56 protein-coding genes and 1 pseudogene (1 of these 57 cut by a window edge) are annotated in these 57007 nt (G+C 49.8%); 32 read left to right on the forward strand and 25 right to left on the reverse strand.

What is annotated here, in order from left to right; all coding sequences use genetic code 11:
* Positions 1–109 precede the first annotated feature (109 nt).
* A complete protein-coding gene (locus tag JFN88_RS08845) occupies positions 110–1207 on the reverse strand; it encodes a M23 family metallopeptidase (protein ID WP_199019030.1) in 1098 nt (365 codons plus the stop codon).
* A 162-nt stretch (positions 1208–1369) separates the two neighbouring features.
* Between JFN88_RS08845 and lipA the strand changes: the two genes are divergently transcribed.
* A complete protein-coding gene (gene lipA, locus JFN88_RS08850) occupies positions 1370–2266 on the forward strand; it encodes a lipoyl synthase (RefSeq protein ID WP_199018963.1) in 897 nt (298 codons plus the stop codon).
* 16 nt (positions 2267–2282) lie between these two features.
* Positions 2283–3002 (forward strand): YutD family protein, encoded by a 720-nt coding sequence (locus JFN88_RS08855; protein ID WP_199018964.1) that lies wholly within the window; start codon positions 2283–2285, stop codon positions 3000–3002.
* A gap of 97 nt (positions 3003–3099) precedes the next feature.
* On the opposite strand, the gene JFN88_RS08860 is transcribed toward JFN88_RS08855, so the two are convergent.
* Both JFN88_RS08860 and spoVV read right to left on the reverse strand, forming a co-directional pair.
* A complete protein-coding gene (locus JFN88_RS08860; protein ID WP_199018965.1) occupies positions 3100–3924 on the reverse strand; it encodes an NAD kinase in 825 nt (274 codons plus the stop codon).
* A gap of 74 nt (positions 3925–3998) precedes the next feature.
* Positions 3999–5069, reverse strand: coding sequence for a dipicolinic acid transporter SpoVV (gene spoVV / locus JFN88_RS08865; protein WP_199018966.1), 1071 nt, complete (start codon positions 5067–5069; stop codon positions 3999–4001).
* 533 nt (positions 5070–5602) lie between these two features.
* Here spoVV and JFN88_RS08870 point away from each other — a divergent pair.
* Positions 5603–5995 carry a globin domain-containing protein gene (locus JFN88_RS08870; protein ID WP_379166412.1) on the forward strand — a complete coding sequence of 131 codons (393 nt, stop codon included), beginning with the start codon at positions 5603–5605 and terminating at the stop codon, positions 5993–5995.
* Positions 5992–6708, forward strand: a complete 717-nt coding sequence (locus JFN88_RS08875; protein ID WP_199018967.1) for a DUF2225 domain-containing protein — start codon at positions 5992–5994, stop codon at positions 6706–6708. Before JFN88_RS08870 ends, JFN88_RS08875 begins: the two co-directional genes overlap by 4 nt.
* A 3-nt stretch (positions 6709–6711) precedes the next feature.
* Here JFN88_RS08875 and JFN88_RS08880 read toward each other — a convergent pair whose 3' ends face one another.
* Both JFN88_RS08880 and JFN88_RS08885 read right to left on the reverse strand, forming a co-directional pair.
* A complete protein-coding gene (locus tag JFN88_RS08880; protein WP_199018968.1) occupies positions 6712–6948 on the reverse strand; it encodes a hypothetical protein in 237 nt (78 codons plus the stop codon).
* A complete protein-coding gene (locus tag JFN88_RS08885; RefSeq protein ID WP_199018969.1) occupies positions 6945–7121 on the reverse strand; it encodes a YycC family protein in 177 nt (58 codons plus the stop codon). The genes JFN88_RS08880 and JFN88_RS08885 overlap by 4 nt, the downstream gene beginning before the upstream one ends.
* A gap of 162 nt (positions 7122–7283) precedes the next feature.
* Here JFN88_RS08885 and JFN88_RS08890 point away from each other — a divergent pair, with 162 nt between their 5' ends.
* From JFN88_RS08890 to JFN88_RS08945, 12 genes are all read left to right on the forward strand, one after another.
* Positions 7284–9074 carry a M3 family oligoendopeptidase gene (locus JFN88_RS08890; protein ID WP_199018970.1) on the forward strand — a complete coding sequence of 597 codons (1791 nt, stop codon included), beginning with the start codon at positions 7284–7286 and terminating at the stop codon, positions 9072–9074.
* 372 nt (positions 9075–9446) lie between these two features.
* The gene (ndk, locus tag JFN88_RS08895) at positions 9447–9848 is read left to right on the forward strand and encodes a nucleoside-diphosphate kinase (protein ID WP_199018971.1); all 402 of its coding nucleotides are present in this window, start codon (positions 9447–9449) and stop codon (positions 9846–9848) included.
* 188 nt (positions 9849–10036) lie between these two features.
* Positions 10037–11218 (forward strand): P-loop NTPase family protein, encoded by a 1182-nt coding sequence (locus JFN88_RS08900; protein WP_199018972.1) that lies wholly within the window; start codon positions 10037–10039, stop codon positions 11216–11218.
* Positions 11166–12410: a TadA family conjugal transfer-associated ATPase gene (locus tag JFN88_RS08905; RefSeq protein ID WP_199018973.1), complete on the forward strand. Its 1245-nt coding sequence runs from the start codon at positions 11166–11168 to the stop codon at positions 12408–12410. Before JFN88_RS08900 ends, JFN88_RS08905 begins: the two co-directional genes overlap by 53 nt.
* On the forward strand, positions 12407–13195 hold the full coding sequence (locus tag JFN88_RS08910) for a type II secretion system F family protein (RefSeq protein WP_332908454.1): 789 nt from the start codon (positions 12407–12409) through the stop codon (positions 13193–13195). Before JFN88_RS08905 ends, JFN88_RS08910 begins: the two co-directional genes overlap by 4 nt.
* Positions 13196–13205: 10 nt before the next feature.
* Entirely contained in the window at positions 13206–14081 is an 876-nt protein-coding gene (locus tag JFN88_RS08915; RefSeq protein WP_199018974.1) for a type II secretion system F family protein, read from the forward strand.
* 80 nt (positions 14082–14161) lie between these two features.
* Positions 14162–14356, forward strand: coding sequence for a Flp1 family type IVb pilin (locus JFN88_RS08920; protein ID WP_199019033.1), 195 nt, complete (start codon positions 14162–14164; stop codon positions 14354–14356).
* A 2-nt stretch (positions 14357–14358) separates the two neighbouring features.
* Positions 14359–15042: a TadE/TadG family type IV pilus assembly protein gene (locus JFN88_RS08925; protein ID WP_199018975.1), complete on the forward strand. Its 684-nt coding sequence runs from the start codon at positions 14359–14361 to the stop codon at positions 15040–15042.
* 3 nt (positions 15043–15045) lie between these two features.
* On the forward strand, positions 15046–17247 hold the full coding sequence (locus JFN88_RS08930) for a TadE/TadG family type IV pilus assembly protein (RefSeq protein WP_199018976.1): 2202 nt from the start codon (positions 15046–15048) through the stop codon (positions 17245–17247).
* Positions 17210–18148 carry a TadE/TadG family type IV pilus assembly protein gene (locus JFN88_RS08935; RefSeq protein WP_199018977.1) on the forward strand — a complete coding sequence of 313 codons (939 nt, stop codon included), beginning with the start codon at positions 17210–17212 and terminating at the stop codon, positions 18146–18148. Before JFN88_RS08930 ends, JFN88_RS08935 begins: the two co-directional genes overlap by 38 nt.
* A 72-nt stretch (positions 18149–18220) precedes the next feature.
* Positions 18221–18730, forward strand: coding sequence for an A24 family peptidase (locus tag JFN88_RS08940; RefSeq protein ID WP_199018978.1), 510 nt, complete (start codon positions 18221–18223; stop codon positions 18728–18730).
* Between the two features lie 12 nt (positions 18731–18742).
* Complete coding sequence (locus JFN88_RS08945; RefSeq protein WP_199018979.1) at positions 18743–20560, forward strand: DUF6382 domain-containing protein; 1818 nt, start codon at positions 18743–18745, stop codon at positions 20558–20560.
* Positions 20561–20724: 164 nt separating this feature from the next.
* Here the strand turns inward: JFN88_RS08945 and JFN88_RS08950 are convergent, their stop codons facing one another.
* The 3 genes from JFN88_RS08950 to JFN88_RS08960 form a co-directional block, all read right to left on the reverse strand.
* A complete protein-coding gene (locus JFN88_RS08950) occupies positions 20725–21627 on the reverse strand; it encodes a TIGR01777 family oxidoreductase (RefSeq protein WP_199018980.1) in 903 nt (300 codons plus the stop codon).
* Positions 21628–21645: 18 nt separating this feature from the next.
* Positions 21646–22155, reverse strand: a complete 510-nt coding sequence (locus JFN88_RS08955) for a LytA/YqiH family protein (RefSeq protein ID WP_199018981.1) — start codon at positions 22153–22155, stop codon at positions 21646–21648.
* 165 nt (positions 22156–22320) lie between these two features.
* The gene (locus JFN88_RS08960) at positions 22321–22755 is read right to left on the reverse strand and encodes a DUF2621 domain-containing protein (RefSeq protein ID WP_199018982.1); all 435 of its coding nucleotides are present in this window, start codon (positions 22753–22755) and stop codon (positions 22321–22323) included.
* A gap of 159 nt (positions 22756–22914) precedes the next feature.
* Between JFN88_RS08960 and JFN88_RS08965 the strand changes: the two genes are divergently transcribed.
* Positions 22915–24042: a deoxyribonuclease IV gene (locus JFN88_RS08965; protein WP_199018983.1), complete on the forward strand. Its 1128-nt coding sequence runs from the start codon at positions 22915–22917 to the stop codon at positions 24040–24042.
* A gap of 56 nt (positions 24043–24098) precedes the next feature.
* Positions 24099–24974 (forward strand): formyltetrahydrofolate deformylase, encoded by an 876-nt coding sequence (gene purU / locus JFN88_RS08970; RefSeq protein ID WP_199018984.1) that lies wholly within the window; start codon positions 24099–24101, stop codon positions 24972–24974.
* A gap of 244 nt (positions 24975–25218) precedes the next feature.
* On the opposite strand, the gene JFN88_RS08975 is transcribed toward purU, so the two are convergent.
* Positions 25219–25857 carry a DUF2306 domain-containing protein gene (locus JFN88_RS08975; protein WP_199018985.1) on the reverse strand — a complete coding sequence of 213 codons (639 nt, stop codon included), beginning with the start codon at positions 25855–25857 and terminating at the stop codon, positions 25219–25221.
* A 311-nt stretch (positions 25858–26168) separates the two neighbouring features.
* Between JFN88_RS08975 and JFN88_RS08980 the strand changes: the two genes are divergently transcribed.
* From JFN88_RS08980 to JFN88_RS08990, 3 genes are all read left to right on the forward strand, one after another.
* Positions 26169–26846, forward strand: a complete 678-nt coding sequence (locus JFN88_RS08980) for a response regulator transcription factor (RefSeq protein WP_199018986.1) — start codon at positions 26169–26171, stop codon at positions 26844–26846.
* Positions 26843–28228: a HAMP domain-containing sensor histidine kinase gene (locus tag JFN88_RS08985; protein ID WP_199018987.1), complete on the forward strand. Its 1386-nt coding sequence runs from the start codon at positions 26843–26845 to the stop codon at positions 28226–28228. Before JFN88_RS08980 ends, JFN88_RS08985 begins: the two co-directional genes overlap by 4 nt.
* Before the next feature lie 158 nt (positions 28229–28386).
* Positions 28387–30114, forward strand: coding sequence for a S41 family peptidase (locus JFN88_RS08990; protein ID WP_199018988.1), 1728 nt, complete (start codon positions 28387–28389; stop codon positions 30112–30114).
* A 44-nt stretch (positions 30115–30158) separates the two neighbouring features.
* Here JFN88_RS08990 and JFN88_RS08995 read toward each other — a convergent pair whose 3' ends face one another.
* A complete protein-coding gene (locus JFN88_RS08995; RefSeq protein ID WP_199018989.1) occupies positions 30159–30860 on the reverse strand; it encodes an AIM24 family protein in 702 nt (233 codons plus the stop codon).
* Positions 30861–30867: 7 nt separating this feature from the next.
* Positions 30868–31347 carry an SH3 domain-containing protein gene (locus JFN88_RS09000; RefSeq protein ID WP_199018990.1) on the reverse strand — a complete coding sequence of 160 codons (480 nt, stop codon included), beginning with the start codon at positions 31345–31347 and terminating at the stop codon, positions 30868–30870.
* A 342-nt stretch (positions 31348–31689) separates the two neighbouring features.
* Here JFN88_RS09000 and tkt point away from each other — a divergent pair, with 342 nt between their 5' ends.
* Positions 31690–33708 (forward strand): transketolase, encoded by a 2019-nt coding sequence (gene tkt / locus JFN88_RS09005; RefSeq protein ID WP_199018991.1) that lies wholly within the window; start codon positions 31690–31692, stop codon positions 33706–33708.
* A 103-nt stretch (positions 33709–33811) separates the two neighbouring features.
* Positions 33812–34129, forward strand: a complete 318-nt coding sequence (gene ppnP, locus JFN88_RS09010; RefSeq protein ID WP_199018992.1) for a pyrimidine/purine nucleoside phosphorylase — start codon at positions 33812–33814, stop codon at positions 34127–34129.
* A 113-nt stretch (positions 34130–34242) separates the two neighbouring features.
* Here the strand turns inward: ppnP and JFN88_RS09015 are convergent, their stop codons facing one another.
* The gene (locus JFN88_RS09015; RefSeq protein ID WP_199018993.1) at positions 34243–35682 is read right to left on the reverse strand and encodes a CAP domain-containing protein; all 1440 of its coding nucleotides are present in this window, start codon (positions 35680–35682) and stop codon (positions 34243–34245) included.
* Positions 35683–35779: 97 nt separating this feature from the next.
* A complete protein-coding gene (locus tag JFN88_RS09020; RefSeq protein WP_199018994.1) occupies positions 35780–36754 on the reverse strand; it encodes a polysaccharide deacetylase family protein in 975 nt (324 codons plus the stop codon).
* Positions 36755–36994: 240 nt separating this feature from the next.
* On the opposite strand from JFN88_RS09020, the gene JFN88_RS09025 reads away from it, so the two are divergent.
* From JFN88_RS09025 to JFN88_RS09040, 4 genes are all read left to right on the forward strand, one after another.
* Positions 36995–38344: a glucose-6-phosphate isomerase gene (locus tag JFN88_RS09025; protein WP_199018995.1), complete on the forward strand. Its 1350-nt coding sequence runs from the start codon at positions 36995–36997 to the stop codon at positions 38342–38344.
* Positions 38345–38353: 9 nt separating this feature from the next.
* Positions 38354–38986, forward strand: a complete 633-nt coding sequence (locus JFN88_RS09030) for a YigZ family protein (protein WP_199018996.1) — start codon at positions 38354–38356, stop codon at positions 38984–38986.
* Between the two features lie 91 nt (positions 38987–39077).
* On the forward strand, positions 39078–39455 hold the full coding sequence (locus JFN88_RS09035; protein WP_233167621.1) for a DUF4383 domain-containing protein: 378 nt from the start codon (positions 39078–39080) through the stop codon (positions 39453–39455).
* Between the two features lie 357 nt (positions 39456–39812).
* Complete coding sequence (locus tag JFN88_RS09040) at positions 39813–40877, forward strand: sulfate/molybdate ABC transporter ATP-binding protein (RefSeq protein ID WP_199018997.1); 1065 nt, start codon at positions 39813–39815, stop codon at positions 40875–40877.
* Between the two features lie 96 nt (positions 40878–40973).
* Here the strand turns inward: JFN88_RS09040 and JFN88_RS09045 are convergent, their stop codons facing one another.
* On the reverse strand, positions 40974–41774 hold the full coding sequence (locus tag JFN88_RS09045) for a Cof-type HAD-IIB family hydrolase (protein WP_199018998.1): 801 nt from the start codon (positions 41772–41774) through the stop codon (positions 40974–40976).
* A gap of 139 nt (positions 41775–41913) precedes the next feature.
* Between JFN88_RS09045 and JFN88_RS09050 the strand changes: the two genes are divergently transcribed.
* The 3 genes from JFN88_RS09050 to JFN88_RS09060 all read left to right on the forward strand — a co-directional run bounded on the left by JFN88_RS09050 (position 41914) and on the right by JFN88_RS09060 (position 44957).
* Positions 41914–43347 (forward strand): S41 family peptidase, encoded by a 1434-nt coding sequence (locus JFN88_RS09050; RefSeq protein WP_233167622.1) that lies wholly within the window; start codon positions 41914–41916, stop codon positions 43345–43347.
* Positions 43344–44327, forward strand: a complete 984-nt coding sequence (locus tag JFN88_RS09055) for an aromatic acid exporter family protein (protein ID WP_199019000.1) — start codon at positions 43344–43346, stop codon at positions 44325–44327. The genes JFN88_RS09050 and JFN88_RS09055 overlap by 4 nt, the downstream gene beginning before the upstream one ends.
* An 87-nt stretch (positions 44328–44414) precedes the next feature.
* Positions 44415–44957, forward strand: a complete 543-nt coding sequence (locus JFN88_RS09060) for a C40 family peptidase (RefSeq protein ID WP_199019001.1) — start codon at positions 44415–44417, stop codon at positions 44955–44957.
* On the opposite strand, the gene JFN88_RS09065 is transcribed toward JFN88_RS09060, so the two are convergent.
* The 3 genes from JFN88_RS09065 to JFN88_RS24480 form a co-directional block, all read right to left on the reverse strand.
* Entirely contained in the window at positions 44929–45711 is a 783-nt protein-coding gene (locus JFN88_RS09065) for a zinc ribbon domain-containing protein (protein WP_233167624.1), read from the reverse strand. The two genes, JFN88_RS09060 and JFN88_RS09065, sit on opposite strands and share 29 nt — an antisense overlap.
* A gap of 124 nt (positions 45712–45835) precedes the next feature.
* Entirely contained in the window at positions 45836–46297 is a 462-nt protein-coding gene (locus JFN88_RS24475; protein ID WP_233167626.1) for a helix-turn-helix transcriptional regulator, read from the reverse strand.
* Positions 46294–46584: a helix-turn-helix transcriptional regulator gene (locus JFN88_RS24480; RefSeq protein WP_233167628.1), complete on the reverse strand. Its 291-nt coding sequence runs from the start codon at positions 46582–46584 to the stop codon at positions 46294–46296. The genes JFN88_RS24475 and JFN88_RS24480 overlap by 4 nt, the downstream gene beginning before the upstream one ends.
* Before the next feature lie 175 nt (positions 46585–46759).
* Here JFN88_RS24480 and JFN88_RS25650 point away from each other — a divergent pair.
* Positions 46760–46955, forward strand: a pseudogene (locus JFN88_RS25650) (ATP-binding cassette domain-containing protein); the annotation flags it as partial.
* Between the two features lie 46 nt (positions 46956–47001).
* Here JFN88_RS25650 and JFN88_RS09080 read toward each other — a convergent pair.
* Genes JFN88_RS09080 through JFN88_RS09115 form a run of 8 tightly spaced genes read right to left on the reverse strand, consistent with a single transcriptional unit; the run spans position 47002 to position 55240 of the window.
* The gene (locus JFN88_RS09080) at positions 47002–48147 is read right to left on the reverse strand and encodes a GerAB/ArcD/ProY family transporter (protein WP_199019002.1); all 1146 of its coding nucleotides are present in this window, start codon (positions 48145–48147) and stop codon (positions 47002–47004) included.
* 36 nt (positions 48148–48183) lie between these two features.
* The gene (locus JFN88_RS09085; RefSeq protein ID WP_199019003.1) at positions 48184–48426 is read right to left on the reverse strand and encodes a hypothetical protein; all 243 of its coding nucleotides are present in this window, start codon (positions 48424–48426) and stop codon (positions 48184–48186) included.
* Positions 48423–49601: a Ger(x)C family spore germination protein gene (locus JFN88_RS09090; protein ID WP_199019004.1), complete on the reverse strand. Its 1179-nt coding sequence runs from the start codon at positions 49599–49601 to the stop codon at positions 48423–48425. Before JFN88_RS09090 ends, JFN88_RS09085 begins: the two co-directional genes overlap by 4 nt.
* Positions 49601–51175: a spore germination protein gene (locus tag JFN88_RS09095; protein ID WP_199019005.1), complete on the reverse strand. Its 1575-nt coding sequence runs from the start codon at positions 51173–51175 to the stop codon at positions 49601–49603. Before JFN88_RS09095 ends, JFN88_RS09090 begins: the two co-directional genes overlap by 1 nt.
* 48 nt (positions 51176–51223) lie before the next feature.
* A complete protein-coding gene (locus JFN88_RS09100) occupies positions 51224–52339 on the reverse strand; it encodes a GerAB/ArcD/ProY family transporter (RefSeq protein WP_199019006.1) in 1116 nt (371 codons plus the stop codon).
* On the reverse strand, positions 52336–52563 hold the full coding sequence (locus JFN88_RS09105; protein ID WP_199019007.1) for a hypothetical protein: 228 nt from the start codon (positions 52561–52563) through the stop codon (positions 52336–52338). Before JFN88_RS09105 ends, JFN88_RS09100 begins: the two co-directional genes overlap by 4 nt.
* Positions 52560–53726, reverse strand: a complete 1167-nt coding sequence (locus JFN88_RS09110; protein ID WP_199019008.1) for a Ger(x)C family spore germination protein — start codon at positions 53724–53726, stop codon at positions 52560–52562. The genes JFN88_RS09105 and JFN88_RS09110 overlap by 4 nt, the downstream gene beginning before the upstream one ends.
* Positions 53723–55240 (reverse strand): spore germination protein, encoded by a 1518-nt coding sequence (locus tag JFN88_RS09115; RefSeq protein WP_199019009.1) that lies wholly within the window; start codon positions 55238–55240, stop codon positions 53723–53725. Before JFN88_RS09115 ends, JFN88_RS09110 begins: the two co-directional genes overlap by 4 nt.
* A gap of 590 nt (positions 55241–55830) precedes the next feature.
* Here JFN88_RS09115 and JFN88_RS09120 point away from each other — a divergent pair.
* A protein-coding gene (locus JFN88_RS09120; protein WP_199019010.1) for a discoidin domain-containing protein crosses the window boundary here: on the forward strand, positions 55831–57007 show its 5' portion. Its footprint extends 4088 nt past the window's final position; 1177 of the gene's 5265 nt are visible here — the first part of the coding sequence; it begins with the start codon at positions 55831–55833; its stop codon lies off the right edge, out of view.

Raw genomic sequence — 57007 nt, forward strand, 5'->3', positions numbered from 1 at the left:
CTTAGTCCGATGGAATTCAGGACTAAGGCCGCCTAACTGATTTTTAATAAATTTACTGTCTACTTGACGGGGAGCAGTTCATGATGTGAATTCTGGAGGGTTTCCTGATTTATTTTTTTTGCCTCAGCCGCTTGCTCTCAGACTGTTCCCAGTAGCGAAGCAGCGGATAAGGATCGAATGCCCATTCAATTAAACCTCGATCACGATAAATGCCATAGTGCAGATGGGGAGGGAATTTGCCTTGAGTCCCCGGCTTGCCGTAGCCTGAGCTTCCTACCCAGCCTACAGTCTGACCCGGTGTCACAATATCGCCAACCTTGATGTCCTTCTCAAAGCCGGACAGATGGGCATAGTAATGGTAAATATTATCGATATCCCGAATGCCGATCCGCCATCCGCCATACCGGTTCCATCCCTTGATTTCAACAACGCCGTAGGATGTACTGCGGACCGGGACGCCATAGCTTGCAAAAATATCGGTACCCTCATGAATTCTCCGACCGCCCCAGCCGCGTTTCATCCCCCAAGTGCTTTGGTAAGAGTAGTCGCTTGTTGTGGGAAGCGGGAAGGTATGCTCGAACAAATCAAGCCGGCCAAAATGCTCATACAGCTTGGAAAATTGCATCACCCGCTGAACAGCCCGACTGTTGTGGTAATAATCCCATACGCCTCTGGCGAAATTCTGGGAGCCGGGACCGTACTTGATATAATGCCGGGTAACCGTGTGGAGGACGTCCTGCTCATTATCTCGCTGTGCCTGTCCGTCTCCGTTACCATCCTGGCCAATCCCGTGAAACAGACCAATCGAAGCCGGAAAGCTGTCCTCCTGGTCCGGGTTTAATGGGCCCGACCAGCTATCCTTCGGGATATAGATGCCAAGCAATTCGCTGGTGGCGGTCCTTTTCTTGGGAAGCGCCTTATTCAGCGTACGCTCATATTGGTCAATGGCGGCCAAATGGAACCAGGGAATACCGCTCAGGGTGCTCCATGTATCAAGCAGTTCTCGGCGTTGCTTGAATATATCCTTTTGAGAATTCTCCGAGGGAGATTGAGCATAAGCGACCGGGGTGCAAATACCCAGCAGCAAAGACAGGCTGATTACAACCGCAACGGGGATGTGTATTTTTTTGGCGACTTCAAGTCGGCGGGATATATTCCGCCATGTTGCCAAGCGCGACAAAGCCAAGCATTGCGGCTGCCAACGCATCATGTTCGTGCTCCTATTGGGTATTTTCAGACGATTCACCTCCTTGCTGTTAGTTATCATTTGCAACGGATTGGATTTTATCCGATTCATGTTATAATAAGCAGAGAATAAAAACTTTAGGGCGCTTTTTTTGCGCTTGTTCAGGAAAGCAGGTATGCCTTCATGAAGACCAAACGTAAAGAACCATTGGCTAAGCCTGATTGGCTTCGAATAAAATTGACCACCGACGGCAATTATGCCGAAATTAAGGATATGATGCGCTCTAAGACGCTGCACAGCGTATGCGAGGAGGCGCGTTGTCCCAACATTTATGAATGCTGGGCGAACCGCACGGCAACCTTTATGATTTTGGGCGATATTTGTACGCGTGCTTGCCGTTTTTGCGCGGTCAAGACAGGAATGCCGACAGAGCTTGATCTTCAGGAGCCGGAACGCGTAGCCGAGGCTGCGGAGCAAATGGGTCTGCGGCATTGTGTAGTAACATCCGTAGCAAGAGACGATTTGGCTGATGGGGGAGCTTCCATCTTTGTAGGGACGATCCATGCAATTCGTGCCCGCCTGCCGCTGTGCAGTGTTGAGGTGCTGATTCCCGATTTCCTCGGCAACCGCGACTCGTTGCAATTGGTGATGGATGCCAAGCCGGATATCCTGAACCATAATATCGAGACCGTAAGACGGCTGTCTGACCGCGTTAGAGCGCGGGCCAAATACGATCGCACCCTGGAATTGTTGCGCAGAGCGAAGGAGATGAACCCGGATATTCCAACAAAATCCAGTATTATGCTGGGACTGGGTGAGGAATGGGATGAAATTTTGCAGACGATGGATGACTTGCGTGCCGTAGGATGTAATATTTTGACACTCGGACAATACTTGCAGCCGACCAAAAGCCATCTCCAGGTGGAACGCTATGTGCATCCGGACGAGTTTGCCAAGCTGAAGGAAGAGGGACTTGCTCGCGGATTTAGCCATGTGGAGTCGGCTCCGCTTGTGCGCAGCTCGTACCATGCTCATGAGCAGGTGCAGTCCGCTGCCAAGGCTGAGGCGGTAATGAAATAAGAGGGGTGGAAAAGCTTTGATTCAAGTTGGCGGCAGATCATATGAATTGTTATATGAACACAAGAACGCTTGGAATCCCGAAGCTTTCCGTGACCGATACAGTGAAGTTTTGGAGCGCTATGATTACATTGTCGGAGATTGGGGCTATAACCAGTTAAGGTTAAAGGGGTTTTTCAAGGACGGTCATCCAAAGGCGAATAAGGATTCTGCCTATTCTTCCATTGTGGACTACATTAATGAATATTGTAATTTTGGCTGCGCCTATTTCATGCTGCAAAAGCTGGCAGCTCCCAAGAAGCAGCCTGCAGAAGGCAGCAGGGACAAGCAGTCTGCCAATGAAGACGTCAGGGAGTCAACGGACAATCATGGCGACGGGCTGTATGAACACGGTGATGATGTGTTGCAGCATGAATCTGCAGGATCTGCTGATGAAGCACGGGTAGAACCAGATACTGCGGATATGCCGGCGGCAGTGGTCAATATTAGGGCTGCAGCCGTTGTGCCAAGGGAAACCAAAGAACCAAGAGAACTCCCTCAGCGCGAGTTCCGAAGAAAAGAACCGAAGTCAGCTGTCGGCAAGACGGCTCCAGAGGAAAAAGAATTCGTAAAAGAACAGCGGCGAGAGCCCAGACATACTTCACGAGATCATTCCAGACCCAAACATAAAGAAAGATCCAAAGCACAGCAGGAATCTGCTGCAGCCAAGGAAGCAGTAAATACCGGCGAGCCTTCCTAGAGAGGCCGCCGGTTTTTTATAACTTTCTCTTTATAAATGGCTTATATTTTACGCGAACAGCCCGTAAAATGAAGGCAAGGCCGTGTCCGCTTCCAGGCTATTGCTGGTCTGCAGACAGCCCGTTTCGGTTCTCTTCATAGCCAAGAAAAGCTTCTCTGACCCGGTTCCAGAATGGAAAGGGCCTGTATCTGGCAAAGCAAATCTGGTCCGTGGACACCTTGCAGCGGATCGAACGGATGTCGTCCCGCTGAATATTCAAGTGGTCGATATTAAGTACGAGACGCTGCTCTTTTTTGGAAATAATATCACAGTGATGATGTTGCGGCAAAATGACCGATGAGCCGAGTGTGCGGTAAACCCGATTGTTGATCGAGGCAATTTCGGCAATTTGAAGAGACGGAATCGATGGGTGAATGACCGCTCCGCCTACGCTTTTATTATACGCTGTGCTGCCCGTAGGAGTGGAAATCACAATTCCATCCCCCCTAAACATCTCAAATATTTCATCGTTGATATTGATCTGGGCTACAAGCGTGCCGTCCACGCCCTTCAAGGTAAACTCATTAAGCGCAAGGTAGCGTGCCGGGCCTTCTGAGGTTTCCAGGTCAATCTGGGCCAGCGGGTACATAATCCGCTTGGGCTCAGCCGTTGCCATCATCTCTACCAGCTCGTCCAGTTCATTAGCCCGCCAATCGGCATAAAAGCCCAGATGCCCGGTATGCACTCCAACGAAGGCTACATCATACAACTGGTCCATAAAGGTGTGGAAGGCATGGAGTAATGTTCCGTCCCCGCCAATGGAGATAACAATTTCCGGAGATTTCGGGCTCAGTGCAAATCCTTTATCGGCTGCCAGCTGATGAAATCGTTTGGCAAGCTGCTGAGAGTGGCTGTCGCCCCGATCAAGTAATGCATATTTCAAGCTAAATAGCTCCTTCCGTTACATCGTACTTTCTACAGTTATGATGATATCGGAAATTGCATTGGAACACAATGTTAGATCCCCGGACCGAGCCATCCCCACAGCAAATATACAAGCAGCATGGCGATAGCTCCATGAATCAGGCGTGCTATCAAAAACGGTTTGTAGCGCATTCCGGTACGACTCAGCAGGCTGACAACCTGAGCATGGACCGACAGTCCGCCCCAGGACAGTACCCACGCCGCCGCCGCGGCTTGATGCACAAGCTGGGACCCTGTAGTTGACCCGGCCGCTTTGACGCCCAATGTCACCTCGAACAGCCCGTTCACAATAGCTGGACTTAAAGAAGCCGGCAGACCGAACAGCCGGAATAAGGCATCTACCATCGAAGTGATGACCGAGATTGCCCCAGCGCTTGTCAAAACCTCCATGACAACGGAAAAGAACACGACTAGCCCGCCAACAACCATCATCAGACGCAGGGCGGCAGCGATGGCATCGCTGAGAAGCTTGCCGAGCGGTCTCGCATCCATTAACCGGGCTTTGTGCATCGCCATGAAGGCGGCTGCCAAACGATTATTCGATTGATCCGCTTTTTTCCTCACGTCAACAGGTGTTGCAGGGGCGCCTCGGTCATAGAAGCGCATGAGCAGCCCGATCAGAACGCTTCCTCCGTAATGAGCTACGACAAGCACCGGGACCAGCGCCGCATTATGAAAAAAACCTACCGCTACAGCGCCAATGAGGAAAATTGGGTCTGAGCTTGTAGTCAAGGCTACCAGGCGCTCACCTTCTGTTCGATTAATCAGTTTCTGATCGTAAAGTTGGGCAGATAGGCGAGCCCCGACGGGATACCCCGCCACAAAGCCCATGGTCATGACAAAGCCGCCAATACCGGGAACGCGAAATACAGGTCTCATCATCGGGTCAAGTAGTGTTCCAAAAAAATGAACAATACCAAAACCGAGCAGCACCTCGGAAATTACAAAGAAAGGAAACAGAGCAGGGAATAATACTTCCCACCAGATTGAAATTCCCCGGATTGCCGCCGTCATCGATGATTCGGGAAAAACAGCAAGCAACAGTGCCAAAACAAGCGCCGTTGAAGCGACAAGTACGACCGGATGAATAAGATAGCGAAGCATGGTTTGGCCCCCTGATTATAAAGTGGACATGTAGTTAACTATATGAGACCAGACGGACAAATATCTCACGGGGTTGGGAAATAGCGGAATATTATTTTCACGACAATAAATATGGAAAACGTTTTCAAAAAAAGATTGTTTTTATAGCCCACTATGCTACAATGGGACTATACCGAATGTAGGAGTGATGGAGATGAGCCTGATTGCCGGCATTCTCGTTTGCTTGTTCGTATACGTAATCCGACAATCCCTGATGGAGTCTGATGAGGATTGGGGAAGCTACTAACCATAGATACTGCACCTGGAAGGATGTTCTGCCTGCTGCTACATAGAGGCGACCATCCTTTTTTTGTTGGAGTCGGATGAATAGCGCATCTACGACAGAAAATTTTCAGCAGCGGTCAGATGATGAGACACAAGGCCCTGATTTAATTGAAAAACAAACCAATAGGACATTTGTCTGTTGCTCCTGATGCTTAAATAGGAAATTAGTGCTATAATAAATAAAAAGAAAATGAACCTGGTGATAGATAATGATGCGATCTGATTCAACGATTTACGAAGCTCTTGGCGGCGGGCAGGCAATCCGCCAGTTAGTCGAGACATTTTATCCGAAAGTTAAGGCTGACCCTCTGATTGGGCCTTTGTTCCCTGAGGATATCGATCCTGTAATGGAAAAACAATATATGTTTTTAACCCAGTTTTTTGGCGGCCCTCAGTTGTATTCTGATGTACATGGCCATCCCATGATGCGGGCAAGGCATATGCCCTTCCCGATTACGAGGGAGCGCGCGGATGCTTGGCTTGCTTGCATGGCTGCTGCTCTGGAGGAACTGGGCGTCGATGAGGATTTGAGACATTTTGTATTGCAGCGCTTGTCCGGACCGGCTTATCACTTTATTAACACAGGGAGCGAGCAAGAATGATCACATCAAAGGAAGCCTTAGACCCCCTTTATACCACAAACGTGCGTTGCGTCTGTTGCGAGACGCCTTTCACAACATCACGCATGAGACCAAGCTTTAAAAAGGTGATCCGTGCAGATAGTGATTTTTGCTCCTACTATAGTGATGATAACAATCCGGACTACTATGTTGTCAGAGTGTGTCCATACTGCGGGTTTGCCTCGACAGAAAACTCGACTGCTTCTTTGACGGAAGGGCAGAAGAGCAACTATCTTGCCAATCTGGGTCTGAATTGGGAACCGAGGGAATATGGCGGGAAACGAACACTAAGCCAGGCGATGGAATGCTACAAAATAGCGCTGCTGTGTGCCCAGTCTATTGAAGAAAAACCGAGAATTATTGCCGGCTTATTGCAGCATATTGCATGGCTGTACCGTTATATGGGTGACGAGCAGCAGGAGAGGCGCTTTTTGCGATTTGCGCTGGATGCTTACATCCGTGTCTATGAGGTGGATGTAAACTCCATTAACAATGCCAAGCTCATGTATTTGATCGGGGAGTTGCATCGCAGGCTGCAAGACTATAATGATGCTGTGAAATGGTTCTCAAGAGTCATTCATAATAAGAAAATAATCGACGGCGCCATGATCCACCGCTCGCGGGAGCAGTGGCAAATTCTGCGCGAGGAGATGCTGGCTAATAAGATGGAGCTGCCAGAGGCCATGCAGCAGTAGCGATCAGGTTCTGGGAACTTTTTTGTTCGTGAGCAAGTAGTCCGAATCCGTATCTATGACGGTCACTCTGGCATGACAGCAAGGGAAGATAACCAGCCGTTTTTTCCCGTCCCGGATATCTGGAAGTTCCTTCGGGCGCATGGGCAAAAGGACATTGTCTGCTTTGCAGAACGGGCACTGCGGCACATAGATATCGTTCATTACGCGATCATACGGGATACAATTTTCGAAGGGGATCATGGTGTCGGGTCCTCTTTTTTGCTGTCTGCTTCAGTTGCATCCTTGGCAGCTAGTTCCGCAAGTTTCTGCAATAGAATATGCCGGGGCATATGCATCAGATGCTCGATCGGCACCTTCAACTGCTCGGATAGTTTGATCGCGGTATCAGGCGAGATTTGCAATGGCTTGGACATATGAATTCCTCCTCAGGCTCCGTGCTATGGTATAGTATATGTTATACACTGTCTGACGTCTTAGCGCAAATTCATTCTTAACGCATGAAAAATTTTTTACATAGCACGCAGTCAAAGGCAACAGTCCGAATTTGGCTGTGAGCAACTGTGAGAGGGGATATAATGACATTGAAGAAATTGTCACTGACATGGAATCTGGATACGATTTATGAAGGCGGCTCTCATTCACAAGCCTTTGCCGCAGAGCTTGCCGGTCTGGAACGAGATATTGAGCAACTTGGCGTGTCGCTTGCGGAAACAGGGAGCGCGCAGTCGCTGCAGAACCACCTGACATCCTGGACGGAACAGGTCCAATCCATTATGCTCCGTCTGCAGGAGTCGGGGTCATTCGTATCCTGCCTGCTTGCCCAAGACATGAAGGATACGAAAGCTAGCTTATTGAATGATCGCCTAAAAACAATTTCGGCAAGCTTTCAGGGAGTGCTGACCCGCTTTGACGAACAGCTCAGGGAGACGCCGGAAGCAGATTGGGAAGCATGGCTGAGTCTTGAGCCTATCAAGCCGCTGGCCTTTAATTTGAACGAGCGCCGGGAACTGGCCAAGGATAAGCTGCCGCCTGAGCAGGAGGCGCTCATCAGCGAGCTATCTGTCGATGGCTACCATGGCTGGGGAGATCTGTACAATACCGTTGTAGGAAGGGCAAAGTTCCGCAGCAAGGATGAGAACGGGAACGAGCAGCTGCTATCTGCGGGACAAATGCATAATCGTCTGTCTGATGGCGACCGTGCGGTACGGGAAGCGGCGTTCGATGAGTGGGAGCGCGAATGGGGTGAGCAGGCGGAGTTGTGCGGCGAGGGATTGAACCGTATCGCGGGTTTCCGTCTCAAGCTGTATGGGAAGCGTGGATGGGAGTCCGTACTCAAAGAGCCGCTCCAGATTGGAAGAATGAGCGAAGCTACGCTGAACGCAATGTGGTCAGCGGTCGAGGCCGGCAAGCCGGAGCTGACGAAGTATTTGCAGCGTAAGGCCAAGCTGCTCGGGCTGGAGAAGCTGGATTGGCATGATGTAGATGCGCCGCTTGGAACAGCGGCCAAAATCGTCCCTTATGATGAAGCGGCTGCTTTCATTGTGGAACGTTTCCGTGCGTTCAATCCGGATCTGGCGGAGTTCTCCGAAAAAGCATTCCGCGAAGGCTGGATTGAGGTCGAGGATCGCAATGGCAAGCGCCCGGGCGGATTCTGCACGTCCTTCCCGAAAAGCCGTCAGACCCGTATCTTTATGACTTACTCCGGCACAGCCTCCAATATTGCAACGCTTGCTCATGAGTTGGGCCATGCGTATCACCAGCATGTCATGGACGATCTTCCGCCGCTTGCTCAGGACTACGCGATGAACGTAGCGGAGACCGCATCGACATTTGCTGAGATGATCGTAGCCGATTCAGCGCTCCAACTGGCAGCAGAGCCGCAAGAGAAGCTGGCCTTGCTGGAGGATAAGCTGGGACGTTCTGTTACGTTCTTTATGAATATTCACGCACGCTTCCTGTTTGAGACAGCTTTCTATGAGAAGCGCCGCAGCGGCATGGTGTCTGTAGAGGAACTGAACGCATTGATGGAGGAGGCCCAGGCACAAGCTTTCGGTGACATTCTAGGGAGAAAGCATCCGGAGTTCTGGGCATCGAAGTTGCATTTCTATTTGACCGATGTGCCGTTCTACAACTTCCCGTATACATTTGGCTATCTGTTCAGCAACGGAATCTATGCCCGTGCGTTGGCAGAAGGACCTGGCTTTGCCGGGCGTTACGTCAATCTGCTGCGCGACACAGGCCGGATGAATGTCGAGGAACTGGCGTTCAAGCATCTGGGGGTAAGGCTGGATGACACCTCCTTCTGGAGTGAAGCCGTGAAGCTTTGCATCGCGGATGTGCAGCCGTTCCTGGATATTACAGAGTAAAAAGCAAGTCCTCGTTTATAGAGGCTGAACGGGGGGCCTGCAAATCTTTATTAGATCAAGGAGTCTGTGTATAGTTGCACAGGCTTTTTGCTAATACATCGCATACGTTCTCCATCTGATCGGAAACCTTACTTGCAATCACTTTGTACCTGGAAAGAGGAGTATTCCTACAAATCTCGAATAGGTTAAAGATTGACCGACAGAAAAGAGGTGAATTTGCCGCCGGATATACGGTATCTATGAGAAAGAACCGTTTATTGCCTCAAAAGGATGGCAAGCCTACAATAGAAGAGTGTAAGGGAATAAAACAATTTTGGCTCACTACATCATCGAGGAGCAGTTCTGAATGCAAATTACAGGGAGGTAGCAAAGATGGATCATACTTTTGTAATGGTAAAACCCGATGGAGTAGCACGCGGCCTGATCGGTGAAATTGTCTCGCGCTTTGAGCAAAAAGGCTTTAAGCTCATCGATGGCAAGGTCATCACCATTAGTCAGGAAATTGCCGAGCAGCATTATCGGGAGCATCGGGAGAAGCCGTTCTTTGGCGAACTGGTAGAATTTATTACCTCAGGCCCTGTGTTCGCCATGATATGGGAGGGCAAGGATGCAGTGAAAAATGCGCGTTCCATTATCGGGAAGACCAACCCGTCGGATGCCCTGCCTGGCTCTATCCGTGGAGATTTTGCGCTTCAAGTTGAAAGCAATATTGTTCACGGGGCTGATTCGGAAGAGAGCGCGCAGCGGGAGATTGCATTATTTTTCGGCAAGTAGCAAGCAGTCTCATGCAGTTTTAATTAGATATACAAATCAGCTATTGACGGCTTTAAGAGAATATGGTAAATTTAGCTCAATATTTATATCGGAAGAATTGCGGAAGCACCGCAAACTCACGCATTAAGCGTAGTTTGCGGTGCTTTTTGTTTTTTCGCTTGCGATTGGCCGATTTTAGGAGGGATCGAATGAGGAAGTTGTCTCTGGTAGTGGCTGCCAAGGAGCCGGAATATGTGAGAAGATTGGCGGAATATATACGTGAAGCGCCTGCCGCGTCAGAATGGCAGATGACAGCCTGCACGCAGCCACAGGCATTAAGACAGTATATCAAGGGCGGCTATCCGGTGGATTTGCTGTTGCTGCAGCCAGAGTTTGAGACGCATATTAGTGACGTAGTTCATTATGCGCTGCCTGTTGTTCATTTGGTGCCCTTTATTACAGACAGTGACCAGCTGCAAATTGTGCAGTTCCAGTCCCTTCCCAAGCTGATTCGGCAGTTAAACGCGCAGCTTGGCCGGATACGAGGGATTAGCGCCTGGCACATTCCATCGGATTCGACTATAGTGCTGTCGCTGTTTTCCTCGATGGGGGGTATGGGCAAGACGACGCTGGCTCTCAATATTGCCAGGGAAGCTTCCGAGGCCGGCAAGAACGTATTTTATTTTAATGTAGAGCCTTACAATGCTTCCGACCTGTATTTGCGGGAGCACGGTGATAATAGTGAGCATGATTATTCCATGTTGCTGTACGTGTTGCAGTCCAATCCGGGACAGGCTTTGCAGCAGCTTCATGCAAGCACCCGGCGAAATACGGAACTTGGAATCGATTATTTTGCTCCTGCAGCAAATCCGGATGAGAGACATTCTCTAAGCGGTGAACTGGTTGCGCTCACGATTCAGACCATTGTAGACAGCGGAAGATATGACCTTATTGTCGCGGATATGGGAGGAACACTGGACGAAGTTGGTTTTAACCTGTTGCGAATAAGCCATTTGCCATTATGGCTAACGGGTGGAGATGCGACAAGCCAGAGAAAGATGGACATCATGCTGCAATATGGAGCCCACAAGTGGGGGGAGGCTTTTATTGAAGCGAAACGCAAAATCAGGACCATTCAGGTATATGCCAGCATGGCAAGAACAGCGGCTGGACTCCCCCAAGAGCATCACGGTTCAGATCATGCCAAATTTTCCATTCCTTATATGGCCGACTGGAGAGAAGCGAAGGACCCGGTACAACTGATGGCTTCGCCTGTATATCGTGGTCTTGTACAGCGCATTATGAGGCAGTGGATTTGGCCGGAGGGAGGGGATGCATATGACAGAGGATGCGGTGTCGGAGCTGCGCAAGCATATTCGGGAACGCATTGACCTTGGCGGCTCCGTCTCGGATAGCGCCTTGACTGATATGGTCGAGCAGGCGGTATTCAATTGGTGCAGGGAGAGCGGGCGAATGATGACGGCAGGGGAGAAGCTTCAACTGGTACGGCGGCTGTTCCATTCCTTTCGGGGAATGGATGTGCTGCAGCCGCTCATTGACGACCCGTCCGTAACGGAGATTATGATCAATGCCCATGATGAGATTTTTATCGAGCGGCGTGGCAAAATGACGCGTTATCCGGCAGCCTTTGAAAATCAGGAACGGCTGGAGGATATCATTCAGAGCATTGTAGCAGGAGTGAACAGGGTGGTGAATGAATCCAGTCCGATTGTGGATGCCCGTTTGAAAGACGGATCAAGGGTCCATGTGGTGCTGCCTCCGATTGCCCTTAAAGGCCCGACGCTAACCATCCGCAAATTCCCGGAGAAGCCGCTGCTGATGGAAGATCTGGTGGCTATGGGCGCATTGTCTCCCGAGGTGTCCGGGCTGCTGGAGAAGCTGGTAGCAGCGCGGTACAACATTTTCATTAGTGGCGGTACCGGATCAGGAAAGACGACTTTTCTTAACGCGCTGTCACAGTACATTCCAGAGGATGAGCGGATTATTACCATTGAAGACTCGGCTGAGCTGCAGATCAAGCGCGTGAACAATCTGGTGTCGTTGGAGACGCGTAATGCCAACACAGAGGGACGCGGGAAAATTCCGATTCGGGAGCTGATCCGCGCATCGCTGCGTATGCGTCCCAGCCGCATTATTGTAGGGGAGGTGCGCGGCGGGGAGGCCTTGGATATGTTGCAGGCGATGAATACTGGGCACGATGGATCTTTATCTACCGGCCACTCTAATGGCACTAAAGATATGCTCAGTCGTCTGGAGACGATGGTGTTGGGAGCTGCGGAGCTGCCGCTCCCGGTCGTTCGGCAGCAGATTGCAGCAGCCCTTGATATCATTATTCATCTGTCCCGAATGCGCGATGGCAGCCGTAAAGTAGTCGAAATCTGTGAGATAGACGGCATGCAGGATGGTGAAGTCATTATGAATCCGCTGTTCCAATTCCAAGAAGAAGGAGAAACAGATGGAAAAATCACGGGAAGGCTGCGGGCGACCGGGAACCGTCTCCGGCATTCCGACAAGCTGAGCATGGCAGGCATCAAGATCGATAAGGAGGGGCGGGCCAAGTGAGCATCCAAGCGCATCAGCTTGCGAGGGAAGCTGATTCAGACACGCTTCCGATATATGACAGGCTGCAGCTTAGCGCCAGTGAGAAGACAGCCTCTGCATTGGCTGGCATGCTGATCTGTTTTATAGCTGCTTATATCTTTTATCATTCCGTATTGGCCGCACTTATCCTGTCGGCAGTGGTGCTGCGCGCTCCGAGGATGTATCAGCGTTATTTGCTGGACCGCAAGCGGGAGCGGCTCAAGCAGCAGTTCAAGGAGACGCTTGTGTCACTCGCCTCTTCTCTGGCGGCAGGCCGCTCGGTGGAGAATGCCTTTCTTGCTGTCCCGGAGGATTTGCGCTTTATCTATTCCGATATTCCGGGGGATATGCTGCGGGAACTGGACATCATCCGGCTGCGGCTGGAGAACGGGGAGCCGTTGGAACTGGGACTGCAGGATTTCAGCGAGCGGGCTTGCATAGAGGAGATTAGCCAGTTTGTCGATGTGTTCTGTATTGGCAAACGATCAGGGGGAGACCTGGTCGAGATTATCCGGCAGACATCCCGGGTGATCGGGGAGAAGCTGGAAATGCAGCAGGAAATCGCGGTCATGATTGCCCGAAAGAAATTCGAAAGCCGAATTATGATGGCCGTGCCTTTTGTTTTTTTGGCTGTTCTTGGCTTCGTCTCTCCCGACTATATGGCATCACTGTATCAAGGCATGGGATATGTGCTGCTGACAATTTCGCTGCTTGCCCTGCTCGGCTGCTACTGGTTTATTTACAAGCTGACAGATATTCGACTATAAGGGGGAGCATATGTCAGCTATAGTTGCACTGCTTTTATTGCTGCTCTGGACATTTGAAACCTGCTACTCCCTGCTGCGTGGGTCGGTGTATCCTGAGCAAATTTCCTCTTTGAAGGAGCGGGAATGGATGCGGCTGCTGACCGCTCCTTTTATGAGACAACAGGAGAGGTGGCAGCTCTGGAGCCGGGCGCCGGGTCTGCTTCATCCGCTCCATGCAAAGCTGGTTATTCTGAATGGCTCCCGTTACTCGATTCAATCCACCAAGCAATTTATCGGGAATGTGGCTGCAGGAAGCTATGCGGGTCTATTTGGGAGCACTTTGATTTCATGGGCAGCAGGAGAGCCGGCTGTATTTTACATCGGGATTATATGCGTGGTTGTTTGGCCGATCTCCAGATTCAGAGAAGTCGGGGCGAGGATCGAACGCCGCAAGCAGGATATCCTGCTTGCCCTGCCGGAAGTTCTGGGCAAACTGATGCTGCTTATTGGTGCAGGCGAGACGCTGGGCAAGGCGATTTACCGTTGTCAGGATCATCGACAGGAGCGTAAGCATCACCCGCTCTACAAGGAGTTGTCCAGAATGTGCCATGAACTGGATAACGGAGTCCCTTTTCATATGGCGCTGGAATCATTCAGCAGACGGTGTGCCGTACAGGAAGTCGCGATGTTCACGACTTCACTTCTGCTTAACTACAAGCGGGGAGGAGAGAAGTTCAGATTGTCCTTGCAGCAGCTCTCTTACACGCTTTGGGACAAACGCAAAGCCATAACCCGGATCAAAGGCGAGGAAGCGTCTTCGAAGCTTGTATTTCCGCTTGCTGTCATCTTTCTTGTGTTAATGGTACTGGTCGGTTCACCAGCTATTTTAATGATGAACATGTCGTAAATGGGAAACTTCCAGGTATGCTGGAATGCATGAAAAAACAACAATAAACGATTTAAGGAAGGAGTACGCAGATGAGATCCATGTGGACAAAGGTGAAAGATTTTGGAGGCAAGCTGTGGCGCTCGGAGGATGGGATGGGAACATTGGAGGTCATTTTGATTATTGCGGTGCTGATTCTCGTTGCGCTTCTGTTTAAGAAACAAATTTTAGCGTTGGTAGAGAATTTGATGGGCAAAGCAGATACGAAGGCGAACACGATCTTCGATACCAAATAAAAATGAAACGATTGCGCCGCCTGCTGCGAGCTGAGAACGGAAGCTTCACAGTGGAAGCTTCCATGGTGTTCCCGCTCATTCTGGTCATTACGGTTACTTCACTATTTGTCAGCATTTATATCTACCAAAATGTAATCGTCTATTTTACAGCATCCAAGGCTGCGGAGCGGACTGCCTTTGTTTGGGACAACAGTTACCGCAGCCCGGCAACAGGTCTTGCTCCCCACGGAAAATATGACAGCTTGTACTGGAGAGTCAAGGATGATGAAATGATTGAATCTCTGTTCGGTATTCAGCGGTCAGACGGGCAACGGGGCAGCCATATCGCTTTGCCCGCCGGTACAGGCCTGGAAAACTCAAGTTCACTCGTTCAGCGCAAACTGGGGAATGCGGCTAATTGGGTGTCCGGGGCCTATAAGGGCAAGGTTGGATTGGAACGCAGCCTGTGGAAGAAGGAGGTAGCTGTGCAGCTTATACACCCTGTACGAATTAGCCCGCTTGAATGGCTGCTCAACAATCCGGAACCGCATGGCAGGGCAAGCAGCACAATAACGGACCCGGTGGAGTTTATTCGAAGTGTGGATCTCGTCCGCTATTATGCGGACAAGTTTACAAGCGGCAGCAAGGATCGGGATGAAGCGGCTGCAATCCTTTCCAGACGCTCCTCCATGCAGGGGGGAGGATAAGCTGTGCGAGAAGACAAGGGGAGCGTATCCGTCTATTTTATTATCATTACAGCTTTCATTTTTTTGTTCAATGCCCTGTTTATTGACTATGCCCGGATTGCTGCCATGAATCTTCAGCTTGAGCTGTCAGCGCGGGCAGGGGTTCGCTCGGTGCTGTCTGCCTACGATGAGCAACTTTACGAAAAGTATGGTTTGTTTGGCAGGGGCGGAACGGATGGGAACAGCATTTTTAATCAAGTGCTGGATGAAAGGTTCTCCGGCGAAAATCAGGCAGCTGTCCAGTGGTTGGATATAAAAAGAGAAGCGGCGCACATCAACACCGCCCAACTGCTGGGCACGCATTCCGTCTTTGAACGACAGGTTCTGGAGGAGATGAAGTATAAGGCGCCGATTGACTTTACGATTGAGCTTATCAACCGCTTCAGGCCTCTGGCGGAAGGGCTGAAAGAGGCTGCTGCAACTGTAGATGTGCTGGACAATATACGCAAGCTCTTCGATGAAAGGGAGCGTAAGCTCGATCAGGCGCTCAAGCTTCAGCGTACCTCCGCCCAGTCGGTAAAATCATCTTCCCTGGCAACTTTGATAGAGAATGGACAAGAAGGAGTAGCTGCCATCGCAAATGGATACCCGTCGTACATTTCAATGATGCAGAGCTTGCCGTATGTGGATGCCAAAGATGCTTATTACATCTTCCAGGCCATTAACAGCTATCAACAGACTGTAAATACGACGTTAAATGAACTTCAAGCAGCAAGCCGGGAACAGGCTGAAGCACACCGTGCAAACAGGGAAAAGGCAAAGCAAGCTATTCATGAAGCTGCCGCTCTTAATGAACAAATACGTGATATTGTGGGGAAATCCGGGCAATCGGCTGCGGGCAGCGGTTATGAGGCGCTTCACCGGCAGGAAGCCACAGAGGGCGGCCAAATCGGACAGGGTGCAACAGGAGTGCGGGTTGAATCGGATGATTTAAAGGATATCCGCTCCAACCTGAATGATTATGTAATCGATAACGGCTGGTTTGAACATTATCATGAAGAAATAGAGAAGCAAGTCCGTGATTATGACGCTATTCAAAGCCAGATCAATGACTTCGTGCAAAAGGTTCGAATAGCGATAGATTCTCAGGAGGCATCGTTTTCGCTCTCACATGATGTATCGAGCCTCAGGCAGACTTTCAGTACCTATAAACAGAATTATATAAATTCCGCATCTGTTCTAAGTGATCGAGAACAAGAGCTGAATCGTACGGTCAAGGCGGACAAGGAGAGAAAGGAACAGGAGAAAAAAGCCGAATCCAAATGGAGCGAGGCCCGAGGACTATTAAAAAAGGTCAATGCCTTGCCGGATACCAAGGAAGCCAGTGACCAGTTTGAACAGCTCCGGCAGCGCTTTGAGGACAATATGAGACTCAATGGAGCCGTGAGCGAGCCGTCCGGCGGGCCTGAGTACGGGAATGATCCGTCCGAACAGGCTGCCAAGGCCATGAATTCTTTAGGATCAATGTTTGGAGGCTTGGCAGATTCATTGGAGAAGGTTATGGAGGCTTTATATTTAGGTGAGTACGGACATGCCCGTTTTGCATTTTTTGAGCCTGAGCGGCTGCGAAGCATATTTGACAAAAATGCCGATAACAGCGAGGGTCAGAGCGGCGGCAGCGGGGGGACAATGCTGGAGGTATCGAATCAGGAGCTGGAGTACATAGTTTACGGGTTTCATCATCCGACCTCCAATCTTGCAGCAGCGTATTCAGAGATATTTGCTGTGCGGGTAGCTATTCGAACGATGGAAGGGCTGATTGAATGCAAATCCATGGGACATCCTCTGCTTGTTCTCGCGGCGGCTATTGTCTACGGACTGGAAAAGTCGCTGGAGGATATGATTTCACTCGTAAAGGATGGCAGCGCACCTTTGTCCAAATACGCCGTTGTTCCTATCCGTTACGAAGATTACTTGCGTCTGTTTATGCTGATACACGGCTCACGTGAGGCCAAGCTGGGGCGCATAATTGCATTAATTGAGCAAAAGACCGGGTATAGGCTGATGCATATGCCGACAGGGGTTTCAGGTGAAGTTACAGGATCGGTCAACTTATGGTTCCTGCCGGGAATTATGAAGCAGCTTGCTACTGCGGGATTCTTTAACGGAAAGGTTGTAGGCAAGCGATATGAAACGACAAAAACGATGGCCTGGTCTTATTTGTAAAGCAAAGCAGGATGAAGGCTCTATTGCCCTCGAAGCGGCGCTCGTCACACCATTGTTTTTGTTCATGCTGGTCGTGGTCATTACCTTCATCCATATTTCAGCCGTTCAGATGGCATTGCAGGATGCGGTATCACAAACGGTCAGGCAGACGGCATCATATATTTATCCTGCTTCCCTGGCTGTTCAATCTTTTGGAGACAAGCAGGAGCAGCAAACTCCATCCAAACCCGCTCAGAATGCAGGCATATCCGCAGCCGCCGCACAACTTTCACAATGGCTCCCGGAGCCAGCCGGTTCTTTAATGACATCCGCTTTGAACGGAAATTGGGGCTCTGTACAGGACTGGGTTGTTCCATATGCTTTTGAGCCTGTACTGCGGCAGTTTGCTGAAGAAAGCCTGCTGGAGTCGGATAACGTAACGATAAGCAAGGTCTCGTTGCCTGATTTGAAGAGCGGGGCCAATCCTTACTTATCCATGACGGCGGAATATAAAATGCCGATTCGTCTTCCATTTATTAATAAGCCGCTGGTGCTTCAGGAACATGCCGCCGAACGGGTATGGATTCCCGATTCGTTGCCTTCAAACTCAGGCCAATTGGGGCAACCGGACTCAGGCTCCATTCAGATTGTTTCACTTGAACCTACCCCTGTGCTGCCGGGAAGAAAAGCGCGCATTACGGTGCTGACTGAGCCGGGAAGGAGATTGAAACTCTCCGTTCACTATAAAAGCGGGAGAAGCAAAGCTAGAAATTTGGGAGAGGCCGTGGCGGACGAGAATGGGGTTATAAGCTGGGAATGGCATGTGTCCGGGAACACGACGCCGGGAACCTGGGAGTTTGTTATACAAGGGGAGGACGGGGCAAGCGCAAGACTACATTTTGAAGTTCGCAAGGCAAAATAGTGCAGCTTTTGTTCAGGTCAGACTTCGGGAGCCCTGCAAGAAGGGCAATTCATTGCACAAGGAGGGAAATTTATGCTGTTTGAGGGCGGAGCGGCAGGGGTACTGCTTGTCATTGCCCTATGGTTTGACGTGAAGTTTATGAGAATACCTAATGTGCTGACAGCAACTGCAGCAGTGTGCGCCTTGCTGTATCATGGCATCTCCGGCGGTTTTACAGGAATCGGCACGGTTTTGGCAGGGACGGCGGCGGGTCTGATCCCAATGCTTTTTCTGTATCTGTTGAAAGGCATAGGAGCCGGAGATGTGAAGCTGTTCGCCGCGCTCGGCGCTTGGGTGGGCCCGCTGCCTGTTCTGCAAATTATGGTGTATTCCATCCTTTTTGCGGGATTGATCGGAATCGTGCTGCTGATTGTACATCGGCCCTTTTTTACAAGGGTAGTCAACATTCTAATGCCCCCGATGCTGCGTTTTAATGACATGTCCGACGGACTAAATCAGGCATGGAAGCAAGGGCTGAAGTTCCCCTTTATGCTGGCCGTAGCTCCTGGTGCTGTGGCCGTATGGTATTTCAGTTTCAGTTAAAGGAGGGGTCAAGTGAAAGCATACCAAATTGACTTTACAATGTACAACGGACATGAGATGGTGCTTGCTGACCCGGACGGGTTTACACGCACCAATCTGGATGAACTGGAGTTGAAGATGCTGCAGGCAGAGGAAATTCCGGGCTTATTACCGGTGGAGTGGCAAGAAATCGACGGAATGATCAGTTTTCATTACAAGTTGGCTGGCAAACGGATGCTGACGCATCGCCTTCAGCTCCAGACGTTTACGATGTCTGATTATTGTGTTCTACTGATGTCAGTGCTGGAAGCACTGGAAAATTGCAGGCCATTTATGCTTCGGACCGAGGCTGTGATGCTGCATGAAGACTATATTTTCATCGGAAGCTCTTGGCAGGAGATCGGTCTTGTCTATGTGCCGGTAACAGTTGGAGCCAGTCACGCATCGCCTCATGGAAATCTGATGAATCTGGCCGTTCGCTGGGCAGCTTACATTAACTCTGTGGATGGGCCGGCCCTGCAGCGAATACTTCAAACGCTGGACAAGGAAACGGGCACTTGGAGCGCTTTGCGGAAGCTGCTGCTGGAGATGATATCTGCACCGTATTATCAGGATGCTGTTGCTGCCCCTGACCCTCAGCCCAATACCGTGTTCCAGATACACGGAAGCGACACGTCCTACCCGATTCCGAATGCTATGTTGAATCATTCCCCTGCGGCGCATCCTTCCGGCTCATATGCTGGCTCCGCTTCGGATTCCGTTTACAAGCCATTTGTAAACCCTTCTCAAAAAGCTCTCTCATCTGTGGCGAGTCATGCGACGAATAATGCAGCACCCGAGCAGGCTGATTCCAGAATGCATCTGAGGGCGGCGAATTTGGATGAGGAGATTAGCGGAGGGGATAGCGGGCCGGATGTGGTCAGCAAGAAGCCTCGCACTACCGTTATCATCGTATTATTGGCTTTCTTCGCGATTGCAGTCGTATGGCGTTTTGTATATCTTGATGATCCAGGCAGGCATACGTTGCTGATCAGCAGCGGTATTACCCTGCTGATCGCAGGAAGCGCATTGCTTTTCTGTTATGCGGCTAGTAAGAACAGCAGACATAAAGAGCAAGCTGACGAGACGGTTCTGAACGAGCAGGAAGCTGGAGTCATGCGTCACCGGAATGGAGAACCCGGCCTTTCGGTTACAAGGGGTGGAAATGAAATTAAGAGTGAGGGGCAATTATCTAATATCGGCCATCAGCATAATGCCGCTGCCAATGAAGGGAAAAATAACAGATGGAATTTCAATCCAGATCGCTCCACCAATCACTTGCAATCTAATCCAAGCAACGGGTACGGTTCAACTGCTGATAATCCCTTCTCTATGTCTCCAATGGAATCTGCAAGTTTAAGGACGGATAATGCCGTCTCTGCTGATGAGGCTACGGTATTACTTGCACCTGACGGACGAGCGGCCTTAAGTCAAATATCCGGGCAGATGGTAACAGCTTATTTGCAAAGAGAATTTAAGGGCCAGGTATCCCGGGTCGAACTGAGCGGAGGGAAACTTGTCATTGGCCGAGCGGCAGAGTCTGCGGGTTATGTGGATGCAGGGGAGGGATTGTCCCGAGCTCATCTGGAAATTGACCGAACTACAGAGGGATACAGCGCTAAAGATTTGGGATCACGCAACGGGAGCCTGCTGAATGGGAAAGTCATGGTCCCCTATAAAGTATACATGCTCAAGCCTGAGGATCAGCTTCAACTGGCAGGGACGCAAGGTCCCGTCTATGCTTTCAAGGAAAGCCACAAACAAGCAGCTCATGCTTCTCAAGGAGGGGCACATTCTGCTGTGGGAACTTGAGTCCGTCTATCGTATACCTGAATATAATTGGCTGAAAAGCAAAAAGCGTGTATAAGCTGCCGTCATTCCGGTACGGCATCTCATACACGCTTATAAACAGGGATTGTGACAGAGACACAAGGTACCGAAACTCCACAACTCCACGAATGTGTGATAAGACGGGATTATTTGGTACCTACTAAATCATTCATAGCACTCTGGATGGTCGGGAAACGAAATTGGAAACCCGCATCAAGCGTCCTTTTGGGAATAACCCGCTGGCCCTCCAACAATAGAACGGCGAGTTCCCCGAATATGAGCTTTAACATCGCTCCAGGTACGGGCATCCAATGGGGTCTGCCCATCGCTTTGCCGAGAGCCCGGCCAAAATCGTCATTCGTAACCGGTTCTGGAGCTGAAGCATTGACAGCTCCTTTAATTTCATCATGGTCGATGCAAAAGGCGATCAACCTTACAATATCGTCCACGTGAATCCAGGACAGCCATTGCTTTCCGCTGCCGATTTTGCCCCCAGCAAACATACGGTAAGGCAGCGCCATCTTTGGGAAAGCTCCGCCATCCGTTCCGATTACAATACCGACGCGCAGCTTCACGAGCCGTTTGGCGCCAATACTGTCGGCGGCCGCTTCCCATTTCTCAACGACCGAAGAGAGGAAATCAGAGACAATCTCCGGGCTGTCTTCGTCAAAGGTTGCTGTCTCGGAATTCCCATAGGCTGAAATGCCGGAGGCATTAATCACGACATCAGGCTTCCGCTGCAGGGAACGAATCAGCTTGCTGATTCGTTCGGCGGCTACAAGCCTTGACTTTATAATGCGGTCCTTGGCATCTGCTGTCCATCTCTGGTTAATCGACTCTCCGGACAGATTGATAATTGCATGGATGCCTTCCAGCCTCTCCGGTTTGGAACTCAAATCCTCCCATGAAATCACATGAAGTTTGGGATGCTGCTGTTCGACTCGCCCGGTTGAACGAGTAATGATCCAAACTTCATCACCGCGCCCGAGGAAATGCTGTACCAAGGCGTGACCAATAAATCCGGAGCCGCCCGCGACGGCAATGCGCATACAATCACCTCTGTTCAATTATTCGATCTTCTCTATATCAGTAACCCACTTTTGTGTTTCGCTGCTGCCTTGAATGGCTTTCTCCGTATATTCAAACTTAACCTTGTCTCCTTCTTCCAGTGGGTTAAGCTTCTCCATCATTTTATCATCAAATTGGTAAGAGTCCGCTCCATCAGCAGTTTCGATTTCAATCGTATGGCTGTCAGCCAACCCGTTATAAATGCCTTGGTCAGATAGAAGGGGCTGTCCTTCCTGCTTGTCCGGGCTAGAAGCGTTCGAATCGCTGTTGTTGCTGTTATCAGATCCATTGTCGTTGCCTTTATCGGGAGCATTATCAGGATTGTCATCGTCCGGTAATGCTGTACCCGGCTCCTGCGTGCCTGGTGTTTCTGTATTGACAGAGGTACCTTGTTGATCTGACAGGCTGTTCGCTCCATTGCCGCAGGCAGCAGTCGTCATGGCAAGTGTAATGGCTAACGCAAGCAGAGCTGCAGCTTTCCTCTTTGTTTTTCTTTTGGTATGGGTCAATCCAACCACCTCCTGTATTCTATAACGAAACTATACCCCCGGAGGTTACAATTCAATCACAATTTAATTAAGTATTGAAGTCAAGCCTTCAGGGTATTTTGCGACTTTTAGGTGTCCTAAAAACGCATAGCAGTCATCCCTCTCTTTTTTGCAGAGAGCAATTCCCTAAGAGAGCAGATGCTTGTAAGAGGTATAGTCAATGTTGTTCTTGTCCAAAAAGTTCGTCAGGCTCCGGTAGTCGCGGCGCGGAGTCGCCAATATGTAGCCCTCAATACAATGTTCGCGCGTAACCTGGGGAGCACCGCTCTCTACGGCAACCTGCCCGATCTTGGCGGCTATGGAATGCTTGGCAATATCGCGGAACGCCTGAGGCACTGGGGATACCAGCACATCCAGGAACTGTTTGGATTCTTCCGTCCACAGCGAACGGCTGCGTTCTACCCAGTAATTTTGCCAGTCGAGCTTCGATTTCCCATCCCGCTGCGGCAGCACTTTTAGAAATTTCCGGAACATAAAATAACCGCCGATCGACATAAAACCAAGCAGTACCACGGCCCAGAAAACAATAAAATACATAAATCCGTCAGATGCGGAGTTCATTTTCGCTTCACCTCACCATGAATTATATCGTATTTCTAGATTTATTTCGATAATACCTGTAAAATAGGAGGGACAACAAATGAATCGTTTGCTGTGATAGATATGCTGGATAGAAGCATAATTCAAAACCTGCTTATATTCAAAGGGAGAGGTGTTACCATGTTAAAGATTGGCTCTCACGTTTCTTTTTCCGATAAAGGTTTGCTTACGGCAGCTAATGAAGCTGTTTCCTATGGCTCCAGCTCGTTCATGATTTATACGGGCGCTCCGCAAAATACTAGACGCAAGCCGATTGAAGATTTATATATCAATGAAGGCAAGGAAGTTATGAAGCAGAGCGGGATTGACGAGATTGTCGTCCATGCTCCTTATATTGTAAATCTGGGTTCTTACAAGGAAGATACTTTTGAGCTGGCTGTCCGGTTTTTGCAGGAAGAAATCCGCCGTACCGATAAAATCGGCGTGCGCAACATCGTGCTTCATCCGGGCGCCTATACAGACAAGGACGCGGAATACGGAATTGCCAGAATTGCCGAAGGGCTTAATGAAGTGCTGGAAGGCACCAAGGACACGAATGTCAATATTGCGCTTGAGACGATGGCTGGCAAAGGAACCGAGATTGGCCGCAGCTTTGAGGAAATTGCCTCGATTATAGATAAGGTGCGCGACAATGACCGCTTGACTGTATGTATGGATACTTGCCATATGCATGATGCCGGTTATGATTTGACCAACGATCTTGACGGCGTTCTGCAGCGCTTCGATCAGATCGTCGGGCTGAACCGTGTGGCAGTTGTACACGTCAATGACTCCAAGAATCCGCTCGGGGCGGCCAAGGACCGCCATGCTCCGATTGGCGCGGGTTGGCTTGGCCATGAGACGATCAAGAACATCGTTCATCATGAGGCGCTTGTCGGCAGACCGTTTATTCTGGAGACGCCGTGGATCGGCAAGGACAGCAAATCCCAGCGTCCGATGTATGAAGCAGAGATCGCCCTGCTGCGCGGCAATGCAATGGAACGTTTCGGAGATTCCTTCTTTGACCATGTAGAGCGTCTGCATCATTTCTTCGGCAAGGAAGAGATTGACGCACGTACTTATGTGCTGGGTACGTGGGATGTTCTCAAAAGCGATGCGAAGGCGAAAAAAGCTGATCCGCGCGAGCCGATGGACAGGCTGTATGATCTCGTAGCGGAGCATAAGGTGTTGCCCGATCTTAGCGAAGAAGCAATCAACCAGCGGATTACCGGCTGGTTTGCAGGCAAGTCCCTGCTGGTGGAAGCATAGGATAAGAGCAGAAGCGCAGGGTGTAATCGAACACTATTAATGGAGGAACTATTCGAATGACGCAGTTGGAGCAGTATACAAATAATCGGGCGCGTATGCTCATCGCCTGTCCAGACCGTCCGGGAATCGTGGCCGCGGTATCGCAGTTTTTATACGAGCATGGCGCTAATATTATTCAATCGGATCAATATACGATGGACCCTGAGGGCGGCATGTTCTTTATCCGCTTCGAATTTGAACTGAATCATATGGACAAGGAGCTTCCGATTCTTCAGGAGGACTTCACCCGAGTCGCAGACCGTTTCGATATGAAATGGCATACGTTCCGCGCCAGCCGCAAAAAACGCCTCGCCATCTTCGTATCCAAGGAAGATCATTGTCTGCTTGAGCTGTTGTGGCAGTGGAAAGCCGGCGACCTGGATGCCGATATTGCCATGGTCATCAGCAACCATAATGATATGCGCAAGGTGGTCGAGTCCTTCGGCATTCCGTACCACCATGTTCCGGTAACGCCGGAAACAAAGGCTGAGGCCGAGAAGAAACATCTGGAGATTATCGGCGACAAGGCGGATTTGATCGTGCTGGCACGGTATATGCAAATTATTCCGCCGAAATTTATCGAGCATTTCCCTAACCGTATTATTAATATTCACCATTCTTTCCTTCCGGCATTCATCGGAGGCAGTCCTTACGCTCAAGCTTATAAGCGCGGAGTGAAAATTATCGGGGCGACTGCGCATTATGTAACAGAGGAACTGGATGGAGGACCGATTATTGAGCAGGACGTTCAACGCGTAAGCCACCGTGACAATGTGGAAAATCTGAAACGGATTGGCCGAACAATCGAGAGAATTGTACTTGCCCGCGCAGTGAAATGGCATATTGAAGATAGAGTGCTTGTTCATCAGAACAAAACGGTCGTTTTTAACTAGCTTAACCAAGGCTGCAAGGGAATTCCCTTGCAGCTTTTTTTGTAAACAAACCATAAAGAATAAACGGAACAAACTAAAACCAGTGCATGACAGACAGGAGAGAGTGTGGATTCGAATACACAAATTAGGGAGGCTGATCTGAACGGTTATCCTCTTTAAAAGGAGAGCAAGCACTAATTTTGGTTTTGAGCCAAATAAACCGCTTAGACTATCTTTTTATCGACCCGAAAGAGGAACCCGTTACCTACTGCCGGACGGGCTTCTTGTATACCGTTCGGATCACGAACTCAGCCGCCAGCAAGAGCAGGACAATCGTACTGTAGATGCTAATCGTATAACTGGTAGCATAGGTCAATCCGAAGCTTTTTTGCAGCACAAAGTTCAGCAGGTGAATCAGCATATTGGTAAAGCAAAAGGCGTAGCTGCGGACCATCCATTTCCGATGGCTGTGAATCTGCTTCTTTTTTATTTTCACAAGGGCAACGACGGTCAAAAAGAACCATAGAATGTTCATGAAATTGAAGGCAATGCTCGAAGCTTTGCCTCCGGTGGCGTAAGGAGCCATATAGCCGGAAGTCAGGTCGATGATCAGGACGGCGGCCAGATACAAGTATCCGTTGATCCGGTGGAACTTGGGGTACTGCCTCAGCACCCGACCGGAAAAATTAACCGCTCCAGTCAGCATCGCGATACAAGCGAACATGACATGAACATACATAACCTTGAGCCAGACAACGGTGGAAAAAGCTTGGGCAAGATTGGTCTTGTTGCTTAAAAAGGCAGTTGCCTGCGGATCGTGAATAAAGTTGTAGTATAAGGTGTACAGAACGAATCCCAGGGTAACCGTCAGCATCAGCCTGTACGCCAGCTTGCTTGTGTGCATCGTTAATTCGACCTCTTTTGCTTAAATAGTACCGGACCGACCGGTATTTTTATTATAAATGGAGTTCAGCCGAATTCGCGAAGCAATTGTTACAGATTAAAGCCAATTCCTGCTGCACTGCAGGGAAACAGGAGGCTGCGGATTGGCCTTGCCGCTTGAAACTGATACAATCAGAACATAAGACCATCAGGGCGAAAAGGATTGTTATAAAATCATACTCATGAATGCCTCCCGAAGCTCCGTGAAGGAGCTTTTTTTCCGCAGCAGAGCGTTCATAGTTTAATATGGAAGTGAAGGGGAACACGAACGATATGACCAAAATATTGATTGTTGACGATGATGCGCATATCCGCGAGCTGATCGCTCTGTTTCTGCATAACGAAGGCTTTGAAGCCTTAGAGTCATCAAATGGGGTCGAGGCGCTAGCTGCAATGAGCAGTTCGGCAGTGGATCTGGTCATTCTGGATATAATGATGCCCCGAATGGACGGATGGGACCTGTGCAGGGAAATCCGCAACAGGTACCCGGATATGCCGCTGCTCATGGTGACGGCCAAAGGCGAATCCGCTCAAAAGGTAAAAGGGTTTCAACTGGGGACGGACGACTATTTGACAAAGCCCTTTGACCCTATGGAATTGGTTATGCGGGTAAAAGCCCTGATGAAGCGATATCGGCTTTCTTCCTCCCAAAGTGTAAAAATAGGCCGAATGGAATTGAACCGCAATACCTTCAAGGTACTGCGGGATCAGGAGGAATTGTCGCTGCCTCTTAAAGAATTTGAGCTATTGTTCAAACTTGCTAGCTATCCGGGGCAGATTTTTACCAGAGAGCAGCTAATTGTGCAAATCTGGGGGGTTGATTACGAAGGAGACGACCGAACCGTTGATGTTCATATCAGGAGGCTGCGTGAGAGATTTGCCGGGGAAAGTACCTATTTTCAGATTGAGACAGCTAGAAGCCTTGGCTACCGGCTTGTGGTCAAAGCATGATCAGGACACTGTATATCCGCGTCGTCCTTACTTTCCTGGCCGTGATTATCATTGCGCTGGTATCGTCGTTTCTGGTCAGTTTCATGATTTTCCAAAAGGAATTGAAGGACATTCAGATCAAGGAAATGACAACTGCGGCAGAGGATATGATTCGGGTCTATCAGCAGACGCCGGATAAGGACCAGGACCCTTTTATGATGAATATTGTCAAGCTGCTGTCTTTTCCGGCCCGGATATACAATGCGGAAGGCGAAGTGAAGGTGTATGGATGGACCCCGGATAAAAAAGGTCAGGGAGTTTTGCCCGAGCATGTGCAGCAGGTGCTGTCCGGAAAGCCCTACTGGTCAGAGCACGACAACGAGATTAAGTTTGGCGGCCTGCCCTTTGAATACAAAGGCGAGTCTTATGCGCTTTTTATCAAGCCGACTGGCCAAAATGCGAATACAATTATCAGACTGTTTTTTACGATACTTGGACTTGTGCTTGGCATTGGAAGCTTATGTATTCTGATTGCGGCAAGATATCTCGTGAAGCCGCTCAAAGTAATGACCAAGGCTACCAAGCGTCTGGCTAAGGGCGATTTTGATGTTGAACTGCAAATGAAGCGCAAAGACGAATTCGGGACATTGGCCCAAAGCTTCGATGAGATGGCAAAAGAGCTCAAACAACTTGAGCAGATGAGACAGGATTTCGTCTCTAATGTATCTCATGAGATTCAATCTCCATTAACGTCAATTTCCGGCTTCGCCAAGGCGTTGAAGCTGGACAATTTGGTGACGGAAGAGAAGCGGAATCATTATCTGGACATCATTTTGAAAGAAAGCGAGCGGCTGTCCCGTCTTAGCGATAACTTGCTCAAGCTGGCGTCATTGGACTCCAGGCAGCATCCCTTCCAGTTGCAAACGTTCAATCTGGATGAGCAGATACGACAAATCATGGTTGTATGTGAGCCGTTATGCAAAGCTAAAAACATTCAGATGGACCTCTGGTCCCCTCCGGCCCTCAAAATCACAGCGGATGCGGATCAGTTGAACCAGGTATGGATGAATCTGATTGGCAACAGCATAAAGTTTACACCGGAAGGCGGACATATTCTGATTGATATCCGGTGCAATACCGAAGAATATATCGTCACAATTAAAGATTCCGGCATTGGCATCGCTGTGGAGGAACTCAAGCATATATTCGAGCGTTTCTATAAAACGGACCGTTCGCGTGATCGTGCGATTAATGGCAATGGACTGGGGCTGGCGATTGTAAAGAAAATTATTTCCCTTCATCATGGTCGTATTGAAGCCAAAAGCAGTATCGGAGAAGGGTCAACCTTCGTTGTCACTCTTCCGAGGGTATTCTCCACATCAGACTCAGCCGCCAAATTGTGACCATTACGATACAGTCATTTAAGGGACAGGTCAGTCCAAGTATGGGCTGGCCTGTTTTTCAATTTTACGTTGCAGCGATGTCCGAATTCATGCTCCGTTCATATTTTTCTAATATGCTGACGGCATTAAAAGCAAATTATATCCGGTTGGGGGCATACATGATGGAAGTCGTCGTTGGAGTAGTAGATTCATTCAAGTGGTTTACCGTTTTTACCATGCTTCTATGTATATTGAATGTGGTCATACTGATCGGGTGTGCGTTGCCGTTACGCAAACGTTACAGATGGTTCGGTTTTTTGCCGGGACTTGGAATTCTGATCGCAGCAGCAAGCATGATCTATGGGGACTTCTCTCTGACAGCTCTTGTGCTTTACGGTTTGACTGGCATTATTTTCATAGGTACATTGAAATTGACCTGCCATGCTTTCAAGCGAGGGAAGGGGAAGTCCAGCCCAGGCAAAAGAGGCCCCGTGCTTGCCGCAACAATCGCAGCCTTGTGTGTGCTTGGGCTGGCTCCTATTGTGTTGGCATTACTATACGCAGGTGAAACGCGCTATAATCCGGTGAGCGAGCTCGGTTCAATGAGCTACTCCCAAGCATTCACGGCGATGAATGACAGATTGTCGCGGGAGTACCCGTTTGGAGCTTGGAAGCAAATAGATTGGGAGCAGTTGGAGAAGCAGTATAAGCCTATTTTCGAACAAGCGGATCAGGAGCAGGACAAGACGCTCTATTATAAAACGCTTCGTCATTATTTGTTCGGGTTCCGGGACGGACATGTGCGGATTGTCAATGAGCGGTTGTTTGATGGCAATGATATATTTAAAAGAGAAGCCGGTGGCGGCTTTGGCCTTAGCGCGGCGCAATTGGATACCGGTAAAATCAGGGTAACGCTGGTAGTGAAGGACTCGCCTGCTGACAAAAGCGGAATCAAAACGGGCGCAGAGCTTCTCACCTGGGACGGAATTGCTGCCACAGAGGCCTTTAATGAGGCGAGCTGGAGCGAGACGCCTGCCGCAACGGATGAAGTCAAGCGCATAAACCAGGGGCGGTTTATGGTGCGCGGAGTTGTCGGTCAAACGGTACAGGTCGAGTTCCAAAACATCGGAGAACAGGAAACCAGTCGAGCAGAGCTTATCGCGTACGATGATCAGTTTGAGACGCTTAAGCAAACCAGGCCCAAGCTGAAAAAGGAGGATGCGCCGCTTGAAGCTAAGATGCTGGATAATGGCTATGGTTATATGAAAATCAGACATTTCCTTGCGGAAGAGATTTTTACCGGACCGGGCCAGACCGTTGAGCAGCAACTGCGGTTATTCCAGGCCAACCAGGCAAAGGGAGTCATCCTTGATCTTCGGGATAATCCGGGAGGCGCGGATCAACTGGCCGCCAAATTAGCGGAATATTTTACAAGCGACAAGACCTTTTATGAACATGCCAGCTATTACAATCGAAATAGAGGCGAATTCGAACTGAATCGGCCCGAGACGAGGTATGTTAACCCGTCAACCAAGGTTAATTTTACTGGCAAAATTGCCATCCTGATCAACAATAGAACAGCAAGTTCGGGAGAAGGGGTCCCCTTAGTATTGAAAGGCCGGTCGAATGTGAAAATTGTCGGGTTTACCTCTACAGCAGCGTCCTTTGGTCTGTTGTCGGCGCCGATTGAATTTGAAATGCCGGAAGGATACGTCGTGCAATTCCCGGACGGCAGATCGCTGAACTACAGTCAAATCATTCAAGTTGACAGTGACTATAACGGGAAGGGCGGCGTTGCCCCTGATGTTAAGGTCCCGCTCAATGAAGAAACCTTCCGGCAAAAATATATGGATGGACAGGACGTTGAGCTGAATTATGCGATAGAAGCTTTGGAACAGATAAAGTGATCCTAGTTGTGATGCCAGCTCGTATGACAATTGCATGTGCATGTTTATTTGATAAAGACGCCTCCGAACGGCAGCACTTCCCGCAGGGTACGGCGGATAAAACCATCCTGGCGAAGCTGTCCTTCGAGCTGCGGATCTGTTGAAGCGCCGGTCTGGATTAATACGGGGCCTGATCCTTTCAGCTCCCACTGTACCCGCATATGCTGACTGGCAAGTGAATTGCCGTAGACACTCAGTTTGATTTGGGCTTTTTCAGGATAGGCAAGCAGGCAGCCGGCATCCACGTAAAGCGGCGTATCCTCATCCAGTTCCAGCGACTCCATGAAGCCGGTAGACAGAAGACCGAGGAAGCCGGGGCCGGTAAATTTGGTACGGACCCATTCTTTAGTAATGAGTGCATTTTTGAATGATTGCAGCCGGTTTTGCATCAGCATGCCGTCAGAGAAAAACAGAACGCTGCGAAAATCAAACAGCAGATTGCTTTCTTGGTCAATCGGCACCACATGCAGCTTGCATACGGGCGGCAGTGCGATCAGCAGTTCTGCCGGGCCGGTTATTTTGGAACGAATCCATCTTCGCTTCCGGTACATGCCCTTAATGTCCATAAACCGATCCTCGCGGCCGGCGGGCTGTCCTTTGTAGGCGATAATTTGGTTCGGATGCAGCACATGCAGCTTGTCCTTGTCCGTCAGCTTGACATTCAGGTGGCCGCTTTGCGTATGCTCGTTGGCTCCGCTGAATTGCACGCTAGCTTCAACTCCTTCGTTTTGCCTTCACCAGGCGCATCGTTCCTCTCTCCCGGCGCCATATGAGGATACGGACGATTCTCATAGCAAGAAAGCCGGCAATAAGAATACCTGCAATGGCGAGAGATACGGTTAACATGTTACGGATGAATGCTGATTTACCCTGTTCCTGCTCTTCCAGTTGCGCCAGCCTCTCTGCAAGGCTGCGATTCTGTTCAGCCAGCCGCTCGTTCTCTGCCAGCCATTTGCGCTGCTCCTCAGCCAGTCGCCTGCTGCTCTCCACCGCTTCTTTGCGTACAGCCTCCAGTTCCTGCTGCTGCTGGCGGATGAGATTTTCATAGCTCTCCTGAAATTCCTCCAGCTTCTCCGGCGCTTTGTAGATATCCCGCATCCGATCGAACCAGCCCGCTTCGGCAGTAGCGGGAGCAATTCCCGCGGCGAGCAGGAAATACAGAGGAAGTGCCACCATCCAACGTTTTAATATCATGTGGGCGATCACCTCTTACAGCTTATTCTACCTGTTTTTACGACGATCTTCTACAAGCGTTGCGCTTACGGTTAGAGACGCAATTGGCGTGGGGATGTTGCAGCTTCATCATTTATGAATTAGTATGGAAAACCGTACGGCCAAATGGTACAATATTTCAAAGTGATTGCGTCGAATCCGGCGTAAACCTGAAGATTTTCAAGCATAATTTTGACAAATACAAGAAGGCCGAGAGACAACGTTCGATGCCGGCTTGTATTTCTGCGCGAAGCTTGTCTTTGAGTCACAGCATGCGCAATATGCAAAATGTTTAGGCAATCAGGAATAGGAGGAAGCAACACAATGACAGTTACAAACAAGTCTGTTGACCAGCTATCGATTGATACGATCCGGACGCTCGCAATTGATGCGATCGAGAAAGCCAAATCCGGCCACCCTGGTATGCCGATGGGGGCAGCCCCAATGGGCTATCAATTGTTTGCCAGATCGATGAAGCACAATCCAGCCAATCCGAGCTGGGTGAACCGCGACCGTTTTGTTTTATCCGCAGGGCACGGTTCCATGCTTCTCTACAGCCTGCTGCATCTTTCAGGCTATGATCTTTCCCTCGATGAAATTAAAAACTTCCGTCAATGGGGCTCCAAAACTCCGGGTCACCCGGAATTCGGACATACGGCCGGTGTCGACGCAACAACAGGACCGCTGGGTCAAGGGGTTGCAATGGCGGTCGGTATGGCTATGGCAGAGACTCACTTGGCGGCTACTTATAATAAAGACGGCTTTAACGTGATTGACCACTTTACGTATTCCATTTGCGGCGACGGCGACCTGTCCGAGGGCGTAGCGAGCGAAGCGGCTTCCCTGGCGGGACATTTGCAGCTTGGCAAGCTGGTCGTATTGTACGATTCCAATGATATTTCCCTGGACGGCGAACTGAGCCTTTCCTTCTCGGAAAATGTTCAGAAGCGCTTCGAGTCCTACGGCTGGCAAGTACTGCATGTAGCTGACGGCAATGATCTGGAGGCATTGGCTAAAGCTGTGGCTGAAGCCCAGTCTGAGACTGGCAAGCCGACTCTGATTGAAGTGAAGACGGTCATCGGTTACGGTAGTCCGAACAAAGGCGGCAAGGGCGGACATGCAGGCCCGCACGGTTCTCCGCTCGGCGTTGAAGAAACGAAGCTGACGAAGGAAGTATACGGCTGGGGTTATGAGGAAGACTTCTATGTGCCGGATGAAGTCCGCGCCCATTTCGATGCAATCAAAGAGCAAGGTGAACAAGCAAACGCAGAGTGGGATGCCCAGTTTGCAAGCTACAAGCAAGCTCATCCTGAACTGGCGGCCCAATTCGAAGGCGCTGTGAACGGCGACCTGCCTGAGGGCTGGGATCGTGATCTGCCTGCTTACACGACAGAAGACAAGCCGCTCTCGACCCGCGTTGCTTCCGGCAATGCGCTGAATGGCCTGGCTGCCAATGTGCCAAGTCTGCTAGGCGGCTCTGCTGACCTGGAAAGCTCGACCATGACGCATCTGAAAGGCCTTCCGGTCTACAATGCGAGCAACTATGCAGGACGCAATATTTACTTCGGTATCCGCGAGTTCGCCATGGCTGCTGCAATGAATGGTATGCTGCTGCATAGCGGCGTGAAGGTTTACGGCGGTACGTTCTTTGTATTCACCGACTATTTGCGTCCGGCCATTCGTCTGGCAGCGATTCAAAAGCTGCCTGTAGTATACGTACTGACCCATGACAGCATTGCAGTTGGTGAAGACGGACCTACGCATGAGCCGATCGAGCAGCTTGCTTCTATCCGTATCATCCCGGATTTGACAGTAATCCGTCCTGCGGATGGGAATGAAACCTCCGCCGCATGGGCTTATGCGCTGGAGAACAAAGCGAACCCGGTTGCCCTTGTGCTAACCCGCCAGAACTTGCCAATTCTCGCAGGTACAGTCGGACAAGCGCGCGAAGGCATCAAGCGCGGCGCGTATGTTGTTCGCGATGCAGCGAGCGGCAAGCCGCAGGCTCAAATTATTGCTACCGGTTCCGAAGTGCAGCTTGCTGTTGCCGCTGCCGAAGCGCTTGCAGCAGAGGATATCGAAGTTCGCGTGATCAGTATGCCAAGCTGGGATCTGTTCGAGAAGCAATCCAAGGCGTACAGGGATTCCATACTGCTTCCGGATGTTAAAGCCCGTCTGGCTGTAGAGATGGCTTCTCCATTCGGTTGGGAACGTTATGTGGGCGACCAGGGCGCGATTCTGGGCATTAGCACATTCGGCGCATCCGCTCCTGGCGATCGCGTCATTAAGGAATATGGATTCACCGTTGAGAACGTAGTAAGCAAAGTGAAAGGACTGCTGTAGGAAGCGTCAGCTAGTCCAAGCTTAAGCCTATATATAATTGAACAAGCAGCGGCGGCATGGAGACATGTTCGTCGCTGCTTTCAAAAGGAGAGCCGAAAAAATTATGTCCCAATTCGAAAATGTAACGGTTGTTAAAAAAGCAAATGTTTATTTTGATGGCAAAGTAACCAGCCGCACCGTGCTGTTTGCTGATGGTACGAAAAAAACGCTCGGCATTATGCTCCCGGGGGAATATGAATTCGGAACAGACGCCAAAGAAATCATGGAAATTCTTGCAGGCGATCTGAAGGTTCTGCTTCCAGGGGAAAGCCAATGGGCGCATATCCAGGGCGAGGGCGAATTTATTGTTCCGGCTAACTCCAAATTCAAGCTCCAGGTAACGGAAGTTTCCGATTACTGCTGCTCTTATATTAACGAATAATCATTTTTCGGTGTTATAAAGGCTCAACCTGAATTTTGGTTGAGTCGTTAAAAATAGCTATCCTGCACATCCGTTCAAGGACTGTGAGGATAGCTGTTTTTTTGCAATCTCGTTTACCGGAAGCTTGCGAAGTTCTGAGTATAGTAGAAGCCGTATTCGCTGTTTTGAACAAAGGCGGCTCCAATGCCAAGCTCCTTGTAGCCCTCGCGGAGGAGGTTGTCGCGGTGGCCTTGAGAGTTTATCCAGCCTGCGTGGGCGTAAAAGGCATTCTCATAGCCAGCAGCAATATTCTCGCCGAAGCTGCTTGCTGATTTCATCAATTCGGCTTTGGTGAAACGTTCGCGGACCGAATCACCGTCCGGGGAGGTGTGGTTGAAAAAATTGCGGGTCCCCATGTCCGTGCTGTAAGCGCGGGCCACATCTGAAACCTTGTCGTTCCAGAGAAGCGGCTTCAAACCCTTTCGTGTACGGATAACATTGGTCAAATCCAGCAGCCCGCGCTCATAGGCGCGCAGCAGTTCTTGCTGCGGGACATTGCCTTCTGAATAGTCATGGGCTTTCAGACCGGACTTCAGCAGGAGAATAGCATCCACCTTATAGCCGTCCAGCGTATCGAAGAACAAGGTTGTCTCATAGACGCTGCCGGTGTAGGTTGTCCATCTTTGCTTGCTATCCTGTATCACCGGCTTGCCGATCGAGTCGTCTGCAATGTTGTTCCTCTGTGTCCCTACCGCGGCTTTCGAAGCCGGGTTCCAGCCGCTCGCATTGGAGTAGAGGGCGACGACTGTTCCTTGCTTTATGCCGATTTGCGCGAAGCGGTTGTAATTCTTATTGTATACATACCATTGAAAATCGTACCCGGAGGCGTCTTTACGGTCGGGCTGACCAAGCGTTGCAAGGACATGCTCCTCAGTATCCCCGATCTGAATACCGTTCAATGTCCATTCAGGGGCTGTATTCCCAGACTGTTTTAGCTTGGGCTGAAGCTCCTTCAGGCGGAAGATGAAAGTCTGCGCCTCAGCGCGGGACAGCGAATCGGCAGCCTTGAAGCCTTCAATCGTGTTCGTTGTCTTGCCGTTGGCAAGTCCCTGCTTCATTACAAATTGAATGGAATCATTGACAGATAGAGATTCGCCCTGTACGGCAGCGAGCAGCCTGGCGACTTCTCCTCTTGTGTAGGCAGTATTGGCTCCTGCTACGGGCCACCCGAGCTGCGCGGCAGCTTCATAATAGGCTGAATACCACGGTGAGCCGCCAGCCGGCTTGGCTATGCTGACCTCGGGGTAAGCACGCAGCAGCATAGCCAGAAATTCCGGCTCCGATACCGCCTGGTTAGGGCGGAAGGTGCCGTCCTGATAGCCGGTCACAATCTGATTCTCCTGTGCCCAACGGATCGTTTTGTACGCCCAGTGAGTCGGCGGCAGATCGGCGAACTGCACGCCATTATCGGCATAAGCGTATGTAGGAACAACACCCGTAGCAAGCGCCAGTAGAATCGCCGAGCTTGCAACAGTGCGAAAACGTCGCTTGAACTGCGGTTTGGATACTATCATTAATCATAAACCCCCTCTTAAGTTGGAAAATGAAGACTTAAGAGTATCGTAACATATTTACTGTCGAATGATGGGGTATTTTGTCAAAAAGAAAAGATTAATCTTTTTTCACGGATTGCTTGAAATCTCCGGTCTTGAGCAGGAGTTCCATATCCGTGCTGGAGGTTACGGTCAGGCGGTTCAGCTCCAGCGGCGCATCGCCGGGCTTGACGAAGCCTTGTTTCACTGTAAACGCCATCCGGTAACCATGCTTCTGCAAATAATAGACGGTCTTGGCGTCATAGCTGCCAAACGGATATGCAAAGTACGGTGTAATGTAGCCGTGCTCTCTCATAATTCCGATATCCTTCTGCAGCAGATCCGTATCCCGGGTCAGCGCCTCCTGCTTTCCGCAGAACAACGTCTCTTTCTTGTGAAGATCGTAGGTATGGCTATGATATTCAAAAACATCGGACGCAGCATCCAGTTGCTCCTGGGACAAATAGCTGCTTTTGTCCGGCTTGAAGTCCTTGGCGGCATGTTCCTGAACCCGGCTGCCGATGATGAACAGCGCGGCGTGGAGGCCGTATTTTTTCAAAATCGGATAGGCGTAGATATAGTTATTCTCGTACCCGTCATCGAATGTGAGAACGACCGTCTTCTCCGGCAGTTGAATATATCCGTGCAAATAATCCTCCAACTCGCTCAGCGTGGCTGTATAATAGCCGTTATCGTACAAGTATTTCATGCCCGCCTCGAATGATTCCAGATTAATCATCGAATTGTTGTCAGGTTCTTTGTTGAATGCCTTGGGAACGACATAATGGTACATCAACACGGGTACTTGTTCGGCATAGCGTTGCTTCGACGTATCGAATACAGGGGTGGTATTGCCATTGCCATGAAATTCAAGTTCCGGTGTTTTGTGCGTGAGTACGAAGGCTTTGGCTTCGGCTTTTTGCAGTACGCCGCAAGCTTTTTGGGCAAGTTGCAGCGACGGGAATGCAAATGCTGCGGCGAAGAACAGCAGAATCACGGCAAGTCCGGCTGAAACGAGCCGCTTCAGCCAGGTGAAGAAACGTTTTTTACTCATTTGGGCAAAGCTCCTTTACAGGTAGGAAGTGGAAATGTGGAACCTGACTAATCTAAACAAAACTATACGCTTAGACCAGTCAGAATTCAAATGATTTCATTCCGCCTATCTTTCCTGCGGTCTCCCTTGTTTTTAAACCCGAAATCCAGTATTCTAATCCTAGTATTGCGGGACGGGCAGCAGGAAATTTTTGTAATGCTGCACTTGCCCTCTACAGAACTTGAAGGAGGTTTACGGTCAATGAGTAAAGCTGTATCGTTTGACTATAGTAAAGCCCTGCCTTTTGTAGGCAAGCATGAAATTGATTATTTGGAGGGCGCGGTACGCGTCGCTCATGAGCAATTACATAATGGTACAGGAACAGGCTCCGATTATATTGGCTGGATCGATCTGCCTGCCAATTATGACAAAGAAGAATTCGCGCGCATCAAGCAAGCGGCGGCAAAAATTCAATCCGACTCTGATGTGCTTATTGTCATCGGAATCGGCGGTTCCTACCTGGGAGCGCGTGCGGCAATCGAAATGCTGACGCATTCCTTCTATAATATTCTTCCTGGCGAAGAGCGCAAAACGCCGCAAGTTTTCTTTGCGGGCAACAACATCAGCTCCACCTATGTCACCCATTTGTTGCAAGTGCTGGAGGGCAAGAACTGGTCCATCAACGTCATCTCCAAATCGGGTACAACAACAGAGCCGGCGATTGCGTTCCGTATTTTCCGTGCAGAACTGGAGAAGAAATACGGCAGGGAAGAAGCTCGCAAGCGGATTTATGCAACGACTGACCAAGCCAAGGGCGCATTGAAAAAGCTTGCAACCGAAGAAGGCTACGAGTCTTTCATCATTCCTGATGATGTTGGCGGACGCTACTCCGTATTGACGGCTGTGGGCCTGCTGCCGATTGCAACTGCCGGTGTAGACATTGACGCCATCATGCAGGGCGCAGCTGATGCTGCTGTCGAATACAGCAACCCGAACTTGTCCGAGAATGAAAGCTATCAATACGCTGCAGCCCGCAATGCACTGTATCGCAAAGGCAAAGCAATCGAAATTCTCGTCAATTATGAGCCGTCCCTGCACTTCGTATCTGAATGGTGGAAGCAATTGTTCGGCGAGAGCGAAGGCAAAGACAACAAAGGCCTGTACCCGGCATCTGTTGATTTCTCCACAGACTTGCACTCCATGGGTCAATTCGTACAGGAAGGAACTCGCAATCTGATCGAGACCGTCATTCAGGTAGGCGAGGTGTCTGAACAGATTACAATCGGCAATGACCCGGACGACCTCGACGGCTTGAACTTCCTTGAAGGCAAAACGATGGATTTCGTGAACAAAAAAGCCTTTGAAGGAACACTGCTCGCGCATACAGACGGCAATGTGCCAAACCTGATTGTCAATATTAAGGACTTGTCGCCGCACACATTCGGTTACTTGGTATACTTCTTTGAGAAAGCCTGCGGCATCAGCGGCTACCTCATGGGTGTGAATCCGTTCGACCAGCCGGGTGTAGAAGCCTATAAGAAAAATATGTTCGCGCTTCTCGGCAAACCGGGCTACGAAAAAGAAAAAGCTGAGCTGGAAGCACGCCTGTAGGCTGTTTGAATGCTGGAACGTTACAAGACGCTGGCTGGGCCTGGAATCAAGGAAATCGTCATCAAAAAGTCACGGTTTATCGGTCATGCCCGGCCGGTAGCCAGCGAGGATGAGGCGATTGCTTTTATCGAGGAGATCAAGAAGCAGCATTGGAACGCAACGCATAATTGCTCTGCTTATATGATCGGCGAGCGGGATGAAATTCAGAAGCAGTCTGATGACGGTGAACCAAGCGGCACCGCGGGCAAGCCGATTCTGGAAGTCATCAAAAACCAGCAACTCAAAAATGTCGCCATCGTCGTGACTCGCTATTTCGGCGGCATCATGCTCGGTGCTGGCGGTCTGATCCGCGCCTATACGGATGGAGCCGTTGTCGGGATCGAAGCGGCACAGCCAATCGTTAAGGTGCTGCACCGGGAGATTATCGTCGAAGTGGATTATACGTGGTACGGCAAGCTGGAGAATGAATTCCATCAGCGGGGCTTGCGCCTTGGCGGGACTGAGTTTACCGATAAGGTAACCATAACCTGTCTGCCTGAAGAACCGGAGGCCGAGCGCTTCACGGCATGGTTGACTGATTTTACGCAGGGACAAGCTGCTATTGTACAAGGAGAGGCGCAATATTTCATTCTTGGCCGATAGCCTAAGCATTTTTCTCTTTTGCTCCGAATAGGGTCTTGTATGGGGCTTCTTGAGCCCCTCCTATCAAGGGCATAACGAGGGAGGAATCCGTATGGCAATTGCGGTAAGACGATTTGCGGCATTGTCCGGTTTCGTATTTTTGCTGCTTTGGGCGCTTGGTTTCTTTACCAGTCATCTGTTTGGCCTGTTTCACCTGAATGTGACCCATAATGTCATTCATCTGGTGTTCGGGGTGCTTGGTTTGCTGGCGGCCTCTCAGGACGGCTATGCCTATCGTTACTCTCAAGTGCTGGGGATCGTATTTATTATACTTGCGGTACTCGGTTTCTTCGTCAAAAATCTGTTCGGTCTGCTTACATTCGGCCTTTCGGATAATGTGCTGCATTTTATTATCGGCGCGGTCGGACTCTATTTTGGCTTTGTCCTGGTGGAGTCGCCATCTCCTTCGAGGTATTCCAAGCCGGTGTAGAGTGTTATAAATGAAAGATTGTCAGGCAAATGAAAGCCGGCCCTTAGGGTCGGTTTTTTTGTTGAATATAAAGACAGATTTCTTGATTTAATTGAGGGTACAGGGAAAGTCGCCATTTCATGCTTGAGAAGCAAGTAGCGGGTAGAGATTCATATTTTTTGCAAATTTAGGATTGACGACCGAACCTTCATTCTGTTAAATTAATACTAATACCCAGTAAAATAATAGGAATTATATTTCCTCCAGGTTCTGGATTCCGAAACGCTATGAATACGGTTTTTGCGCAGTGCTGACGATAATATGATGGCATTGCTTTTGCTCATGGAATGGTCCGAAAAGCGAAAGGGGCATTAGGTCATGCATATTGAAGTGAATCAGTTAGATAAGCATTTTGGTGATTTCCACGCTGTACATGATGTAAGTTTTAAGATTGAGAAGGGACGGCTGATCGGTCTGCTCGGTCCGAGCGGCGGTGGCAAAACGTCGATTCTCCGCATGCTCGCGGGACTTGAAACCCCTGATGCCGGGGATATCCTTTTCCATGGCAAACGTGTCAATGATCTGCCGCCGCAAGAGCGGGGGATTGGCTTTGTATTCCAGAATTATGCGCTATTCAAACATATGACGGTGTATGACAATATTGCATTCGGTTTGAAGGTGAAGAAGCAGTCCAAAGACCAGATTCGTGAGCGCGTGATGTCGCTGGTAGAGCTGACAGGTCTCAAGGGCTTTGAACACCGTTACCCGAATCAACTGTCGGGCGGACAGCGTCAGCGTGTAGCCTTTGCAAGAGCGTTGGCGCCAGAGCCGCAGTTGCTGCTTCTGGATGAGCCGTTCGCGGCGATCGACGCCAAGATTCGCCAGGAGCTGCGCACGTGGCTTAAGGATATGATTGAACGTCTCGGCATTACGTCCATCTTCGTCACCCATGATCAGGATGAGGCGATTGAGGTTGCCGATGAGATCATGATTATTAACAAGGGTCGTTTGGAGCAGAAGGGCACGCCATGGGATATTTACAAAAATCCGCATACCCAGTTTGTCGCCAGCTTTATCGGGGAGTCTACCATTGTATCCGAGGTGCATAAGCTGAAAGGCTTTGAGGATGCGGCATTATGGTCGAATACGAAGGCGCTGATCCGTCCGGAGTACATCGAGGTTGGCAAGTCAGACGAATTTTCGATCATCTCGGCTACTGAATCGGGACGCATTAAAAATATCCATTTTCGCGGCAGTGAGTGGATGATAGAGGTGCAAGTCGGCGATGTCACGTTGATTACCTACCGTTCTCTGGAAAAGGATGCGCTCCAGCCAGGAGAAGAAGTGAATGTTCTCGTGCATCGCGCTTATCTGTTCAATGATACGGATAGCTGGATTATAGAGAACAAGCTCAAGGAAGATCCGATGCCGGTTCATATTTAAAGGTAAAGTATATATCCCTTATATCCAGAGCTAGAAAAAAGGTATGCGTATGGCATCACATCATGCTATACGCATACCTTTTTTTGGAAGGAAGAGTTATTTCCCCAGTACAAATTTTTCGATCACATGGGCCACGCCATCTTCATTATTCGATTTGGTTACATAATTGGCGATTTCCTTTAGGGCCGGCACTGCATTTTCCATCGCTACACCGAGTCCGGCAGTTTCAAGCATCTCATGATCATTCCAGGAATCGCCGATGGCGATTACTTCCTCAAGGCTGCAGCCGATATGGGATGCCAGGAAGGCCACTGCGTGTCCTTTTGTTCCCTCTTTATGCATAATCTCCAGGAAGTTCGGCTTGGATTTAGTGATATGGGCGATATCTCCAATCAGTGCCTTCAATTCCACGGCCACCTTATCCAGTAATTCCGGCTCATCAATGATCAACATCTTCATTTGCGGCTGAAGTGCCAGATCGGCAAAGTTCGGAGCGACCACATAAGGGATTTTGGAAAGTCTGGAGTACGCCTCGCTTTTGTCATTCACTTCTTTGACATACAGCACATCATCGACGTAAAGCTGCAGATGCAGCCCTTTTGCTTCACAGTAGTCATGCAACTGCTTGGCGGCCGCTGTTGGAACATAGCGCTCATAGATCACTTCTCCGTCCAGCAGAGTCTTGACCAGAGAGCCCTGATACGTAATGATCGGCACATTCAGATCAATTTGGCGGGCGATATTTTGCGCCGAGGCGAACATTCTTCCGGTAGCAAGAGTGACAGTCGCTCCTTGTGCAGTCGCTTGTTCCAGCGCCCGCTTCGTACGGGGGGTAACTTGCAGCTCATCATTCAGCAGCGTATCATCTACATCGATCGCAATTAGCTTATAAGGCATTTTGTATGGTCTCTCCTTTATCTTCTCTAGCCTGATTGTACCTGAGAGGTGAGGCCTTAACAAGTGGCTTGCTTGAAGCGGGAGGGAGAATGAGATAAAGTGATACTATTGGAAAACTTCAGAAAACGGAGAGAATTTGATGCCTTATACTTCTACGGAACGCCGCCAAAGAATTGTTGTTTATATGCTGTTGATTGCCGTACTAGCCGGAGCCGCGGGATTCGGAGCCGGACAATGGTGGATGAAGTATCGCCACCCGGTGCTTGGTCAGGCTGCCTTTGATAATCTGGACCGCTCATATAAGGAGATCGTGAACAATTACATGGGAGACGTCGATCCTGAGAGTCTGATTCATGGGGCTGTCACCGGCATGGTCTCTTCGCTGAACGATCCGTATTCAGTCTATTACACCAAGGAGCAGGGGAAAAGCTTTCTGGAGCGCTACGAGGACCACTTTGTCGGCATTGGTGTCGTCCTTCGGGTGGATAAAGGCCAGTTCATTATTAATTCGACGATAGAAGGAGCGCCAGCTGCAGGGGCTGGGATATTAGCCGATGATCGTATTGTAGCGATTGACGGCAAGCCGGTGGATGGGAAGACGCTGTCGGATATTATCTCTCTTACAAGAGGTGAGGAAGGCACCAAGGTGGTGCTGACGCTTGCGAGAGCTTCTTCCCCGGAGCCCATAGAAATTACGGTTACCAGGGGAGAAGTGCCGGTGACAACCGTATCCTCCAAGATGCTGGACAACGGTGTCGGGAACATTACAATCGCCCGCTTTGCCGAGAGTACGGCCAAGGAATTCCAGCAAGCGGCAGACCGTCTGCAAGAACAGGGGATGAAAGGGCTAATCATTGATCTGCGCGCCAATCCTGGCGGCTTGCTGCAGCCGGCGATGGAGATCGCCAGCTTGCTGATTCCGAAGGATAAGGTGATCGTTCAGGTCGTATATAAAAATGAACAGCGTGAATATACGCATCGTTCCAAGCAGAAGCAGGAATGGAAGCTGCCGCTTGTCGTGCTGATCGATGAAAACAGCGCCAGCTCTTCGGAGGTGCTTGCTGCGGCGCTCGGGGCAAACGGGGCAGTGCTTGTGGGCAACAAATCGTTCGGCAAAGGGATTGTTCAGACCTTCCAGCAATTTGCCGATGAATCGGTCCTGAAGCTGACAGAGGCTCAGTGGAGAACCCCGGATGGAAGCTGGATTCATAAGGAAGGGGTCAAGCCCGATATTACGGTCGATATGCCGGAATATGCGAAGCTGCCGCTCCTTCATGGAGAAACGACGTTCAAGCAAGGGGATTACGGCAAGGAAGTAAGAACGATTCAGCATATGCTGTTCGCGCTCGGTTCCGGGCCGATTACCCAGGAGGGGGTCTATAACGCCGATACGACGGAAGCGGTGAAGAAGTTCCAGCGCCAGGAGCAGCTTGAGGCAGACGGCATAATGAGCGAGGGGACCGCATACCGGCTGCAGCAACGACTAGCGGAAAAAATTGAACAGGAAGATCCGCAAAGCAAAAAGGCCATTGAAGAGCTGCGCAATTTGATCAAAGGGAAGGCGCAGCGATGAGAATCGGATTTCGTACAGTCAAGACGGCGACAGGCGTCTGCCTGTCCATTCTTATTGCCCAATGGCTTGAGCTTCCTTACTACAGCTCCGCAGGCATTCTGACGCTTCTTTGTATCCAGCGCACGCGCAAGCAATCGATTGCCGCAGTGATGGATCGCTTCTTCGCCTGCATTGTCGGCATGTTTTTGTCCAGCGCAATGTTTTGGCTGCTTGGCTACAAAGTTTGGGTCATTCTGATCCTGTATTTGATCTTTATCCCGATTTTGGTTCGCCTGAAAATTCAAAACGGCATATCCAGCAGCTCGGTCATTATTATGCACGGCTACATGAGCGGATACGTCAGCTTGGCCTTCTTTGCCCATGAGTTGGCGATTATTATGGTCGGTCTCGGAGTCGCGCTGCTGGTCAACCTGTACATGCCCGGCCTTGATCGGAAGATTGACCAGTTCAAGACCGAGGTGAGCGTCAGGATGGCATCCATCTTCAGAGAGCTTGGCAGCTATCTGCGTGAAGGCAATGGCTCTTGGGATGGCAAGGAACTGCTGCAGCTCGCAGATCTGTTGAAAAAGGCCCGTCACCTTGCTGTGTTGGAAACGGAAAATAACTTGACTGGGAAATTAAATCCATTTTACTATTATGTTGAACTCAAGTTTCAGCAGTTCCAAATCATCGAACGTATGGTTCCGCTTGTATCGCGGATTGGTCTGAGGCTTGAGCAAGGAGAGCGGATTGGGGAATTTCTTGGACAACTTGGCGACAACATTGAACAATTGGATGACAGCAGAGAGTATCTGCAGCAGCTCAAGGCAATCCGTGAATATCATAAGGGACTGCCAATGCCGCAAAACCGTACAGAGTTCGAGAGCCGCGCAAGTCTGTTCACGCTAGCCAATGAACTCGAGAATTTCCTGCTTAGCAGCGAGAAGCGTACATTTGCATCCATGCAACCCGACTTTAGTCCAGGGAAATACCGGACATAAGACCGATTTGCCCCAGGTCTTGAAACTTTATGATAGATCTATATGATAGATTCGGAATAAGATTTCAGTTGCAGGTGGGGTTGAACGATGAAAAAAAAGCACATCTATATTTTGTTGTCCGACACCGGTACATGGTTTACAAGAATGATCAAGCTATATACGAAAGCCGAGCATAATCATGCTTCCATCGCCTTTGACGATGAGTTCAAGGAGGTATACAGCTTCGGCAGAAAGAGACCTGGCAACCCTTTTGTGGGCGGATTCGTTAAGGAAGATTTGCAAAGTGAATTTTTCAGCAAAGCGTCATGCGCCGTATTCAGCTGCAAGGTCAGTGAACGCAAGTATAATCAGCTCCGCGCGTATGTGCGCAAGTTTGAGCAGGAGCCTCATCGGTACAAGTATAATCTTCTTGGCGTGCTAGGCATTATGATGAAGATCAGGGTCAAGCGAGAAAACGCATTTTTCTGCTCACAGTTTGTCGCGACCGTGTTCGAGCAAAACGGTCACAGTCTTGTGCCAAAATGCGCGTCACTGACGACTCCGGCAGATCTGGAACGCTCCAATGCGCTTCAACTGATGTACCGCGGCGAAATACAGCATATTATGCAAAGCAGTTGCCAGGTGCTTTGACTGCAATATAAATGTCCACCTGTGAACGGGACGGATCGGCACAGCGTTCATCATAGCGCTCGAAGTCGCCTGTATATGTTCTTTCCAATTCGTGCTCCGCTGCATACTGCCAAATTCGTTGCCATGTCTCAATGACGACATCAGGCAGCAGGCCTGTACGCGATTGGAAAATGGCATAATGAGAAGCTGGAAGCTTCAGCGTGGCCAAGTCCCCTGCAATTGCTTGATCTTGTTCTTGCTCCGTACCAATCAGTATGGTATACACGCCATTAACGTCTGTCTCATAGTCGGCGTAGCAGCCATAAACAACAGGCACTGAAGCTGATGCGCCAATACTGTCGAAGAATCCGCCTTCCCGGAATTTCGTCCAGAGTTCGGGAATTTTGGCACTGGCTCCTGTTTCTTCAGCGTTGCTGGTTCTGGCCGCAATTCCTGCCAGTATGATCGGTCCAAGCTCTGCCATACGATCCGGGCCTGCTGGCCCAGCCGCAGATTCCCTTTTGTCTTTCCAACGCTTCAATGACGGTAGTGACTGATAGAGCAGGGTCCGAGCCTGTTCTTCTGGCATTCCTTGCTCTATGAGATACGGGGTGCATACCTCAATCATCCCTTCAAGTGTTTGCTTCGGCTGGATAAAATGCCCGTCCTCATAACAGTATTGACAGTACAGTTCTGACCTTGAACCGTCCTTTTCCACCCCTCTAACTTCATTCGACAGCGGCATACCGCAGCTTTGGCATTGAGCCATGTTCATTTTGATCCTCTCCTGACCTAATGAGTATTTTTGACTTCGTTTCTTTTGTCCAACTTCTATAATTGAAGTATAAACAGAAGAACCTGACAACATTGTGTCAAGTTCTTGCGCAAAATATAAATAATTATATATTTGTCTTGGCATACCGCGCCGCGATTGCCTGTGCTTTGTCCTGAATGATTCGACGGATATGGGGAGGGGAGAGCCAACTGTTCCCATTTTCCTCTTTATCGAGCTGATCCACCCCGAACCATTCCTCAGCGATCTGTCTGGCAGGCGGAAAGATGCGAAGCTGTACATGAGCGAGATTCTCTTCGCGGTACCAGTCAGCATCCCATGGCAGAGGTTCCTCGGGCAGCGGACGGCGCAGGTAGACCCTATCTGTCGTTGTAAGCTCCTTGATTCGATTCAGCTTGAACATTCGGAAGCCTGAGCGCATGGGACAATATGCATACAAATACCACTGCTGCCCCTTCATAATTAGCGTATAAGGCTCGACAGTGCGGACGCTTGCTTCGCCCTTGACGTTGACATAGGTGAAGCTGATCAGATGCAACTGTTCGATAGCCTGCTTGATCAGCTTCAATTTGTCATCGATCGGATTTCGATTTCCCCACGGAGAGAGGTCAATGAGCAGTTGGCTTGTTTTAATCTGGAATACTTCGGATATCGATTGGGGAATGATGCTGCCAGGCCAATCCCGCCGCCCGAGCCCTGGTAGGTGACCACGGGAATACCCGCTTTATTCAGAGCATCGATATCCCTGTAGATTGTACGTACCGATACCTCGAAACGTTCGGCAAGCTCCTTGGCCTGTACGATTCTACGGTTGATCAGTATTACGATAATGGAGAGCAGGCGTTCGAGCTTCATAGTTATTCATGCTCCCTTCAACGTCAAGTAAAAATCATGCTTACATTATAACGGAATCTCTATTAATAAATATGTTATTTTTAGTTAAGGAAATTTTTAGATTTTTTACTTTTTTATTAATAATATAACATTAAACTACATATTGTAACTGGTTCATAGAGTGGAAGAGATACTGTTGATCGAGGTCAAAGGAGTAAGTCATCAATTCAAAATTGGCAAGAAGGGCAGCGAGAAAGTAGTTCCGGTCTTGCATCCATATTGATCTGCATATTAAAAAGCAGGAAATTGTCGCGGTTGTGGGACGAAGCGGCTCAGGGAAAACTACGCTGCTCAACCTGATATCAGGTTATATCCGGCCCACAGAACTGCGGCGTGATGTGTAGGTCTGACGAGCATGGAGCGGCGAACGGGAGGCCGCTAAGGTTTCCCGTTTTGGCTGGAAGAAGCTGCTGTCGGGGAACTAGTGCCCCCTTTTTTTCGCCTGAACAGCGCAACAACGAAGATGATCAGCAGAGGCATTACATAAGCAGTATGATCAATCAGCGTCCACATTGTATAACCGTCCACGAAAAATGTGATTTCATCCGGATACATGGATACGGATAGCAGCAGGCCAATGAGTGCGACCGGGTAGGTCAGGAGGCGGCTGTCTTTGATGTTGAACCAGTCGGACAGCAGCGTTGTAATCATGAACAGTACAATGGCGGCTTTCATATAGACCCCGATAATAAGGGAGAATCCAATGACAGACTCTACCCGTTCCAGAATATCCTGAATCGAGATGAGCCGTGCCAGTTGAAACAGGGAGTAATTCAGATGGCCTGACATCGGTCCCAGTACCATAATTGTACACAGAATGCTAAATACGAGGGTCAGGCAGTTGATGAACAGCGCCAGGTGCAGATATTTAGTCAGACGACCGGACTCTTTTCGCCGGGTAAAAGGGAGGAGCAAGGAAAACAGGGCAATCTCTGCGTAGGGAAAACCATAGGAAATATAGGCCCCGTACAAGATCGGCTTGAAGCCGTCCGGTATGACCGGAAGCAGATACTCGCCATGGAACAGCGGAGAAGCGAGCAGCAGTACAGCCATGACAAAAATGTACATGAATATGAGCAGCAGCAGGAACATTCTGGCCATCACCTCGATGCCTGCGCGGGCGGTCAAAGCAACGGTCAAGAAGAACAATCCTTGAATGATCGAATTTGGCGTATCTTTCATCATGGTGCTTTTAAAAAATCCGCCAATTTCAATCACAATTGCAGCAAGCTGCCAGAATATCACAAAGGTCAGCGGGATGAGCAGCAGCGATGTGACCCAGGGGCCGGCAGTTTTTCTCATGAATCCAACCCAGGACAACTCTGGCGCCCGCTTGTACAGGTAGATTAGGATCGCAAGAATCATAACGCCGAGCAGATAGGAAATGAGAATGGAAATCCAGGCGCCGTTTTTGGCGGCGTTGGTAATTTGCCCCGGAATGAAAATAACCGAGGAGCCTGTAGTGAAGGTCAGAAGCAAGGAAGCCATCTGGAAGGAACTTACACTCTCTTGTTTGGATTTCATTATGCAAGGCTCTCCTTTCATCGGGGTTTGTTGTTGCTACTGAGTTGCATTCAGACTGGCCAAGATCACCTTCACGGGGCCGGAGAATAGGTACCGGAGCAACTCGTCCAGATTCGGCCACCGTAATTCTGTAACGAACACTATGCCAAGATACAGAACAGGCAGCATCAGCATCGCATAAATAATTCGTGCGTGTCGGCCGCTCTTGCTTAAGTCTGATTTGTCGCTAAGGAACATGAGGACAATCGTGACCAGTAGCATTGTAAATCTTGTAATCATTCATTCTTCTCCTTTTTCCCGAAAGTTTCCCCAATGTTCAAGCCGGTGTTGAGTATATGGACATCAATGGAGATGTCAAACTTTGCTGTAGCGAAGCGCTCCTCCCACGTTGGTTTCCACTTTTTCCACAGCCGCGGGTAATGGCGGTAGATCATGTTCCCAATATTAACAACATCCAGACGTCTTTTTTGCAGCCGTCCAATCATCGCTTTCATTTCGGATTTGACCTCCTCTTCAACCCGGACGCGCATCTTTTGTTCCTCCTCGGCTGTAATCAGCGTCGTGCAGTGCAACTCGCTAACTGATCCTCTCATATTGCTTTTCACCTGAATGGTGAGCTGATCGCCCTGAATTTTAGGTTTAAGCTTGGTTTTTATCGAAATAATTTCAAAAGACTCGCGAATGTGTCCCTTCCCTCCTTTCGATTCCGGGCAGGACAATTTAATAATCCCCTTGTTATAGCGGTTAAGCAGCATCAACAGAGGCTGACTGTCCGCCGGAGATACGATGCTGCCGGTGAGCACCTGATCCTTGAACAAGGCAATGCCGGCCACGGCGATGTCGCCGGTCTTGTCGGTTTTATAGGCGTAAGGGATCATCGCGGTATTTGTCTGCCCCATCATTTGAATCGCCAGTTCATAGAGCGGGAGCTTTGTTGTTTTGGCGGAGTATTGAGAGACGGTCTCCTCGATTTTTCGCAGTTGCTGACCGATCGTATATTCGATGTATGGCTTGGTCTTGATATATTCTTTGGCTTTCCCTCTTGTAATCAGCAGCAGAACGGTCGCCCGCTGCTCGCTGTTGCGGGAGAAGAAATCAAGAATTTCACCAAGCGGCTTGCTCCTGGCCAATTCCTCGCTAATCATAATAATGCGCATGTGATCCCATTTGGCCCTTCTTCCGAAATGAAGCGGAATATCCTGGACCGCCTCGTAGACAGAGCTGGCTTCAGTCACAATGGGGATGGCCATTTTGGGCTGCGGGGCCATCCCAGTACTTTCACCGTGGCCTGAAGGATTATAGAACAGCGTAGTCAGCTCAATGCCCTCCTTCCCGGACTTGTCCACGGCAACGGCTTGCACATAGCCAAACTCGATCAGCTCCGCTTTATCCCAGCAGCCTGCCAGCAGCGCAGTGCACATAAGCAGCAGTGCTACTTGTATAGGCCGTCTCATCATTTGGCCTGCTTTCTTATGACCCTGTGCATGTGACGGTTGCGCGGACGGCGGAGCAGGAATTTGCGGGGAACCATGACCAGCACATCCCGCAGTTGCCAAATATCAAGCGGTGTGGTGGGCGCCATATAAGGCTGACCGAGGGAGCGAAGCTTGCACAGATGGAGCAATGCAAGCAAAAAGCCGATCATAATGCCGACTCCGCCCAAAGTTGCACCCATGACCATCAGCGGGAAGCGCATAATCCGCAGAGCGATGGCCATGCTGTATTGCGGCAGAGCGAATGAAGCAATACCTGTAAGAGCAACGACTATGACCATCACAGGAGAGGCGATCTTCGCCTGTATGGCCGCTTGGCCGATAACTAGCGCTCCGACGATGCTTACCGCCGAACCGATCGGACGCGGAAGCCGAATTCCGGCCTCCCGCAGCAGCTCGAAAAAAATCTCCATAATCAGCGCTTCCATAAAAGCGGGGAACGGTATTCCTTCTCTCGTATCCAGTATGGCTAGCAACAGAACCGTCGGTATCAGCTCGGAATGGAAAGTGGATAAGGCGACATAGGTGCTCGGCAGCATCAAAGCAATGAAAAATGCGCCAATTCGCAACAAGCGGATCAGGGAGGAAAAGATCGTCCGCTGGTAATAGTCTTCGCTGCTCATCAGAAATTCATAGAAGTTGCCCGGACATATCAATACAGTTGGCGAGCCGTCCACCATTACGATAATTTTACCGTCAAGCAGAGCAGCGGCAGTATTGTCAGGACGCTCCGTATAACGGACCTGGGGGAACGGGGAATAGACCGAGTCGCCGATCCAATCCTCGAGATAAGAAACTTCAAGGATTTCTTCCTCCTTGATCGATTTGATCCGGCTCTGAAAATTCGTCAGCACCTCCGGATTAACGGCTCCCTCCAGATAGCCGTAGGAAACGGTTCGGTTGCTCTCACGTCCTGCATTAAAGCTGATAAACTTGAGCTTTGGAGATTGCAGAAGATGACGCAAGATGCCAATATTCGTGTTTATATCTTCAATCAGAGTGATATGGGGCCCCTGAACAACGGGTTCGTTGATCGGCTCCGAGACCTGGCGTTTTTCAACTTCTGCTGCTTTGTAGCTCAGAGCCTGGTTCCACTTGTCGAAAAAGATCACCAGACATCCTTCTGTAATATGCCGGGTCACCTCGTCAAAGTCCTTCAATAATTCAGCTGTGCCGCTGGATACCCCGTGATTTTGGAAAAAGCGGATAATTTGCTCCGGAGTGACCGATTCGCCTGTTCCCACTCTATGGTTGACCAAATCCTGAAGAGTTTCTTTTACATAATTGGTATGATGCTGCTGAATCATTGTGTCAAAGTAAACTGAAAATGCCTGTTCCGAAAGATCGGGGCCATATCTCCAGGGAAGAAGGATCAAATCGGAGCAATCGATGAAGATATGTTCAATTTGCTGCCGGTTTTCAACCAGATGACTAGAGAGAGGGGGAAGATCATTTGTCGTATCATTAGACAACTGCGGTGATTCGGAAGAATCGGATGTGTCATTGCAACGGCTATTCGTCTCTTCTTTTTCCATTTCCAGACCCCTTTCTACGTTGCTGGGCAGAGAATTCTCGATCACCAACTATATGATCTTTTTGATCGACAAACGCAAGCATGACACGAACCAGGTAAGCAGCGGCAGCATGCCAAGTACGGTCATAAAATAGAACGTGTTGAATGGCAGAGCGGAAATATAGTCGGTAATGGAAGGTATCGACCAAAAGGTGAAAATAAGAATTAGTAGTCCGATGGGCATGACGAGCAGGCGGTAGTCAGACAGAGCCAGCAACTGTGCGGTGCCGATCGCTACTATGTAATAGGTTGTGTTCAGCCGGATGAACAGGCTGATGACCCAGATCGTCATCACGAGTGATTGCAGATGCTCGAAGAAGCTGGTCACTTTAATGTACCGACTTAGATTTGTAAAGGAAAAGTTGCTAAGTCCGGTTACTTCTCCGAGCAGCAGGACAGTTGACATATGCCCGATAATCATCACGAAGACGAGGAATGTCAGAGAAAGCATGCTGGCTCGCTGGGATTTGTTGCTATCGCTGACATAAGGTAAGAAGAATGAGGTCAGCGAATAAATCAAAAACCACTGTTGTAACAGAATCGATCCCTTGATCGGCGGGAGCAGTCCATGCTCCATGACGGGAAAAAGCTCTTTCAAATTGAAATCGGGAGTGAGTGGTACAATAACGAGCAGCATTAAAATAAGAATAGCAGGAGCGAATATCTGGGCGAATCTTCCGATGGTTTCCACTCCACCGCGTACAGCCCACGAACTTGTGAAAATAATGACACCTGCGATTACAGTAAGCGGAGTGCGCGTAAAAAAACCGACAGTCATAAATTCGCAGAATTGGCGCACGGCAATGCCTGTCATGTGTAGAATATACAGCAGGAAAAGCACTCCGATAATTTTACCGATTACCTTGCCGTAAACTTGTGTCACATATTCGATGAAGGTCATGTTGGGATACTGGCGATGAAGCCTGTGCACAACAAAAATCATCCCGTATGCAGGCAAGGACCCAAGTAGAAGCGCCAACCAGAAATCCCGACCGGCTATGGCGTATACAGGAGAAGGGGCGGCCATAATTCCGGTTGTCATAATACTGATAAGAAATATCAAGCCCAGTTGGGTCGAAGAAAGTTTTCCTTTATCCAGACGAGTAGACGCCGATTGGTTTTTCATGAAAGTAACCACCTGCCTAGCGGATGAAACAGCTTTTTGGTCAAATCGTTAGGTCCGGGCAGCTCGGGGTTGTGAAAGAGAAGCAAGCCGAGCAGCCATGCTGCGCCTGCCAATAACCAGAAGACACCCTTCGTTTTTCCAGTCGAACGTCGCAAGGCATGGATATGCAGCATGGAAAAAACAATAACAATCAGCGTCCATAAAATATAGTCCTGACTTTTCATTGTGAGGCTTCCTCCTTTAAATTCGTCATGATGTTTTTGTTGATTAATCCTGTATGGCTAATATTGAAATCGACATCGAATGTGACGCGTACCTTTGGAAACAGCTGATCCCAGTTCGCCTTGTTTTTATTCCAGATACCGGGATATTTACGATGGAAAGTGCCGGAGAAATCAAAAATATCGGCATTCCACTGTTGCTGGGCGGATGTGATGACTGACCTCAGACGTTCTGTTACAGCTTTGGCGGCGACTTCCTGCAACTCCTTCATCTTCTCCGGCTTCGACAGATCAAAGTCAGAGTTGTTCTCCAGCACACTGCCATCCGCCTGCGTCTCAATGCTAACCTCCCATTTATTTCCTCTAATCACCGGTTTCAGAGTCGTTCGGATGTGTTGAAAATATACGGAAACTGTATGTTTCGGCCTGCTCTCATCCGGCACCAGGAGCACGCTTGCTGTCTTCGAATGGTTCGTGATCCAGCGGATGTCGCGCGTCTGTTTTTTGTTGACGACAGCAATCAGCTTGCGGTTCTTCAATATGGCCGTGTAATTGACAGCAGGGACTTCCTCGCCATCGCTTAATTTTTCCATTTCAACCAAGGGCAGAATAATCGCGCCTGCGGTATTAACGGACATCTTGTACAAATCGAGCAGCGTAATCTGCAAACTATTATCAAGGTTGCCAATTTCATTAAGCAATACAGAGCTATCGCGTTCAATCTTCGGTTTCCATTTCAACACCTTGCTGGCTTCTCCGCGGCATATAAGGACGTTTATCCGTTCCGGCGGTTCGTTAAAACGGATCATGAAATCAAGCGGCTCTTCGATACCTTGTTGTGCAAGCTGCTCGCTGATCAGAAAGACCTGCCCGTGGCCCCAGAACAACTGGCGGGGGCTTATATCTTGCAGACGAGAAGCGGCTTCGGACATATTACGGCCCAGCTTTGCTCTTGTAATGGATGAGGCTCCGCCTGAGCTTCGACCGCTCCCCCCGGTTCTGATCGGAGAATAGAACTGCAAAGTCAGCTCGAGCTCATTCGGTTGTTTCCCCAAAGAGACAGCTGCGCCCGTTATAATCGCCAGGTCATTGATTTCCTTGCGGTCCCAGCAGCCGGTCAGCAAGCAAGCCACCATCAGCAAAGCAATCATAAGCTTTCGCATCATTGCATCCTCTTCTTGGGCTTGCTATTCGTTTGTCCAGCGATGCGCCGCCTGTTGCTGCTGAGTGCCAATCTCGGACGGAAGACCAACTGCCATTTCGGCGCGCGCACAAGCGTATCCTTCCACTCCTCATTGATCTTTGCGATGAAAGGGGACAGATAAGGCACGCCAAGCGAGCGGAGCGTAAGCAAATGGGTCAGGATGAGAATGATGCCCACCATCAGACCGTACAATCCCAGAATACCGGAGCAAATCATAACCGGGAAACGAAGCAGGCGAATGGCGCCGCCAAGCGCAAAGTTCGGGATCATGAACGAGGCAATACCCGTGATGGCGACAACCATGACCATCGGTGACGAGACGATGCCCGCAGCGATAGCCGCCTGTCCGATGACGAGCGCTCCGACGATGCTGACCGCCGAACCGACCTGCTTTGGCAAACGGATGCCGGCTTCGCGCAGCCCTTCGAAAGTAATCTCCATCAGCAACGCTTCAATCAGAGCGGGGAACGGAATATGCTCGCGTGACTCAGCAATGGTGAAGAGCAGTATGGCCGGAATCATTTCTTGATGGTAAGACAGTACGGCGACATAGAGCGACGGAACAGTCAGGGCAATTCCAAAATACAAATAGCGCAGCCAGCGGATGGCCGAGGAGATTGTCGTCCGTTGATAATAATCCTCCGGCGATTGCAACAGACTGAAAAGCGTAATCGGCCCGATCAGCGCGAACGGGGAACCGTCAACAAGGACTGCTATTCTCCCTTCCAGCAAGCAGGAACAGACGACATCGGGTCTTTCGGTAGCTAAAAGCTGGGGAAAAGGAGAGAAGGGCTGATCCTCAATCATTTCTTCAATAATCATGCTGTCCAATACGCCGTCAATATCAATGTGATCAAGCCGCTCACGCACTTCGGCAAGCACGCTTTCGTCAGCGATGCCCTGCATGTGCACCAGTGCTACTGAGGTATGAGTGTGGCGACCGAACTGCATCAGCTCGATTTTCATGGCTGGCGACTTGAGCCGACGGCGCAGCAGTGAGCAGTTGGTCGTCAATTGCTCGACGAATCCTTCCCGTGGTCCGCGTACGACGGTTTCCGCCGCAGGTTCCTCAATGCCCCGTGTTTCCAGGCTGACCAGAGAGACGGCGAGCGCCTGATCGCAACCATCTATCAAAATGAGGGAATTGCCGGAAGTAATCGATACGACCGCCGTTTCATAATCCGTCTCATAGTGAGTAGAAGATACAGCGAGGCGGCTGCGGAGCTGATCTGGTAACACGGGCAGCGACATGCGATTCAGTTTGTTGATGACAAGTCTATCCAATTCACTTGTGTTAATCAGGCCACTGGCGAAAATAACTGCAAAGCGAGGTGATTCCTTCTGGGGAATTTCCAGGATGATAATATCGTCGCAATTGTCAAACATTCGGCGCATTTCAACCAGATTGGTTGCCAGACAGGTGGAAAAAGGGTTCCTTTGTTGCAAATCAAGCTGCTCGTTGTTCATCTGCTTCATGGCAATCTCCCTTGGAAATTTTCTTTATTATTGCCTGGAGGTTTGGAAAATAACCACATCCTTACTTTCATGCCATGAACGTTGGCTCCTGTTGATTGGGTTGCTCCACATTTGATCAACTGTATTATTTTATGTAAAGCTATATGAATTTCATTGACACAGAAAATGTTTTAGATTATGATTATGACACGAAAGTGATACATAAAACCAATATTTGTATCATTTTTTTTGATGCAGAATTGGTGTTTGGGGTCTATAAACCCCGGACATGCCAGATGTATCTGTATTTTAATGTAAGCGTTACCTTTATTCCGGTTTAGCTGGGGATGAACGGAAATGTCCGACTATTAACGAACAGGGGGAAACAAGGCAGGATAAGGAGAACGCTGGAGGTTTAGTTGCAAGGAAGCTGGAGACGGACGATCGATGCCGCTTCATGCTCCAACCAGTCCGGTCGAGGTTGCAAGAAAGCGTGGATATGCATGTAATTCCGGCTGACAACTTATGTGACCGGAGGTCCTTTATTAACGTATGTTTGGAAGCGGATTCAGAACTAATATGTCAAATATTTAGAGAAGGAAGGCGACAGAATGGAAATTTTTAAAGGCATCAAACGCGTGTCGGCCTTGGCGCTTGCCCTCACTTTGGCCGGAGGGGGAAGCATTCAGGCGACTCCTGCGTCACCCGCCCCTGTCAGGTCAGATAGCGAGTGGACCAAACTTCAAAGCGTCATTTCGAAGTATTATGGCGAATGGAACGATACGTCCTATAAAGGGCTTTTTGTCACCACGATACCCAAGACCGCACTGCTGGGCAACGGCGATATCGGCGTGACCTCAGGCGGGGACGAAGTCTCCAAATCCTTCTACATCTCCAAGGGTGACTTTTGGGCATACCACGGTTCTCCGATGCCGATCGGAGGGCTGACGATTCAGAAAAAATCAACAGCGTCTCAGGACCAGGACCCGCAAAAGACCTCGCTCGCTTACCGGAAGCAGGCAACCTCAAGCGCTGATCATTATGGTTCCTCGGCCTCCCGCGCCGTAAACGGCGAATGGGCAGCCGACTACGAGGGCTGGGTATCTCCGGTTGGCAATGGCCAATGGCTGGCTGTGGATTTGGGTGAGGCCCAAACCTTCAACCGTTTTGTGGTGCGCCATGACGCTGCGGCCCGACCGAATGAGACCGTCAACATAACGCAAAGCTTCAAGTTACAGACAAGCACGGACGGTAATGTTTGGAGAGATGCCTACATGGTCACGGGCAACCAGGACGCGATTACGGACATTATCCTGCCGGCGCCGATCACGGCCCGCTACGTACGCCTATACATTATAAAGGGAACCCAGGAGACGACTGACGATTCCAGGCAATATCCGCGGGCGCGCATCGGCCAGTTCGAACTGTACATGAACCCCGATCTGACTCCGCAAACGCCGCAGTCTCCTGAATGGCCGCAAGTGTCGCTGACGCTGGGTCAGCCGGCCACTGCGAGCGGGTCTCACTACTCGTTGACGCCGGATCGGGCTGTCAATGGCTCCTGGAGCGCCAATTCCGGCTACGAAGGCTGGACGAGCGGCTATCGTGGGGACGGCCAGCCCGGACCTTGGTGGCTAGAGGTCGATCTGGGCGAGAAAAAGCCTTTCAACCGCTTTGTTGTGCGTCATGATGGCGCAGCCCGCCCATGGGAGGCGGAAAACAATACGAAGGAATTCCAGTTGCAAGCGAGAAATACGACAGATTCAGACTGGGAAAATGTCTACACGG

Source organism: Paenibacillus roseus, assembly GCF_016424485.1.
Classification (GTDB): Bacteria; Bacillota; Bacilli; order Paenibacillales; family Paenibacillaceae; genus Paenibacillus_D; species Paenibacillus_D roseus.

What these genes read in the sequence shown, in the direction of transcription:
- JFN88_RS08845 (WP_199019030.1), bottom strand. Translation starts at nt 1,207, where the DNA reads ATGCGTTGGCAGCCGCAATGCTTGGCTTTGTCGCGCTTGGCAACATGG.
- lipA (WP_199018963.1), top strand. Translation starts at nt 1,370, where the DNA reads ATGAAGACCAAACGTAAAGAACCATTGGCTAAGCCTGATTGGCTTCGA.
- spoVV (WP_199018966.1), bottom strand. Translation starts at nt 5,069, where the DNA reads ATGCTTCGCTATCTTATTCATCCGGTCGTACTTGTCGCTTCAACGGCG.
- JFN88_RS08870 (WP_379166412.1), top strand. Translation starts at nt 5,603, where the DNA reads ATGATGCGATCTGATTCAACGATTTACGAAGCTCTTGGCGGCGGGCAG.
- JFN88_RS08875 (WP_199018967.1), top strand. Translation starts at nt 5,992, where the DNA reads ATGATCACATCAAAGGAAGCCTTAGACCCCCTTTATACCACAAACGTG.
- JFN88_RS08880 (WP_199018968.1), bottom strand. Translation starts at nt 6,948, where the DNA reads ATGATCCCCTTCGAAAATTGTATCCCGTATGATCGCGTAATGAACGAT.
- JFN88_RS08885 (WP_199018969.1), bottom strand. Translation starts at nt 7,121, where the DNA reads ATGTCCAAGCCATTGCAAATCTCGCCTGATACCGCGATCAAACTATCC.
- JFN88_RS08890 (WP_199018970.1), top strand. Translation starts at nt 7,284, where the DNA reads ATGACATTGAAGAAATTGTCACTGACATGGAATCTGGATACGATTTAT.
- ndk (WP_199018971.1), top strand. Translation starts at nt 9,447, where the DNA reads ATGGATCATACTTTTGTAATGGTAAAACCCGATGGAGTAGCACGCGGC.
- JFN88_RS08900 (WP_199018972.1), top strand. Translation starts at nt 10,037, where the DNA reads ATGAGGAAGTTGTCTCTGGTAGTGGCTGCCAAGGAGCCGGAATATGTG.
- JFN88_RS08905 (WP_199018973.1), top strand. Translation starts at nt 11,166, where the DNA reads ATGACAGAGGATGCGGTGTCGGAGCTGCGCAAGCATATTCGGGAACGC.
- JFN88_RS08915 (WP_199018974.1), top strand. Translation starts at nt 13,206, where the DNA reads ATGTCAGCTATAGTTGCACTGCTTTTATTGCTGCTCTGGACATTTGAA.
- JFN88_RS08920 (WP_199019033.1), top strand. Translation starts at nt 14,162, where the DNA reads ATGTGGACAAAGGTGAAAGATTTTGGAGGCAAGCTGTGGCGCTCGGAG.
- JFN88_RS08925 (WP_199018975.1), top strand. Translation starts at nt 14,359, where the DNA reads ATGAAACGATTGCGCCGCCTGCTGCGAGCTGAGAACGGAAGCTTCACA.
- JFN88_RS08935 (WP_199018977.1), top strand. Translation starts at nt 17,210, where the DNA reads ATGAAACGACAAAAACGATGGCCTGGTCTTATTTGTAAAGCAAAGCAG.
- JFN88_RS08940 (WP_199018978.1), top strand. Translation starts at nt 18,221, where the DNA reads ATGCTGTTTGAGGGCGGAGCGGCAGGGGTACTGCTTGTCATTGCCCTA.
- JFN88_RS08950 (WP_199018980.1), bottom strand. Translation starts at nt 21,627, where the DNA reads ATGCGCATTGCCGTCGCGGGCGGCTCCGGATTTATTGGTCACGCCTTG.
- JFN88_RS08960 (WP_199018982.1), bottom strand. Translation starts at nt 22,755, where the DNA reads ATGAACTCCGCATCTGACGGATTTATGTATTTTATTGTTTTCTGGGCC.
- JFN88_RS08965 (WP_199018983.1), top strand. Translation starts at nt 22,915, where the DNA reads ATGTTAAAGATTGGCTCTCACGTTTCTTTTTCCGATAAAGGTTTGCTT.
- purU (WP_199018984.1), top strand. Translation starts at nt 24,099, where the DNA reads ATGACGCAGTTGGAGCAGTATACAAATAATCGGGCGCGTATGCTCATC.
- JFN88_RS08975 (WP_199018985.1), bottom strand. Translation starts at nt 25,857, where the DNA reads ATGCACACAAGCAAGCTGGCGTACAGGCTGATGCTGACGGTTACCCTG.
- JFN88_RS08980 (WP_199018986.1), top strand. Translation starts at nt 26,169, where the DNA reads ATGACCAAAATATTGATTGTTGACGATGATGCGCATATCCGCGAGCTG.
- JFN88_RS08985 (WP_199018987.1), top strand. Translation starts at nt 26,843, where the DNA reads ATGATCAGGACACTGTATATCCGCGTCGTCCTTACTTTCCTGGCCGTG.
- JFN88_RS08990 (WP_199018988.1), top strand. Translation starts at nt 28,387, where the DNA reads ATGATGGAAGTCGTCGTTGGAGTAGTAGATTCATTCAAGTGGTTTACC.
- JFN88_RS09000 (WP_199018990.1), bottom strand. Translation starts at nt 31,347, where the DNA reads ATGATATTAAAACGTTGGATGGTGGCACTTCCTCTGTATTTCCTGCTC.
- tkt (WP_199018991.1), top strand. Translation starts at nt 31,690, where the DNA reads ATGACAGTTACAAACAAGTCTGTTGACCAGCTATCGATTGATACGATC.
- ppnP (WP_199018992.1), top strand. Translation starts at nt 33,812, where the DNA reads ATGTCCCAATTCGAAAATGTAACGGTTGTTAAAAAAGCAAATGTTTAT.
- JFN88_RS09015 (WP_199018993.1), bottom strand. Translation starts at nt 35,682, where the DNA reads ATGATAGTATCCAAACCGCAGTTCAAGCGACGTTTTCGCACTGTTGCA.
- JFN88_RS09020 (WP_199018994.1), bottom strand. Translation starts at nt 36,754, where the DNA reads ATGAGTAAAAAACGTTTCTTCACCTGGCTGAAGCGGCTCGTTTCAGCC.
- JFN88_RS09025 (WP_199018995.1), top strand. Translation starts at nt 36,995, where the DNA reads ATGAGTAAAGCTGTATCGTTTGACTATAGTAAAGCCCTGCCTTTTGTA.
- JFN88_RS09030 (WP_199018996.1), top strand. Translation starts at nt 38,354, where the DNA reads ATGCTGGAACGTTACAAGACGCTGGCTGGGCCTGGAATCAAGGAAATC.
- JFN88_RS09035 (WP_233167621.1), top strand. Translation starts at nt 39,078, where the DNA reads ATGGCAATTGCGGTAAGACGATTTGCGGCATTGTCCGGTTTCGTATTT.
- JFN88_RS09040 (WP_199018997.1), top strand. Translation starts at nt 39,813, where the DNA reads ATGCATATTGAAGTGAATCAGTTAGATAAGCATTTTGGTGATTTCCAC.
- JFN88_RS09045 (WP_199018998.1), bottom strand. Translation starts at nt 41,774, where the DNA reads ATGCCTTATAAGCTAATTGCGATCGATGTAGATGATACGCTGCTGAAT.
- JFN88_RS09050 (WP_233167622.1), top strand. Translation starts at nt 41,914, where the DNA reads ATGCCTTATACTTCTACGGAACGCCGCCAAAGAATTGTTGTTTATATG.
- JFN88_RS09055 (WP_199019000.1), top strand. Translation starts at nt 43,344, where the DNA reads ATGAGAATCGGATTTCGTACAGTCAAGACGGCGACAGGCGTCTGCCTG.
- JFN88_RS09060 (WP_199019001.1), top strand. Translation starts at nt 44,415, where the DNA reads ATGAAAAAAAAGCACATCTATATTTTGTTGTCCGACACCGGTACATGG.
- JFN88_RS09065 (WP_233167624.1), bottom strand. Translation starts at nt 45,711, where the DNA reads ATGAACATGGCTCAATGCCAAAGCTGCGGTATGCCGCTGTCGAATGAA.
- JFN88_RS24480 (WP_233167628.1), bottom strand. Translation starts at nt 46,584, where the DNA reads ATGAAGCTCGAACGCCTGCTCTCCATTATCGTAATACTGATCAACCGT.
- JFN88_RS09080 (WP_199019002.1), bottom strand. Translation starts at nt 48,147, where the DNA reads ATGAAATCCAAACAAGAGAGTGTAAGTTCCTTCCAGATGGCTTCCTTG.
- JFN88_RS09085 (WP_199019003.1), bottom strand. Translation starts at nt 48,426, where the DNA reads ATGATTACAAGATTTACAATGCTACTGGTCACGATTGTCCTCATGTTC.
- JFN88_RS09090 (WP_199019004.1), bottom strand. Translation starts at nt 49,601, where the DNA reads ATGAGACGGCCTATACAAGTAGCACTGCTGCTTATGTGCACTGCGCTG.
- JFN88_RS09095 (WP_199019005.1), bottom strand. Translation starts at nt 51,175, where the DNA reads ATGGAAAAAGAAGAGACGAATAGCCGTTGCAATGACACATCCGATTCT.
- JFN88_RS09100 (WP_199019006.1), bottom strand. Translation starts at nt 52,339, where the DNA reads ATGAAAAACCAATCGGCGTCTACTCGTCTGGATAAAGGAAAACTTTCT.
- JFN88_RS09105 (WP_199019007.1), bottom strand. Translation starts at nt 52,563, where the DNA reads ATGAAAAGTCAGGACTATATTTTATGGACGCTGATTGTTATTGTTTTT.
- JFN88_RS09110 (WP_199019008.1), bottom strand. Translation starts at nt 53,726, where the DNA reads ATGATGCGAAAGCTTATGATTGCTTTGCTGATGGTGGCTTGCTTGCTG.
- JFN88_RS09115 (WP_199019009.1), bottom strand. Translation starts at nt 55,240, where the DNA reads ATGAAGCAGATGAACAACGAGCAGCTTGATTTGCAACAAAGGAACCCT.